This window comes from Thauera sp. DNT-1, assembly GCF_055393985.1.
Map to the genome: position 1 here is coordinate 2703020 of NZ_AP043752.1, position 55264 is coordinate 2758283.

The following is a 55264-nucleotide window of genomic DNA, read 5'->3' on the forward strand; positions in this document are numbered from 1 at the left end:
ACGCTGCAGGCCGGGCGACGCCATCGCCCGCAGGCGGCGATCCACTGCTACGACGAACTCACCCTGCCGGTGCTGCTCGCAGGCCTGGGCGAGGGCTGGCGGGCCGACGAGCTGCGTCGCCCGTTGTGGCGCCTCGCGCAGCAAGACCGCGACGGCCAGTTGCGCCGCACGCTGGCGGCGTGGTTCGCGCACGACATGAAGGCGGTGCCGAGTGCCGGTGCGCTCCACGTGCACCGCAACACCCTCGAGTACCGCCTGCGCCGCATCGGCGAGATTACCGGGCTGGATCTCGCCCGTCTGAACGACTGCCTGCTGCTGTTCATCGGCCTCGAACTGGATGTCGCGGAAAATAGGGAAATTCCACAATAAACTGTCAATTAAAGTTTATTTTTTTGTGATATCCGACGATTGATTGTCGGCTCCCAGGGACTAAGCTCCTCTGCAGCGGGCATTCGACCCGCAGCGACCGGAGACCCTGCCCATGAAGAAGATCGTCATCGCCCCCGATTCCTACAAGGAGAGCCTGTCCGCGCTGGAGGTCGCGCAGGCGATCGCGGCCGGCTTCCGCCAGGTCTTCCCCGTCGCGGAGTACGTGCTGGTGCCGGTGGCCGACGGCGGCGAGGGCACGGTCGACGCCATGGTCGCCGCCACCGGTGGCCGCAAGGAGATCGTCACGGTGAGCGGCCCGCTCGGCCAGCCCGTCGAGGCCTTCTACGGCCTCACCGGCGACGGCGCGACCGCGGTGATCGAGATGGCGGCCGCCAGCGGCCTGGCGCTGGTGCCGCCGGACCGGCGCAACCCGCTCGTCACCAGCTCGCGCGGCACCGGCGAGCTGATCCGTGCCGCGCTCGACGCCGGTGCGCGCCGCTTCATTCTCGGCATCGGTGGCAGCGCCACCAACGACGGCGGCGCCGGCATGGTGCAGGCGCTCGGCGCCCGCCTGCTCGACGCGCAGGGCGGCGAGCTCGGCCCCGGCGGCGGTGCGCTCGCCGCCCTCGAGCGCATCGACGTCTCCGCGCTCGATCCACGCCTGGCGCAATGCCGCATCGAGGTCGCCTGCGATGTGGACAACCCGCTCACCGGGCCACGCGGCGCCTCGGCGGTGTTCGGCCCGCAGAAGGGTGCCAGCGTCGAGATGGTGCAGGCGCTCGATGCCAATCTCGCCCGCTTCGCCCGCATCGTCGAGCGCGACCTCGGCGTCGCGGTCGAGGCGGTAGCGGGCGCCGGTGCGGCCGGCGGCATGGGCGCGGCGATGCTGGCCTTCTTCGGCGCCGCGCTGAAACCGGGCATCGAGATCGTCACCGCCGCCGTGGGGCTGGACGCCCACGTGCGCGACGCCGACCTGGTGATCACCGGCGAGGGCCGCATCGACTTCCAGACCGTGCATGGCAAGACCCCGATCGGCGTTGCCCGCGTCGCCAAGCGCCACGGCATTCCGGTGATCGGCATCGCCGGCTCGCTCGGCGCGGACGTCGGCGTGGTGCACGCGCACGGCATCGACGCGGTGTTCAGCGTGCTGGGCAAGCCCTGCACGCTGGACGAGGCCTTGCACGATGCCGCGGCCAACGTCGAACTGACCGCGCGCAACGTGGCGGCGGTGCTGCGCATCGGGCTGGCGCGACGCTGATCCGGTAGTCTCCACTCGAGGCCGGACGCAGGCCGGGGCGGTGCAGGCGGGCGAACGCCCTCATCCGTGTTGCTACGACTGCACGGTGCCACGGTGTGCGGGCATCATGCGGGTTCGCATCTGGCTCCCGAGAGCCGCCCGATCCTTCCAGCGCGTCCGTCGCGCGCCCCGCACGAAGGCCTGTATGGACATCATCTTCGGCATCATCCTGCCGGTCTTCGGCACGCTTGGCCTCGGCTACGTCGCGGCGCGCTCCGGCGTGTTCGACGAGGCGGCCAACCGCGGGCTGTCCGTGTTCGTGTTCAACTTCGCGCTGCCCTTGATGCTGTTCCGCGCGATCGCGCAGGCCGAGCTGCCCGACGCGATGCCCTGGGGCTATCTGCTGTCCTACTACATCGGCGCCTTCGGGGTGTATGCGCTGGCGATGCTGGGCGGGCGGGTGCTGTTCGGGCGCCGGCTCGGCGAGCAGGCGGTGCTCGGGCTGGGGGCGGGCTTCTCCAACACCGGGATGCTCGGCATTCCGCTGGTGATGACCGCCTACGGCCCGCCGGCGGCGCTGCCGCTGTTCGTGATGATCGCCTGCCACAGCCTGCTGATGCTGCCGCCCACCACCGCGCTGATCGAGGCCGCGCAGGGCGCGCGCGAGGGGCTGGGGCCGATGTTGCTCAAGCTCACGAAGAGCGTGCTCGGCACGCCGATCATCTGGGGCCTGTCCTGCGGGCTGGCGTTCGCGCTGCTCGGCATCGACATCCCCGGTCCGCTCGACGCCGTCGCGAAGGGCCTGGGCAGCGCGGCGACGCCGTGCGCGCTGTTCGCGCTCGGCGCCTCGCTGACGCGCTACAGCCTGGGCGGCAACCTGCGCGAGCCGGCGCTGCTGGTGGCGCTGAAGGCGGTGGTGCATCCGGCGATCGTGTGGCTGCTCGCCACCCAGGTGTTCGCCGTGCCGCCGCTGTGGGTGGCCACCGGCGTGCTGCTGGCGGCGCTGCCGGCGGGCATCACGCCCTATCTGTTCGCGCAGCGCTACGGCGCCTGCCAGTCCACCGTGGCCTCGGCGGTGTTCCTGTCGACCCTGGTGTCGGTGGGCACGCTGTCTGTGCTGCTCTTCGTGTTGCGGCCCTGATGTCCGGATTCCTCGAACTGCTCGACTTCTCCCTCGGGGTCACCGGGCCGATCTTCACGCTGCTCGGCCTCGGCGTGCTGCTGCGTCGGGTCGGGCTGATCACCGAGGGCTTCATCGCGGCGGGCTCGCGGCTGGTGTTCGTGGTCGGCCTGCCGACCATGCTCTTCGTCAACATCGCGCGCACGCGCCTGGAGGACTCGGCGAGCGCCGGCATGCTGGTGTATGGCCTGGCGGCGACGGTGGCGATCTGGCTGCTGATGGAGTGGGTGGCGAGCTTCGTCGTGCAGCCCGAGCGCGACCGCGGCGTGGTGGTGCAGGGCGCCTTCCGCTCCAATTTCGGCGTGGTCGGCCTGGCCTACTGCGGCAACGCCTACGGCGAGGCGGGGCTGGCGATGGCCTCGCTCTACGTCGGCGTGCTCACCATCCTGGTGAACATCCTCGGCGTGATCACGCTCAGCCGTTCGCTGCACCGCAGCCAGGGCCCGGGCAAGGTCCTGCGCGGCATCGCCACCAACCCGCTGATCCTCGGCATCCTGCTCGCGCTGCCGGTGTCGGCCTTCGCCCTCCCGCTGCCCGCGGTGGCGATGAAGTCGGCCGCCTACATCGCCGACATGACGCTGCCGCTCGCGCTGCTGTGCACCGGCGCGACGCTGGATTTCCGCAGCCTGCGCAGCGAAGCCGGCAACACCGCGCTGGCCACCTTCGGCAAGCTGGTGGCGATGCCGCTCGTGTTCACGCTCGGCGCATGGGCGGCGGGATTCCGCGCCATGGAACTCGGCGTGCTGATGCTGATGGCGTCCTCGCCTTCGGCGGCGGCGAGCTATTCGATGGTGCGGGCGATGGGCGGCAACGCCACGCTGGCCGCCAACATCATCGCGCTGACCACGCTCGGCTCGCTCTTCACCACCAGCGTCGGCGTCTCGCTCCTGCGTGGTGTCGGGCTGATGTGATCCTGCTTGCCCGGCACTTCTGCCGAGCGGCTTCACTGAAAGGCATTCGAAAGCCCTCCTCCGTATCGTCCGCCTCACCCTGCGAGGTGGCACGTGTCCGCCGCGCAGCGAACATATTCCGATATGGAGGAGATCGCCATGCTGCTCAAGAAGACCCTGTTCGCCGCCGCCACCGCGGTGCTTGCCACGCTCGCCGCCGGTGTCGTCCATGCCGCCCCCGAGAAGCCCGAATGCATCGCGCCCGCCAAGCCCGGCGGCGGCTTCGACCTCACCTGCAAGCTCGTGCAGAGCGCGCTGCAGAACGGCTACCTCGAGGCGCCGATGCGCGTCACCTACATGCCCGGCGGCATCGGCGCGGTGGCCTACAACACCGTGATCGCCAACCGCCCGGCCGAGGCCGGCACGGTGGTGGCCTTCTCCGGCGGCTCCTTCCTGAACCTGGCGATCGGCAAGTTCGGCAAGTACACCGAGGATGACGTGAAGTGGGTCGCCGCGGTGGGTGCCGACTACGGCGCGATCATCGTGCGCGCGGACTCGCCCTTCCAGAGCCTCAAGGACCTGATCGAGGCCACCCGCGCCAACCCGGGCAAGGTGGTGTACGGCGCGGGCGGTTCGGTCGGCAGCCAGGACTGGATGAAGTCGGCCTTGGTCGCGCGCGAGGCGGGCGTGGATCCCAAGTCGATGCGCTACGTCGCCTTCGAGGGCGGTGGCGAGGCGATGACCGCCCTGATGGGCGGCCATGTGCAGGTTTACTCGGGCGACGCCTCCGAGGTGGCGGCGCACCTGAAGGGCGGCCGCGTGCGCGTGCTCGCGGTGCTCGCTCCCCAGCGCCTGCCGGGCGAGTTGGCGGCGATCCCGACCGCGATCGAGCAGGGCTACAAGGTCGACTGGACCATCGCCCGCGGCTACTACGTCGGTCCCAAGGTCGCCGATGCGGACTACGCCTGGTGGGTGGCGACCTTCGACAAGATGCTGGCCTCGCCGGAGTTCGACAAGCTGCGCGCCGAGCGCGGCCTGTTCCCCTTCGCCCGCACCGGCGCGGCGGCGACCGAGTACGTGAAGCAGGAAGTGCAGCGCTTCAGGAAGCTCGCCGTCGAGCTCGGCCTCACCGCGCAGTAATCCTCCTCCGCAAACCCTGCCGCCTGCTGCGGCGCCCGAGGGGGCACCGCAGCAGGCGGCACACGGGAGTTCGACCATGAGTGAAAGAATCTTCGGCGGCGTGCTGCTGCTGGTGAGCCTGGCCGGCATCTGGATCGGCTGGGACCTGCAGGCGCCGATGTCCTACGAGCCGGTGGGGCCGCGCGCCTTCCCGCTGCTGGTGCTGTTCCTGCTCGGTCTGTGCGCGATCGCGCTGATGCTGGAGAAGACGAGCGAGACGGTGTGGGCACCGCCCCCGGTGCTCAAGCGCATCGGCCTGCTGTTCCTGATCGTGCTCGCCTATGCCCTGCTCTTCGACAAGCTCGGCTTCACGATCGCGACCGCGCTGATGACCGTCCCGGTGGCGCGCTTCTTCGGCGGCAGCTGGAAGCAGGGCGTCGTCGGCGGCATCGGTCTGGGCGTGGGCATGTTCTTCTTCTTCGACCGTCTGCTCGACGTCGCATTGCCCACCGGGCTGTGGCTGAACGGCATCCTGGGGTAAACCATGGAAACCTTGTCGCTTCTGATGGACGGCTTCGCCGTCGCCGGTACGCCGGAAAACCTGATGATCGCGCTGATCGGCTGCTTCATCGGCACCGTGGTCGGCCTGCTGCCCGGCCTTGGCCCGATCAACGGCGTCGCCATCCTGCTGCCGATCGCGTTCGCGATGAAGCTGCCGCCCGAGTCCGCGCTGATCCTGCTGTGCGCGGTGTATGCGGGTTGCGAGTATGGCGGCCGGATCTCCGCCATCCTGATCAACGTGCCCGGCGACGCCGGCGCGGTGATGACCACGCTCGACGGCTACCCGATGGCGAAGAAGGGCCTCGCCGGCCCCGCGCTGTCGATGTCGGCGCTCGCTTCCTTCACCGGCGCGCTGCTCGCCACCATCGGCATCGTAGCCTTCGCGCCGCTGCTCGCCGAGTGGGCGATTGCCTTCGGCCCGGCGGAGTACTTCGCGCTGATGGTGCTGGCGCTGTCCTGCCTCGGCGGCCTGGTCGGCGACTCGCTGCCCAAGGCGATGACCGCCTGCCTGATCGGCCTGCTGCTGTCGACCGTGGGCATCGACGCCAACAGCGGCGTCTATCGCTACACCTTCGACATGCTGCACCTGCAGGACGGCATCCCCTTCATCGTCATCGTGATCGGCCTGTTCGCGGTCAGCGAGCTGATGCTGATGCTGCAGAACGAGCACACCGCGAGCGAGCCGATCACCATCACCGGCCGCATCCTGTTCAACATGAAGGAGCTGATGCTGGCGAAGTGGACGATGCTGCGCTCGGCCTTCTCCGGCTTCTTCATCGGCGTGCTGCCGGGTGCCGGCGCCACCATCGCCTCGGCGATGTGCTACGCGATGGAGCGCCGCATGGCGGGCAAGGACCACCAGTTCGGCAACGGTGACATCCGCGGCGTGGCCGCGCCGGAGGCGGCCAACAACGCCTCGGCCAACGGCTCGCTGGTGCCGATGCTGACCCTGGGCGTGCCGGGCTCGGGCACCACCGCGGTGATGATCGGCGCGCTCACGCTGTACAACATCACGCCGGGGCCCACCCTGTTCCAGGACCAGCCGGTGATCGTGTGGGGCCTCATCGCCTCGCTCTTCATCGCCAACGTGATGCTGCTGGTGCTCAACATCCCGCTGATCCGCGTGTTCGTGAAGTTCCTCTCGATCCCCAACTGGCTGCTGGTGCCGGGCGTGGCGGCGATCTCGCTGGTGGGCGTGTATGCGGTGCATGGCACGACCTTCGACCTCATCCTCGGCACCCTGATCGGTGGCGTCGGCTACCTGCTGCGGGTGATGAATTTCCCGATCGCGCCCTTCATCCTCGGCTTCGTGCTCGGCGACATGATGGAGCAGAACCTGCGCCGCGCCCTGTCGATCAGCGATGGCGACGTCGGCGTGCTGTTCGCCAGCCCGATCTCGATCGGCCTGTGGGTGGCGGCGGCGGCGATGCTGCTCGGCCCGCGCCTGATGCGCATGATGGAGCAGCGCAAGGCGGTGACCGCCTGAGCGCGAAGATCACCTTCCGGGATTCCGGGATTCATCCTCCGATGACCGGAATCCGCGAGCGCGGCGGGCCCCTCCCGGCCCGCCGCCTTTCGAAGAGCGCCCCAAGGGCGCTCTTTTTTTGTGCCGGAGGGTGCGCGCTCAGTGCTCCGCCTGCGGGCCGGACACGGGGTCGATCACCCGCGGCCGGCCGCCCTGGTCGAGGGCGACGAAGACGAAGCTCGCGTCGGTGACCTTGACCTGTTCCTCGCCGTCGCGCGAGCGGCGCCAGGCCTCGACCTGGATGGTCATCGAGCTGCGTCCGACGCGCACGATGTCGGCGTACAGGCTGACCTCGTCGCCGATATACACCGGGCGCAGGAAGGTGATGCGGTCCACCGAGACCGTCGCGCAGCGGCTGCGGGCGCGGCGGGCGGCGACGTTGCCGGCGGCGAGGTCCATCTGGGCCATCAGCCAGCCGCCGAAGATGTCGCCGGCGGGGTTGGCGTCGGCCGGCATGGCGATGGTGCGGATGGCGGGTTCGCCGCGGGGTTGGGAGGGGGTCTCATGCGGGTTCATGGCAGGGCTCGCTGATAGGGAAAGGGAATGGAGACAGGAAACGGAGACAGCCGCAGCGCAAGGCGGCTGCGGTCGAGGTCGCCGTGCACCGTAGCGCAGAAGGCCGCGCGTCGACGCAAAAGGCAGGTGCAGCGGAAGATTTCCGCGTGCACCTGCCCTGCGTGAAAGCGTCGCCCTGGCGGATGGATCAGAAGCGGTGGCGCATGCCCGCCATCATCACCTGGTGCTTGTCGCCGGCGGCCGGCGTCAGGTTGCCGATCGCGTAGTTGGCGCCGACCTCGTTGTCGAGCTGCGAGTAGCCGGCGTACAGCGTGGTGCGCTTGGACAGCGCGTGCAGGTAGTAGGCCGACCAGCCGCTGGCGTCCTCGCTCGCGGCGCCGTCGGATTCGTCGCGGTCGGCGTAGCTGATCGCCACCGTGTTCGCCGGATCGAGGCGGATCTCCGCGCTGAGGTCCCAGCTGCGCGCCTTGCCGTTGCCCACGCTGCCGCGCTCCTTGTCCTGCGACCAGGCGAAATAGGGCTTCACGATGCCGAAGTCGTAGGACAGGGCGAAGCCGTCGGTGCGCACCTTGCCGCCGCTGGCGTCGCGCTGCACGGTCTGCGTGACCAGGGAGCCGGCGAGCGCGCCGTTGGCGTAGAGCATCGCGATGCCATGGCCGTCGCCCTCCTGGCGCGCGGTCGAGTCGGTTCCGCTCTCCTTGCCGAACCAGTAGCCGCCCTCGAGCTCGAAGCCGGCGAGTTTCGCCGAGCGGACCTTGATCATGTTGTCGAAGCGCGTCTCGTAGGCGGGCTTGACCGCGCCCGCCTTGCGGATCAGCAGGCCGGCGCTGCGGTCGGCGTTGCCCGTGGCGTCGAAGGGATCGAGCGCGTCGAAGGCCGGGGAATACTGGCGGCCCAGGGTCACGCGGCCGAGGCCGTTTTCCAGGCCGACGAAGGATTGGCGGCCGAACAGCCGCCCGCCTTGCTCGGCCACGCCGGTCGAGGGGTCGAAGCCGCTCTCGAGCACGAACAGGGCCTTGTTGCCGTTGCCGAGATCCTCCGTGCCGCGGAAGCCGAGCCGCGAGCCGTTGAGCTCGCCGTGGCCGATGCCCTCGTAGCGCTGCGAGCCGGATTTCTCGTAGCCGAGGTTGAGGTCGATCAGGCCGTAGAGGGTGACGTTCGATTGGGCCAGCGCGAGCGATGGCAGGGCGAGGGCGGCGGCCACCAGGGCCGGCGCGGAAAGGCGTTGCATGGGAGTCTCCTCGATCGTTCGGATGTGCGCGCCGGATGGATCGGGCGCGTGGCGCGCATTGCAGCGCCGACGCCTTTCGATCGGCTTTCAGCGCGATCCGGGGACGAGGAGAAGAGCGACGTTCAGGCGCTTGGCGTGCTGCCGAGCGGAAGTTCGACCTCCACGCACAGCCCGCGGCCGCCGGCACCGTCGCGCAGCTTCACCCGTCCGCCGTGGGCGAGCGCGATCTCGCGCACGATCGCCAGCCCGAGCCCGCTGCCTTCGCTGTCGCCCTGGCCGAGGATGCGGTAGAAGCGCTGGAACACGCGCTCGCGCTCGGCGGTGGGGATGCCGGGTCCCTGGTCGCAGACGCTCACCACCGCGTCCTCGCCGAAGGCGGCGACGGCGACGGTCACCGCCGAGCCGGGCGGGCTGTAGCGGATGGCATTGTCGATCAGGTTGGAGACCATCTCGCGCAGCATCGGGGCGTTGCCCTGCATCGTCAGGGCATGTCCGATGCCCTCGTAGGCGAGGTCGATGTCGCGCTTCAGCGCGAGCGGGGCGAGTTCCATCGCCACCTCCTTCACCAGGCCGGCGAGGTCGAGCGCGGCGCGTTCGCCGATCAGGCCGTTGACCGCTTCGGCGCGCGACAGGGTCAGCATCTGGTTGGCCAGCCGGCGCGCCGCGCGGGTGCTGCGCAGCAGGCTGGCGAAGGTCGCCAGCATCTCCTCGGGGTCGGTCTGACGCAGCCCGTATTCGGCCTGCGTGGTGAGCACCGCGAGCGGGGTGCGGATCTGGTGGGCGGCGTCGGCGAGGAAGCGCCGGCGCGCGGCGAGCATTGCCGAAAGGCGTTCCATGTGGTGGTTGATCGCGTCGATCAGCGGCGCGATCTCGCTCGGCACGCGTTCCATGCGCACCGGGGTGAGATCCTCCTCGTCGCGCGCGCGCATGTGGTCGCGCACGCGCAGCAGGGGGCGGAAGGCGGTGCCGAGCGCGGCCAGCACCAGGATCGCCCCCACCGCGACCAGCAGCGACTGGCGCTGCAGGCTGGCGACGAACAGGTCGCGTGCCAGCGCCCGGCGTGCACCGGTGGTCTCGGCGAACACGATCAGCACCGCGTCGCCGCCGCGCAGCGCGGGGTCGTAGAGACGCTTGCGCATCGCCGCCAGGCGCACCGTCTCGCCGGCATAGGGCAGGTCGAAGATGCGCACGCCGCCGTCGTCTGCCGGCAGCTCCGGTGGGCGCAGGTCGGCATAACCGGTGACCAGCCCGCCGGCAGGGTCGAACACGGCATGGAAGATGCGCTCGGCGGCATCGGCCTCGAAGCCTTCGAAGGCGGCGTAGGGGATGTCCACCTGGATCTGGCCGCCGAGCGAGTGGGTGCGTTCGCCGATCGCGCGCACCGAGGCGGTGAGCGTGCGGTCGTAGGCCTGGTTCACCGCGTCGAGCGCGCTGCGATGGGTGAAGAAGGCGTTGATCAGCAGCAGCACGGCCAGGGGCGGCAGCAGCCAGACGAGCACGCGCTGACGCAGGCTGCCGCCGTGTCCGGGCGCAGCTACCGCCCTGGCAGCCGCGCCGTGCTCGCGATCGTCCGTGCCCGGGTTTGCCGGTCTGGACCCGGAGGTGCCGTCCATGTCAGGCTGCCGGCTTCTCGGCGAGCAGGTAGCCGAGCCCGCGCAGCGTGTTGATCGCCACGCCCGCGCCTTCGAGCTTCTTGCGCAGGCGCGAGACGTAGATCTCGATCGCCTCCACGCGTGCGTCGGCATCGAACTCGAACACCTTCTCGAACAGGGCCTCGCGGGCGACCGGGCGACCGACCCGTGCGAGCAGCGCTTCCAGCACGGCCAGCTCGCGCGGAGTCAGTGCCAGCGCCTGTCCGTCCACCGCCGCCATGCGGGTGGTGGTGTCGAACTCGAGCCGGCCCAGGCGCACCAGCGGCACCTGGTTGCCGGCGCGGCGCAGCAGCGCCTTGATGCGTGCCTCGAGTTCGGCGAGCTCGAAGGGTTTGGGCAGATAATCGTCGGCGCCGAGGTTGAGCCCGTGCACCCGCTCCTCGGTGCTGCCGCGCGCGGTGAGCACCAGCACCGGTGTGGGAGCAGGCTTGTCGGGGCCGCTCTCGCGGTTGCGCAGGCGGCGCAGCACTTCGAGGCCGTCCAGCCCCGGCAGGGACAGGTCGAGGATCACCAGGTCGTAGCGTTCCGTGCGCAAGGACTGATCGGCATGGTCGCCACGATTGAGCACATCCAGCACGAAACCGGCATGCCGAAGCGAGCGCGCCACCCATTCGGCGAGTTCGGCGTGGTCCTCGACCAGCAACAGGCGCATCGGTGTTCCCGCTGAAAGTGAATCGAAAGGCGTGTGCGGGATTATCGGCGCAAAGCCGGGGTGCGTCCAAGGCGGCACATGCCGGGCATTCCCCGCATGGCGGTGCGGGCGCGGGGGCACGCGGAGCACGAGGAGGAGGGGTGATGAGGATCAGGGGTGGGAGGGCCGCGCTGAAGACGGTGCTGGCGGTCGTGGCGGCGGTGGCGATCGCCCCGGCGCGGGCCGAGCCGATCGCCGATCGCTTCGATCAGGCACGCCTGGAGGGCGTGGTGGTCGTCTATGCGGCGACCGACCTCGCGGTGGTCAAGCCGGTCATCGACGACTTCGAGGCCCTCCATCCCGGCGTTCGGGTGCAGTACCACGACATGCACTCGGCCGAACTCCATGCGCGCGTGGTCGACGAGGCCCGGCGCGGGCTGGCCGGTGCCGACGTGGTGTGGAGCTCGGCGATGGACCTGCAGGTGAAGCTGGTCAACGACGGCCACGCCCAGCCGCACCGCTCCGCCGAGACCGCGGCGCTGCCGCGCTGGGCGGTGTGGAAGGACGAGGCCTTCGGCACCACCTACGAGCCGGCGGTGATCGTCTACAACAAGCATCTGCTCGGCACGACCGAGGTGCCCGACAGCCATGCGGAGCTGATCCGCCTGCTCGATCGCGACCCGGCGCCGTTGCGCGGGCGCATCGCCACCTACGACCCCGAGCGCTCCGGCCTCGGCCTGCTGCTGCACACGCAGGACGCGCAGGCCAACCCGATCGTGTTCTGGCAGCTCGCGCGCGGCATGGGCCGGCAGGGCCTGGAGCAGCACGCGGCGAGCAGCGAGATGCTCGACCGCGTCGCCGCGGGCAAGCTGGTGCTCGCCTACAACGTGCTGGGCTCGTACGCGCACCGGCGGGCGCGCAGCGATCCGGCGCTCGGGGTGGCGCTGCCGCGGGACTACACGCTGGTGCTGAGCCGGGTCGCCTTCATCGTGCGTGGCGCGCGTCATCCGGCGGCGGCGCGCCTGTGGCTCGATCATCTGCTGTCGACCCGAGGCCAGGCCCTGCTCGCCGCCAACCTCGGCCTGCTGCCGGTGCGCACCGACGCCGGCACCGCGGGCGCGGACAGCGCTGCCGCGCTGCTCCACCACAACCTGCAGCATGCCTTCCGCCCGATCCGCATCGGCTCCGGGCTGCTCGCCTACCAGGACCAGGCCAAGAAGCAGGCCTTCCTGCGCCAGTGGGATGCGGCGACGCGGCCGGCTTCCGAGTGAGGCCCGCCCGGCCGACCGGATCCCCGGCCCTCTCCCCCACCGCCGCGCAGCGTGGTCCCGGATCGCGGTGCGTCCCCAGCGGCCCTTTCTCCGTTTCGTCCCGATCTCTCGCCGATCTCCTGCCGATGTCCGCCCTCTCCACGCTCCGTCTCGCCGCCTGGCGCCAGATCCTTCCCACGCTCGCGCTCGCCACGCTCGCCGGCTGGCTGGCCGAACGCCTGCACCTGCCGCTGCCGTGGATGATCGGCCCGCTGTTCGCCGTGGCCGGCGCACGCATGGCCGACCGGGACCTGCGCCCGCTCCCCGGTGGACGGCAGACGGGACAATGGGCGATCGGCGCCGCGCTCGGGCTGTACTTCAGTCCGGAGGTGGTGGCGCAACTGAGCCTGCATGCGCCGCTGGTGATCGCGGCCGCGCTGGGCTCGCTGGTGCTCGGCATGGCCTACGCCTTCATTCTGCTGCGGCTGGGGGGCGTGGATGCGCCGACCGCGTTCTTCGCCGCCCTGCCGGGCGGGGCCTCGGAGATGGCCAACCTCGCCGATCGCCACGGCGGTGCGGTGGACCGCATCGCCGCGGCGCACGCCATCCGGGTCATGATGGTGGTGTCGGTGCTGCCCTTCGCGCTCACCTTCGCCGGGGTGCAGGGCAGCGACGTCTACGTGCCCCTGGCGCGGGATGTGGACGCGCAGCACTTCCCGCTGCTGGTGGGCGCGAGCCTGCTCGGGGTGGGGGCGTTCAAGCTGCTGCGCATCGCCAATGCGTGGGTGCTCGGGCCGCTGCTCGGCGTGGCGCTGGCGACGCTGGCCGGCGTGCCGCTGTCGGCGCTGCCGCCCTGGGTCGTCAATGGCGGTCAGCTGCTGATCGGCTGTGCCCTCGGCTGTCGCTTCTCGCGTGCCTTCTTCCGCGCCGCGCCACGCTTCATGAGCGTCGCGGCGCTCACCGGGGCGATGTCGATCGTGCTTGCGTTCGCCCTCGCGACCCTGCTCGGCCTGGTCGCGGAGGTGCCGCTGTCGACGCTGGCGCTGGCGACCGCTCCCGGCGGAGTGTCGGAGATGTGCATCACCGCCAAGGTGCTGCAGCTGGGCGTACCCCTGGTCACCGTGTGCCATGTGTTGCGCGTGGTGGTGTTGACCGTGGGTGCGCAGTGGAGCTTCGGCATCTTCCGCCGCCTGGTGGCCGTCTGAGCGGCGCCGGTACGCCCGCGCGGGCGTACCGGCGCGGGATCAGGCGCCGTCCGCCAGCGTCGGGTAATCGGTGTATCCCTTCGGCCCGGGGGTGTAGAAGGTCGCCGGATCGGGCGCGTTGAGCGCGGCCTTGCGGCGGATGCGTTCGGGCAGGTCGGGGTTGGCGAGGAAGGCGGTGCCGAAGGCGACCGCGTCGAGCTTGCCGGCGGCGATCGCGGCGTTCGCTTCGTCCGCCGAGTAGCCCATGTTGCCGATCAGCACGCCACGGTAGGCGGCGCGCACCGGTGTCACCACGTCGCCGTGCTGCTGGCCGAAGAAATCGCCGCGCATCAGGTGCAGGTAAGCGAGCCGCCAGTCGTTCAGGCAGCCGGCGAGCCAGCTTGCCAACCCGATCGGGTCGCTGTCGATCATGTCGTTGTAGCTGTTGAGCGGCGACAGGCGCACGCCGACGCGGCCGCCGCCCCACACCTTGCACACCGCGTCGAGCACCTCGAAGAGCAGGCGGGCGCGGTTCTCGCGCGGTCCGCCGTAGGGACCGCCGCGCTGGTTGCTGCCGTCGCGCAGGAACTCGTCGAGCAGGTAGCCGTTGGCGCCGTGCACTTCCACGCCGTCGAAGCCGGCGGCACGGGCGTTCTCGGCGGCGCGCGCGAAGCCGGCGACGATGTCCGGCAGCTCGTCGTCGCGCAGTTCGCGCGGCACGACGTAGGGCTGCTTGCCCTGGGGCGTGTGCACCTCGTCGCCGGTGATCGCGAGCGCGCTGGGCGCAACCGGCTGGCGGCCGTCGTTGAGCAGCGGGTGGCAGGCGCGGCCGCCGTGCCAGATCTGCAATACGATGCGCCCGCCGGCGGCATGCACCGCGTCGGTGACCTTCTTCCAGCCTGCGACCTGGGCCTCGGAGTGGATGCCGGGCTCGTGCCAGAAGGCGGAGTTGCCCTCCATCGCCATCGTCGCCTCGGCGATCAGCAGGCCGGCGCTGGCGCGCTGGGCGTAGTGGGTGGCCATCAGCGCGCCGGGCACGTGGCCGTCCTCGGCGCGGCAGCGCGTGAGCGGGGCCATCAGGACGCGGTTGGGCAGGGCGAGATCGCCCGCCTGCAGCGGGGTGAAGAGATCGGTCATGGGGTCTTGTCCTCGGGGTCGATCGGATCGAAAAGTCGGGCGAAGGCTGCGCGCGCCGCCGTCTCGGCGAGGTCGGCGAGACGCACGGCCTGCGCCTTGCGCTCGGCGGGCGCTTCGTCCAGCACGGAGCGCGCGAGCGCGCGGAGGTTCCCCGACGCAGCCAGGTGATGGCGTCGTGGCGGGTGCCAGGTGTCGAGCCAGGCGCGCAGCTTCGCGGCCTGCGGTGCCCCGCCTGGAAGGAGGCCGATCGCGGGACGCGCGAAGGCGTCGGCGACGATGCGTGCGTGCAGGCTGCTCGCGCAGCATAGCGCGGCGTTGGCGATCAACGCGCACAGATCCATGACGTGGGGGGAGGCGGCGATGACGGCCGCCTCCGGATCGGGCAGGCGGCGGCGCAGGCGCTGCAGTACGTCGGGGTCGTCGTGCCAGGGCGCACGCCCGGCGCAGAACAGCACGATGCCCAGGTCGCGCTCGCGCTGGATCGCCGCAAGCTCGCCCGCGAGCGTGGCGAGGGTGGCGTCGTCGCCGAACTCTGCCGCGAGCTGCACCGCCACGTAGCCTCGCGCGAAGCGTGCCCGCAGCGCCGCGACCTCGCCCGTCGCGGCGTGGTGCGCCACCTCGGCGCCGAGCAGGCGTTCGACCAGCACCGCGGGGTCGGGGACCAGCGCCGCGTCGAGGCCCGCGGCGGCGAGGGCGTCGCGGGTGCAGCGGTCGCGCACCTGCACCCCTGCGGCCGCGCGCAGCTCGGCAAGCGCCTCGGCACGCAGCGCCGCGGGCAGGGCCGCGAAGCCGACCCCGCCGATGCCGGTGTGCACGCTGCGCGTGCCGGGCGGCAGCGCGGCATGCGCAGCGAGGTAGGGCAGACCACGCGGAACCCCGAGCGCGTGCCGTGCCCAGGCCGCGCGCGCGGCGGGGTCGTGGTCGTATAGCGCGATCGCGCGTGCGGCGCCGGCGTTGTCGAGCAGCATCACTGCCGCCTCCCAGGCGCTGCAGTCGAGGATCTCGCCACCCACCTGCAGCAGCCCCGGCGGGGGCGTGTCGCGACGGGGCGGCTTCCATTCCGCGGCGAGTTCGGCGAGCGCTTCCACGCGGGCACCGCCGTCCGCACGCAGATCGCGCACGGCGAGGCCGGCGAAGCGCAGCTCCCGTCCGGGCAGGAGGCGCGCGGCCAGTTCCGCTGCGATGCGGCCGAGCAGCAGGTCGCCGAGGTTGTGGCGGTCGAAGGCACCGAACAGGATCAGCGGCGAGGGCTGCCCGACCCGGGGCGTGGCGCCGGCCGCCGCCTGCGCGGGCGAGAGGGGGCGGAGGGATGTCGCGGTGCGCGCGCCGGGCCCGTTCATCGCCCCCCCTGCCTCAATCCGCGCCGGTGCGCAGGCGGTCGAGGCGCAGGCGCTGGCGCTCGTCGAAGAGCCGGCGCGCGCCCAGGCTCACCGCCACCACGGTACCGAAGCCGGTGCCACCGGCGATCAGGAACATCACCAGGATCTGGTATTTCACCGCCTCCACCGGCGCGGTGCCGGCGAGGATCTGGCCGGTCATCATGCCGGGCAGGCTGACGATGCCGGCGGCGGCCATGGCGTTGATGATCGGGATCATGCCGACGCGGATCGCCTCGCGCCGGGTGTCGGCGATGGTCTCGTTCCAGTTCTGGCCGAGGGCGAGCCGGGTCTCGAGCACCATGCGCCGCGCGCTCGCCTCCTGGGTCAGGCGGTCCAGCCCGAGGGCGATGCCGTTCATGGTGTTGCCGAGCACCATGCCGAGCAGCGGGATCGCGTACTGGGGCGCATACCACGGCGTGTTGCCGATCACCACCAGCAGCGCCAGCACGCTGACGGTGAAGGAGGACACGAACATCGACAGCGTGCCCAGGCCGAAGCCCCACCACCCGACGAAGCGGCGCTTCTGCCGCGCCATCACCTCGCGCCCGGCGGCGGTGATCATCACCGCGGCCATCGCCGCCACCCACAGGAAGTGCGCGTTGTCGAACAGCAGCTTCAGCACCAGACCGATCAGCAGCAACTGGATCGTGGTGCGCGCGGCCGCCACCACCAGGCGCTGCTCGATGCCCAGGCCCAGGCGCAGCGACAGCCCGGCCAGCGCCAGGATCAGCAGCGCGGCGAGCGCAAGGTCGAGGACCGAGAGCTCCATCACCATGCCGCGCCCTCGGTGTCGGGGGGCCTGTCCGCGCCTGCAGCCTTTCCTTTGTCCGCGGCCGCCTTCCCGCCTTCCTCTTCCTCCACCAGCTTGCCGTCCTCGAGCAGGAAGCGGCGCCGCGCCACCCGTGCGGCCTGGCGCGGGTCGTGGCTGACCCACAGCAGCGCGGCGGCGTGCTCGCGCCGGTAGTCGTCGAGCACGGCCTCGACGCGCGCGGTGCTGTCCTCGTCGAGGTTGCCGGTGGGTTCGTCGAGCAGCAGCACCGCCGGCCCCTGCATCAGCGTGCGCAGCAGCGCCAGGCGCTGGCGCTCGCCCGTGGAGCAGCGCGCCACCTGCCAGTCGAGCGCCCCGGCGGGCAGGCCCACGCGGTCCAGCCAGGTGGGCGTGCAGCCGGCGGGAAAGTGCTCGCCGACCGTATCGGCCCACCACTGGCCCTCGGCCATCACCAGCGCCACCCGGCGCCGCCAGGCCGGGCCCGGCATGGACGAGCACGCGCGCCCATCCAGCAGGGCCTCGCCCGCGTGCGGGTCGAGATCGGCGATCGCGCGCAGCAGCAGGGACTTGCCGCTGCCCGAGGCGCCGCGGATGCAGACACATTCGCCGGCGGCGACGTCGAGATCGACCGGGCCGATGTGGCGGGTGCGGAGCTGGTGCAGGGCGAGGGCGGGCATGGACGGATGTTCGCGTGTCCGGGCGGGGTTTTCAATGCGGGTGGCTCGCCGCGCTCGGCAAGCGCGCTCCGATTGGGCGAGAATGTGTAAGCAATCCATGCACATCTTCGCCTGCATGGAATCTTTTTTCCGCCAGGGGCTCACACCCCCGCATGCGGCGCGGACGGTCCGCGCCGCCCGACAGGACCGACTCATGTACAGGGATCCCCGATTCTCCGGCATCTTCCAGACCCTCGGCGGGCCGGCCGCCAAGCCGCCCACGCTGCTGCAGAAGGTGGTGGGCGCGGTGGTCATGGCGGGCGTCTTCATGCTCGCGCTGACCTTCTCGGTCGCCTTCTTCGCGGTGCTGCTGACCGCCGGCGTGGCGATCTGGGGCTGGGTGTGGTGGAAGACGCGTGCCCTGCGCAAGGCGATGCGGGCGCAGATGGACGCGCAGGCGGCCGCAGGCGGTGCTCGTGCGGGCGGCTACGGTCCCGCCGCTGGCAATCGCGGGCTGATCATCGAGGGCGAGGTGATCCGCGAGGTGGAGATCGAGGAGGATCCGCGCAGGGACGGCCCCGGCGGCCGCACCCCGTCGTGACGCCAGTCGCCCCACGCCCGGCGCAGCCGCGTTCCCATCTATCCTTGTTGACCCGGTGAACCGGCGGGCGGAGTCACCGCCGTTTGCTGCAGCAAGGCCTCGCGGCCGTCGGCGATGCTGCGGATGTGCACATCCATCTGGTTGAAGGCGATCTCGATTCCCGCTTCACGGAAGCGGCGGTCGATCTCGCGGTTGATCTCGTCGATCGCGGCGTTGCGGTCGCCGAGTTCGCGCACGTGCACCCGGAGCTCGTGGTCGAGCGTGCTGGGGCCGAAGTTGAGGAAGAACACCAGCGGTTCCGGATCCTTCAGCACGCGCGCGTTTTCGGCCGCGATCGCGAGCAGCAGGCGCCGCGTCGTCTCCAGGTCGGCGCCGTAGGCCACGCCGAGCTTGATCGTCACCCGCGTCACCGTGTCGGTCAGCGACCAGTTGGTGAGCTGGCCGGTGATGAAGGCCTTGTTGGGCACGATCATCTCCTTGCGGTCGAAGTCGGTGATCGTGGTGGCGCGGATCTGGATGCGGCTCACCGTCCCCGAGACGTTGCCGATCGTCACCACGTCGCCGATGCGCAGCGGGCGCTCGAACAGGATGATCAGACCGGAGACGAAGTTGGCGAAGATCTCCTGCAGGCCGAAGCCCAGGCCCACCGACAGCGCCGCCACCAGCCACTGCAGCTTGTCCCAGCTCACCCCCAGGGTGCCCAGCGTGGAAGCGATGCCGACGCCGACGATGACGTAGGAGAGCAGCGTGGTGATCGCATACGCGCTGCCCTGGGCGAGCTGGAGCCGCGACAGCACCAGCACCTCGAGCAGGCCCGGCAGGTTGGTGGCGAGCATGAAGGCGATCGCCGCGATCGCCAGCGCGCCGAGCAGGTCGGCGAGACTGATCGGCACCACGCCGGCGGTCTCGCCACTGCCGCTGGCGTACTCGTACAGGGTGATGTTGTCGAGGTAGGACACCACCGTCAGCAGGTCGGCCCACACCCAGTAAAGCGCCACCGCGAGGCCGGACAGCAGGGCCAGGTGGAGCAGGCGCAGCGACTGCTGGTTGATGCGGGCGATGTCGAGCATCGGCGCCTCGGCCACCGCAGCCGGCTCGCTGTCGGCGCCGGCGCGGCCCTCGCGCTCGGCGGCCTCGCGGCGCGCGACCGCGCGCTGATGGTCGATGCGGTGCGCGGCGACGCCGAGCGCGCGCACCAGCAGGCCTTCGGCGAGTCGCCACAGGATCAGCACGTACAGGGTGTCCACCAGGCGGCCGGTGAGCTTGAGCGCGGTGTAGTAGTAGCCCATCACCAGCGCGCCGATCAGCGCGAGCGGCATGAGGCCGAGCGCCAGCCCCACGAACACGCGCAACGGGGAGGGGCGGTCTTCCAGGCGCGTGTGCAGCAGGCCGCGCACCAGCAGCCAGGCCATGGTGGCGTAGCCGACGAGCAGGATCAGGATGCCCAGCACGTCGATGCCCAGGCTCTCGGGCTGGCGCTCCGCGATCGCCACCACCGCGACCACCGCCACCACCACCAGACCGAGCTTGTTCAGGTTGCGGTGCAGTGCGCGCACGCGCTCGACGGGCCACTGGAAGTGGCGTTCGGCCACCCCGCCCGGCGTGAGTAGGCGATGGGCGGTGCGGAACACCAGCCAGGCCTGTGCCATGTCCATCAGCGCCGCGCCCAGGGCCGCGTTCTGGCCGCGCGCGTCCATCTGCAGGGCGATGCCGCCGAGCGCCAGCAGCAGGCTTACCGGCAAGGTCAGCAGCATGTTGAGCAGGATCGCGCGCGGGGTGTGGAGCTGGCTGTCGCGGCGCACGTAGCCGATGTCCGCATGCAGGCTGTCGAGCTGCGCGCGCAGCCAGCGCCGGCGCGCGAACAGGCCGACGCTCAACAGCAACACCGGCAGGAACAGGAAGGGCCGCGCCTGCAGGCCCGCCCACAGCTCGCCGACGGCCGAGCCCCACGGGATCGCGGCGAACTGCTTGGCGAGCGCGGCCGGCACCGCCTGCAGCCAGGCGAGGTCGAGCGGGCGGTTGCTCGGGATCCAGAACATCTGCTTGTCGAGCGTGGCGCGCAGGCGGTCGGCGCTCACCAGCAGCTGGCGCTCGGCGAGCTGCAGCGTGATCGACTGGGCGAGCACCGCGTTGAGCTCGCGGTTGAGGCGCTCGAGCAGCTCGCTGCGGGTGGCGAGCAGCGCCAGCAGCGGTTCGCGCACGGCCGGGTCGGCCTCGCCGGCGTCGGCGAGCAGGCGTTCGGCGTGGGCGGCCGGGATGGAGAGCTGTTCGCGCTGCTTGTTGATCTCGAACTGGTACAGGCGGATGTCGGCGATCTGGTCGGCGAGGCCGGCGTCGGTCGTCGGGGCGGGCAGCGCCCGGCGCTGCTCGAGCAGGATGCGCGAGAGCAGGACGCTGCCCTGAAGCACGCCGATCTGCTCGTCGATCAGCGTGGTGCTGCGGTTGAGCATGTCGAGTTGCTGGCTTACCGCCTGGTTGCGCCGGGTGAGGGCGTCGAGCTTCTCGGTGGCGCCCAGCAGGTATTCGGACAGCTGCTGGTTGATCGCCGCCTCGCGGGCGAGGAGGTCGTCGTGGCTCGCGTCGGCACTTACGTCGGCGAGCGCCTGCACGGTCTGCTCGGCCTGGCTGGCGCGCTGGCGGCTGATCGCGTCCTGCAGCGCGCGTGCCGCCTCCTCGAGGCGGGCGAGCTGCAGGCGCGCGAGCTCCTGGCGGGCGAGGCCGAGGTCGATCAGGCCGCTGTTGCCGGCGAGCTCCTGGCGGCGCAGCGCGAGCTGGGCGTCGAGCGCATGCCATTCGGCGGCGAGCGCGTCGCGGCGCTCCGGGCTGAGCGCGCGGCTGTCGCGCCCGGCTTCGCGTCCGCTCGCGAGCATGGCCTCGATCGCCGCCATGCGCACCTGGCCGGTGCTGATCTCGGTCTGTGCGCGCTCGGGGCCGGTGCGCGCGGCGACGAGCAGGCTGTCGGCCTCGTCGAGGCGGCGGCGCCAGTCGGCGAGCGCGGCCTCCTGTTCGGCGAGGCGCTCCTCGAGGCGGGCGAGCGGGGTGTCGGCGGCGGGCGCCGCGACCGGCGCGGCCGCGGGCAGCGCGGCGAGCTGGCGACGCGCCTCGGCGATCTGTGCCGGTGCGTCGGCGAGTGTCTGCTTGAGCGAATCGAGCCGGCGGCGATGGTCGTCGGCGCTGGCGAGGCTGGCCTGGGCCTGTTCCAGCGCCTGCTGCGCGGCGCGTTGCTCGGCCTCGGGCAGCTTGCGGTCCGCGAGCGCCTGCGCGCGCGCGCGCAGCTCGTCCGGCTGCGGCCGTGGCGGCGCTTCGGCGGCGGCCCAGGGGGCCAGCAGCGTAAACAGGAGCAGGAGGAAGACTCGGATCAGCGGGCGCATCGGGAGGATTCTGTGGACGTGGCAGGAGATGGGCCTGCGGGAGGCGTGGGGCGGATCGGCGTGCACGGCAGCACCGGGTCCAGGGGCCGAAGTTTAGCCGGTCGCCAGGAGCCGGGGGCGCGTGGCCGGATGAAAGCTTCGTGTCGAAACATTTGCTTGAACGGATACGACTCCCCGTCTATCGTGTCGCGTCCGGAGGAGATGGAAAACGACAAGATGGACTACCAGATCCAGCGTCTGAAGGTGCTCGGTGCGGGCATCTTCAGCCTGATGCTCGCGCTCGGCGTGGCGCGCTTCGCCTATACCCCGCTGCTGCCGCTGATGCAGGCCCAGGCCGGGCTCGGTTTGGCCGAGGGCGGCTGGCTCGCGGCAATCAATTACACCGGTTACCTGAGCGGCGCGCTGCTCGCCGCCTCGATCAGCGACCTCGTGCTCAAGGACCGCCTCTACCGCATCGGCATGGTGGTCGCGGTGCTGACCACGCTGATGATGGGGCTCACCACCGATTTCACGGTGTGGGCGGTGTCGCGCTACCTGGCCGGACTTTCGAGTGCGGCGGCGATGTTGCTCGGCACGGGCCTGATCCTGAACTGGCTGATCCGTCACAACCATCGCCACGAGCTCGGCATCCACTTCGCCGGCATCGGTCTGGGCATCGCCGGCTGCTCGGTGGCCGTGGCGCTGATGAGCCTGTGGCTGGACTGGCGTGCGCAGTGGTTCGTGTTCACCGCGATTGCCTGCGTGCTGCTGGTGCCGGCGCTGCGCTGGCTGCCGGCACCCGACACCAGCGGGCTGACGCGCAGCGGCGCGCCGATGCACGACGACCCGCCCAGCCCGCTCTTCCTGCGCATCTTCATGGCGTCCTACTTCTGTGCCGGCGTCGGCTTCGTGGTCAGCGCGACCTTCATCGTCGCCATCGTCAATCGCCTGCCCGGGTTGGAGGGCCAGGGGAGCTGGAGCTTTCTCGCCATCGGCCTGGCGGCGATGCCGGCCTGCATCGTGTGGGATTTCATCGCCCGCCGTACCGGCGCGCTGAACGCGCTGATCCTCGCCGCGGTGCTGCAGATCGTCGGCATCCTGCTGCCGGTGGTGGTCGGTGGCAGCCTGGGGGCGATCGCCGGCGCCCTGCTCTTCGGCGGCACCTTCGTCGGCATGGTCAGCCTGGTGCTGACCATGGCCGGGCGTTACTACCCGACGCGGCCGGCCAAGATGATGGGCAAGATGACCATCTCCTATGGCGTCGCGCAGATCCTCGGCCCGGCGGTGACCGGCTGGCTGGGCGAGACCTTCGGCAGCTACGCAGGCGGGCTGTGGTTCGCCGCGGCGATGATGGGCGTGGGCACCGTGTTGCTGGTGCTGCTGAAGATCGTGGACCGGCGCGACGCTCAGGCCGCGGCAGGCGTCGCCTGAGCGGGCGGCCACGGTCGCCCGTGGCGCAGGCAGAAGTCGCGCAGCAGCTGGTTGGCCATCGCGTAGCGGATCGGGAACAGCGGCGGCAGCGCGTCGACATGGAAGAAGCGCGCATCCTCGATCTCGCCCGGAGCGCAGACGATGTCCCCGCCGGCGTACTCGGCCTGGTAGCCGAGCATCAGCGCATGCGGGAAGGGCCACGCCTGGCTGGAGAAATAGCGTGGCGCGCGGATGCGCAGGCCGGTCTCCTCGAAGATCTCGCGATGCACCGCCTGCTCGGCCGATTCGCCCGCGTCCACGAAGCCGGCGAGCGTGCTGTAGAGGCCGGGCGGGAAGTGCGGCGAGCGCCCGAGCAGGATCTCGGCACCGCGCTCGACCGCCACGATCACCACCGGCGAGACGCGCGGAAAGTGCTCGCGACCGCAGTCCGGCGCGCTGCAGCGCCGCGCCGGCGGATCCGTCCGCAGTGTGGTGGGCGCGCCGCAGGCGCCGCAGAAGCGGTGCGCGCGGTCGAACTCGAGCAGCTCGAGGGCGCGCGCGGCGAGGGCGAGCGTCTCCCCGTCAAGCGTGTCGAGCAGCGACTTGAGATGCTGGAACGCATGTCCGTCGGGTGCCTCGATCGTGCGCTCGACCTCGACCACCGTCCATGCCTCGCCCGTGGTCACGGGGAAGTCGAGGGTGCGCAGCGCGACGAGACCGGCCCGCCAGGAATCCGGGCCGGCCGTGGGCGTCGCCGCGAGGTCCACGAGCAACTGGTGGTCGCGGAACACGAGCGTGCGTGCCGGCCGCGGATCGCCGGATGGGGGCAGTGAAGAAGGAAGGCTCATGATCGTGGGACCGGGGTCGGGCGGAGCGTCGGCGCAAGGAGGAAGGCGAGGGCGGCAGCATCGGGCAGATCGCCCGTGCTGTCGAGTCTGTGGCGCGGGTCGTGACCGCGGGGCTCGTTTCCAGGCCCGGCAAGGCTTGCCGCGGTTTATTTCGCGATGTGAAAGAAGGTTTCGATGCCCGACAGGTCGATAAGTGGTATTTTTCCGGGCGACTGCGATCGTGCGGCGGCCTTGCCGCGCCGGCGACAGTGGGTCGCCATCGGGTAGTCGGGACAAGATCTAAAACATATAGGGGAAATCAATGTCTGCAGGCAAATCCAAGATCATCTACACGCTCACGGACGAAGCGCCGCTGCTGGCGACGTGCGCCTTCCTCCCGATCATCCGCACCTTCACCGGTCCTGCAGGCGTCGAGGTCGAGAAGGCCGACATCTCCGTGTCGGCGCGCGTGCTCGCCGAGTTCCCCGAATACCTGAGCGAAGACCAGCGCGTCCCCGACACGCTCGCCGAACTGGGCCGCCTGACCCTCGAGCCCGACACCAACATCATCAAGCTGCCCAACATCAGCGCCTCGGTCGCCCAGCTCAAGGCTTGCGTCAAGGAACTGCAGGAGAAGGGCTACAAGATCCCCGACTACCCCGAGGACCCCAAGACCGACGAGGAAAAGGCGCTCCGCGTCCGCTTCGGCAAGTGCCTCGGCTCGGCCGTCAACCCGGTGCTGCGCGAGGGCAACTCCGACCGTCGCGCGCCCGCCGCAGTCAAGAACTACGCCAAGAAGCACCCGCACTCCATGGGCGAGTGGAAGCAGTGGTCGCAGACCCACGTCTCCCACATGCACCACGGCGACTTCTACCACGGCGAGAAGTCGATGACGCTCGACCGCGCGCGCGACGTCAAGATGGAGCTGATCACCAAGTCGGGCAAGACCATCGTGCTCAAGCCCAAGGTCTCGCTGCTCGAAGGCGAGATCATCGACTCGATGTTCATGAGCAAGAAGGCGCTGTGCGAGTTCTACGAGAAGGAACTCGAGGACTGCCGCGAGGCCGGCATCCTGTTCTCGCTGCACGTCAAGGCGACGATGATGAAGGTCTCGCACCCGATCGTCTTCGGCCACTGCGTGAAGATCTACTACAAGGACGCCTTCGAGAAGCACGGCAAGCTGTTCGAAGAGCTCGGCATCAACGTCAATAACGGCATGGTCGACCTGTACGAGAAGATCAAGACCCTGCCCGAGTCCAAGCGCGACGAGATCATCCGCGACCTGCACGCCTGCCAGGAGCACCGCCCGGCGCTCGCCATGGTCGATTCGGCCAAGGGCATCACCAACTTCCATTCGCCCAACGACATCATCGTCGACGCCTCGATGCCGGCGATGATCCGCCAGGGCGGCAAGATGTGGGGGGCCGACGGCAAGCAGTACGACAGCAAGTGCGTGATGCCGGAGTCGACCTTCGCCCGCATCTACCAGGAGATGATCAACTTCTGCAAATGGCACGGCAACTTCGACCCGCGCACGATGGGCACGGTGCCGAACGTCGGCCTGATGGCGCAGAAGGCCGAGGAATACGGCTCGCACGACAAGACCTTCGAGATCGCCGAGGACGGCGTGGCCAACATCACCGACCTCGCCACCGGCGAGGTGCTGCTGTCGCAGAACGTCGAGGCCGGCGACATCTGGCGCATGTGCCAGGTCAAGGACGCGCCGATCCGCGACTGGGTCAAGCTCGCCGTCACCCGCGCGCGCAACTCCGGCATGCCGGCGATCTTCTGGCTCGACCCCTATCGTCCGCACGAGAACGAGCTGATCAAGAAGGTCAAGACCTACCTCAAGGATCACGACACCAGCGGCCTCGACATCCAGATCATGTCGCAGGTGCGCGCGATGCGCGTGACCCTCGAGCGTGTCGCGCGCGGCCTGGACACCATCTCGGTGACCGGCAACATCCTGCGCGACTACCTCACCGACCTGTTCCCGATCATGGAGCTGGGCACCAGCGCCAAGATGCTGTCGATCGTGCCGCTGATGAACGGCGGCGGCATGTACGAGACCGGTGCCGGCGGCTCGGCGCCCAAGCACGTGCAGCAGCTCGTGCAGGAGAACCACCTGCGCTGGGATTCGCTCGGCGAGTTTCTCGCCCTGGCGGTGTCGCTGGAGGACCTCGGCATCAAGACCGGCAACGCCCGCGCCAAGCTGCTCGCCAAGACCCTGGACGAGGCCACCGGCCGCCTGCTCGACGAGAACAAGTCGCCCTCGCCCAAGACCGGCCAGCTCGACAACCGCGGCAGCCAGTACTACCTCGCCCGCTTCTGGGCCGAGCGCCTCGCCGGACAGGCGGAAGACGCCGAGCTGGCGGGCAAGTTCGCCCCGCTCGCCAAGGCCTTGGCCGAGAACGAGCAGAAGATCGTCGCCGAGCTCGCCGAGGTGCAGGGCAAGGCGGTGGACATCGGCGGCTACTACAAGGCCGACGCCGAGAAGTGCAAGGCGGTGATGCGTCCGAGCGCCACGCTCAACGCCATCCTGAAGGGCGCGCGCGCCGCCTGAGGCGGTTGATGTGCCGCCGGCCAGCGCCCGGCGGCCGGCGAACCCGAAAAGGGGCAGATCGACGAATGCGTCGACCTGCCCCTTTTTCGCGTCCCCACGCAAGGCAAGGGTATGCACGATCGCCGCCGGGTGCCTAACATGACAGCCTCGCCTTACGAGGACAGGCCGATGGCCGATTTCCGCAAGCTCCGCGTGATGATCTCCAGCCGCTGCGCGTCCACGGTGCGCCGTGGGGATTCACGGGTTTCGATGACCGTCGTCCGCACGCGGCTGAAGCGCGAACTCGAAGCGGAAAGCCTCTGCGGCGAGCGGCTTTTCGAGGTGTGGATCTCCGACAATGCGCCGGATCAATCGCAGGGCGATCTGGAGACCGCGTGGGAGAAATCGCTCGAGGAGGTGCGCAAGGCCGACATTGTCCTGGTGCTTTACACCGGCGAGGCGGGCTGGGCGCCCGCTCGCGGCCTCGGCGTGTGCCATGCGGAGTTTCAGCAGGCTTGGAACGATGGGCCGGCGCGGCTCAAGGTGGTGCGCATCGGCGACGTGGGCACGGCGCCCAAGGACGCCGCCGAGTTGAAGCGCGATCAGGCCTTCCAGGCCTATTTCGACGACCTCAATCCCACCTCGCCGGCCGCTTCCGACGTCGACGCCATCGTCGCACGCAGCCGCGAGGCCTTGCGCGAGGCGGTGGCCGGGCTGGTCAAGCTGGGTGGACGCGAGGCACGCAAGGGGCGTTTCGCCTACGGTGCCCCGCTCGACTGGAGCCGGCTCGATTTCGGCCACCGCAAGAAGGCGATGGAAGACGCGCTCGGTGGGGGGCTCGCCGAGTTCGGCGCGGTCGAATCCAGCGGGGGCTGGTTGTGGCCTCTGGGCGAAACCTCGCTGCTCACCATCTGTCATGGTCTGCCAGGGGGCTTCGGCGTGGCGGCCGCCCGGGAAATGGTGGGCCAGCCCTTTCTCCACGACCATCTGTTCCTCGCCAGGGCACTCGGCGAACGGGAAGCACCGGCCGGTCCGCTGCATCTGGTCGCCTGCCTGAAAGGCATTACCGAGAGCCAGGCGATGCGCCAGCTGGGCTTCCCGGATGCGACCATCGTCGCGGCACCCTTCGGTGTCTATGTGTCCGACCCAGTGCAGAAGATCCAGATGATCTTCCTCGCCAACTGCCGCGATCTGACCACGACCCGCAATGCCCTCTGTCGCCTGGCCGAGTGGCTGAACGCCACCGGCGAGGCGGCGAACCTGGCGCGCCGTGCGCTTGGTCGGCGCAGGGTCGTGCAGGCCATCCTCGATGTGCAGGGCGACTGAGATCGCCCGAACGATAGGAAAGCATGATGTCGTCCGCGCTTGCCGGCCTGTATGAACGCAGCGGTCGCAGCCCGCCGGCCGCGCTGGCGGACTGGGAGGCCCGCGTCGATGGCTGGTGCGATGCCTATCTCCGGGTCTTCCCCGATGCCGAGCTGTCGGAGATCAACCTCGATCTCGCCGTGTTCCAGTTCGATCATGTGAGCGAACGGGTCACGCTCGCCTATGCGCTGTCGGTCGAGCCGCTCATGCGTCGCGACAGCGGGCGCATGCGCGGCTTTCCCGACGTCAATGCCTCGGTGCGCCGCGTCCTCGGGGATCGAGCCTTCGTCGCGGACAAGGGGCATTTCCTCGGTCACGCCAGCGGAGGCATCCTGGACATCAACCTGTTCCCGCAGCGGCGCGAGCTGAACCGCGGCTGGTCCGAGGAAGGCAAGCGCTTCCGCAGCATGGAGCGGTACGTCGCCGAGCACCCCGGGACCTTCTTTTACCATCGCCCTTCGTATCGCGATCAGACCTGGATACCCGCCACGCTGGAATACGGCGTCCTGGTCGATGGGGAGCGTTGGTGGGTGGATCGGTTCAGGAACGTCTGAGCGCTGCGCCTGGCATGCAGGCTCCGCGCTAGCGTGCCGACAGCACGATCGCCCCGGGGGCGAACCAGAGCTCGTAATGGCGTGCGCGGACCGAACCGCTGCTGCCGTAGAGCGCGCTGAAATCCTCCAGGCTCGGCGTGGGCGACTGCAGCAGCGCGGCGAGCGCACGCGCGAGGGCCTCGCCGTCCTGGCGGCATTCCTCGGTACGGAAGCAGCGCAGCATGCTGCGCGCGGGGGCGGCCTTGACCAGCACGATGCCGGGGAGCTCGAGCGCGGCGTCGCCGATGCGCACACTGCGCAGGCGCGCCTCCAGCGCCTCGGCGGTCGGGCGCTGGCCCTCCTCGGCGATGTAGATCCACAGCCGCGGTGCCACGCCGCCGGACGCCGGAGCGGGCGCCGCGGAGACCGGCGGCGCGGCCTGCTGCGCCGAGAGATTGGAGAGATTGCTCACCTGGGCGCGCAGCTCCGACTTGGCCTCGGTGAGGCTGCGCTGCACAGCCTGTCCGTCGCCGCTCGCAGGGGCGTTCGCGGCGGTGGTGGCGCGTTCGAGTTCGTCGACCACGCTGGCGAGCGCGGTGGCGGATTGCCGCGCCTCCTGCGCCACCGCCTCGGCCGCAGCGCGTGCGGCGGCCTCGGCCTCGCGCGCCTCGACCAGGGCCTCGAGCTGGCGCACCACCTCGTCGCGTGCGGTGAGGGCGAGCTCGCGCTCGCCTTCGGCGAACCGGCGCGCCGCCTCGGCGATCCGCGACTGCTGCCAGGCGAGTCCGCCAAGCGCGCTGGTGAAGGCGAGCACGCTGAGGCCCACGGCGAGCGCGCGGCTGCGCCGGCGCAGGCGGCGTGCCTCCTGGCGCTGCTTTTCGGCGACCTCGCGCTCGGCCGCGCGCAGGGCGCGCGCCTCGACGCTGGCGGCGATCAGGCGCTGCACGCGCTCCCAGCCGCCACCGTAGCGTTCCGCCCAGGCGGCGTTGCGCCGGCGCAGCCAGCGTTCGCGCTCGTCGGTGGTGGTGGCGCCGAGCACGTTGCCCGGGTCGCGCTCGAAGCTGTCGGCCTGCACCAGCAGCGCGCGCCACACCAGGCCGTTGCGGAACTCGCGCGCCAGCCAGCCCTCGCGCGGCTCGGCGATGCGCCGCCAGCAGCGGATCAGGGCCTCATGGCTGATGTCGATGAGCTCGTCGGCGGGGAGCGCCTCGTGCCCGTAGGGCTCGAGGAAGGACACGCCGTCGGCACGGAAAGTGTCCACCACGCAGCGCAGTACGGACTCCTCGGCGCCGGTCACCGCCACCAGGCGTGCGAGCGGGCAGGGCCGGCGGATGGCCTGGCCCTCGGCGTTGATGTCGGTGAGCGCGCGGAAGAGGTCTTCCACCACCCGCGTCGCCTCGCCGCCGAGGCATTGCTGCTCGGCGCGCGCCTGCACGGCGTCGGCGTGTGCCGAGAGCAGGCCGGCGAGGCCGTGCTCGGCGTGGTAATGCTCCACCCCGAGCCGCCACGCCGGCGCGCCCGGGGTCGGTCCGGCAAGGGCCAGGCCCGCGGCACGCGCACGCTCGTCGTGGAGCAGCATCAGCCCGTGCTGGATCAGCGGCAGCTGGTCCTGTCCGCCGCCGCCGTCCACGATCAGGCGCTCGGCGAGCTCGCGCGTCACCTCTCCGTCGTAGAGCACCGCCGGCTCGCGGATCGCCCGCATGAGGTCGTCGTGCTCCATGCGCGGCAGCAGGTATTGCGTGCGATTGACCGCCTCGGCGAAGCCCTCGTAGCGCGAGCATGCGCCGAGAAACTCCGAGCGCATGGTCAGCACCGCGTACAGCCCGGCCGGCGGCGCATCGAGCAGGCCGACCAGGCAGGCGGCCAGCAGGGTCGCTTCTTCCGCACCATGGCGGCGGGCGTGCTCGAAGAGCTCCTCGAACTGGTCGATGAGGATGCAGACCTGGCTGCGCGGGCCGCAGCCGAGCAGCTCGGCGAGCGCCGCCGGGGCTTCGCGGCCGAAGTTGAGCGCGCGGCGGAAGGCGATCGTGCGCAGCTCCAGCCCGTGCCCGTCGCCGCCGGGCGTGTCGAGCGCGGCGAGCGCACGCGCGAGGTTCCACAGCGGCGCAGCGCGCGGCAGTGTGGTGCAGGTACGCCAGCGCACGCCGCCGCGCGCGCTCTCCTGCTCCAGCCGCGGCAGCACGCCGGCGCGCACCAGCGAGCTCTTGCCGCAGCCCGAGTCGCCATGGACCACGAGCAGGCGATGGCCGAGCAGGCGGTCGACGATCTCGTCGGTCATGCGCTCGCGGCCGAAGAAGATCGGCCACTCATGTTGCTCGAAGGGGCGCAGGCCGGGATAGGGGCGGGGCGGCAGGCGGATCGCGAAGACCGCGTCGAAGGCGTCGTCGGCGGGGGCGGGCGCGCCGGGGTTCATGGTGCGCCCCCGGCCTGCAAGCCCTTGCCGCCCAGCCAGTCGCGCACCGCGACCGGCCAGCCTGCGTCGGTGCCGTCGATCCAGTCCGCCTGCACGATGCGCGCGGTGGCGCGGCGCACGTTGGTGGCGATGGTGGCGCCGGCGGTGTCGAGCAGGCCGCAGGGCAGCAGTCGGTGAGAGCGTGCGCGCGCCGACTGGCGATCGTGCTTGCCCACCACCACGAGGTCGGCATCGAGGGCGCGCCCGTCCTCGGTGCCGAGCAGCAGCAGGGCGTCGCAGCCGCTCAGGGTCTCCACCCTGCGCTCGCGCACGGCCTGCAGGCGCAGCGGATCGCTGTCGACGCGGTCGGGCTCGCCCGGCACCACCGCGAAGCCCTTGTCGACCAGCTTGAGCGCCGCCTCTTCCCAAGCCGCGGCGTGGTCGCTGCGGCCGTGCAGGTAGAGCAGCTGGCCGCCGTCGCGGACCAGGCGCTCGGCCTCCTCGCGCTGGCGGCGCAGCTCCTCGGTGCGCGCGCGCATCGCCTCGAGCTTGGGGTAGAGCCGGCCGACCATGTCGAGCAGGGCCTTGCGGAACTCGCTGCCGAAGGCGCCCGGCAGGTCGGTCCAGCCGAGCGGGCGCGGCGGCACGCCGTCGGCCGGGTAGAAGGCGAAGCCGACCAGCGGCTCGCCGCGCGCATCGCACAACGCCGCCGGCCACGGTGTGTCGGTGGGCCAGATGCGCACCACCGCGATACGCTCCTCGTGCGGCAGGCCGAGCGCGGCCTGGCGCTGCAACCACCAGTCGCGCTCGTCGGCGCACCACTTCGACGCGAGGTAGTCGGGCGACATCAGCACCACCAGCAGCGCCGCGCCGGCGATCTGCTCCTGCAGCTGGGCGGTGAGCGGTGCCATCGGGTCGAGGCTCTGCGCCGGGCGGTGGTCCTGGTCGCGGAACACGCTCAGGCTGGTGCGGAAGCGGCGGTCGGCACGCAGCTCGCGCTCGAGCTCGTGCGCGAACGCGGCCGACCACGGCGCGAGGCAGGCGCCGCCGCTACCGTCGTCGCCGTGGCTGTAGCTCACGAAGAGGTCGTGGCGGAAGGGCTCTCCGACATAGGACATGGGGACTCCCTCGCGCGGGCCCGTGCATCGCCGCAGCCCGTCCCGCGTGGGTGGGCCGCCGGGCGGCGGCCCCTGCTTTCCTTATAGTCCACGCGCCGGGGCTGGGCCACACGGGCTGCGCCCGCGCCACCGCGGCGCTCAGTCGTGGCGACCCGAGGCCAGCCGCTCGATCATCGCGCGCACGCTGCGGATCTGGATGCCGTCGCGGGTGGCGTAGTGCGCGTCGGTGTAGCCCCACCAGTCCCAGCAACCGTTGGGGTTCTTCCACGGGATCGACACCGCCTGCGGGAACAGCACCACCAGGCGGTTGGTGTCGGCCCAGCGGTCGTAGCCCGTGTTGCGCACGAAGGTGGTGCCGTTGTACAGCCCGCCATCGGGCGGCCGCCGCAAGGGCAGGAAGCTCTGCCCCTGCTTGCAGCCGTGGAACACCACGTGCAGCCGACAGCGCTCGCCCGCCGCGCAGGCGGGCGGGATGTAGACCCAGCCGGTCTTGTCCAGGCCGGTGCCCCACAGATGGCTGAAGAAGCCGGTCGCGGGGATGTAGGCGCGCTGGTCGAACTCGACGAAGCGGCCCGCCGGCGTGGGCGTGGTGCGCGGCGGAGCGACGTCGGGGCCGTAGATCCAGTCGAGGATCGCGTGCGCAGCCTCGAAGCCGCAGCTGCCGATGTAGGGCTCGTCGGTCGTGCCGCAGGCGCCGCCGTAGGCGGTGGTGGGCATGGTGTGGCCGGCGGCGTCGAGCGTCACCGGCTTGAGTGCGGCCGCGGGCAGGCCGAAGGCGTCGTAGTAGCCGTGCAGCTGGCGGGTGATCGCGGCCGGCACCAGGGCATCCTTTCCGCCCACCACGGTCACCACGCGCTGGCGGGCGATCTGCGCCGGGTCGTCGATGCGGCCCTCGGCCCGGAAGGCGCGCGTGGCCGCGACCAGCTCGGGCACCGCCGTGCTGGCCTCGCCGACCTTGCACGACAGCGTCGGCGCGCCGGTGCAGGAGCATTCGGTCGTGGCCTTGAGCACGCTGTCCTGCGCACAGTAGTAGGGCCCGCCGGCGACCACCCCCGCGCCGCGGACGATCCCGGAGTGGGCGACCTGCATCTGCACCGACATGAAGCCGCCCGAAGAGATGCCCGACACCGAGGTGTCCTCGATGGCGATGTTGAGCGCCGGCAGCGCTCCGGGGGGCGCGGCGAGGGCGATGGCGGCGAGGGCGGCCGCGGCGAGGCTGACCGCGGCGCGGAGGAGGGAGGAAAGAGGGTGCAGGCGCTTGCTCATGGCGGACCTCCGGCAGGCGGCGTGGGGGTGGATTCGTGTCCAGCATAGTCGAGCGCGGCGCATCCGCGGGAGCTGCGCGGCGGCTATGCGATAATCCGCGGTCTTCCCGCTTGTCCCGCCATGTCCGTTTCCCTGCCCTTCGCCCCGCACGCCTTTCCGTCCTCACGGCTCGCCCCCATCGGCGCCGCTCCCGCCCGTCGAGGCGGGGCGTGACGCCGCCGCATCCCGCGCCATCCCGCCCGGGCACGCTCGCGGTTTGGTGGGCGGCGATCAGGCCGCGCACCCTGGGCATGGCGCTCGCCCCGGTCATGCTCGGCACCGCGCTCGCCGTCGCCGACGGCGCCGAGCTGGCGTGGGCGGTGCTGTTCGCCACCGTGTCCTGCGCGCTGCTGATCCAGATCGGCACCAACCTCTACAACGATGCGATCGACTTCGAGCGCGGCACCGATCGTCCCGAGCGCCTCGGGCCGCTGCGGGTCACCCTCGCCGGCTGGGCGAGCGCCGCCGAGGTCAAGCGCGGCGCCCTGCTCTGCCTGCTGCTCGCGCTCCTGCTCGGCGCCTGGCTCTGTGTCGTCGGCGGCGCCCTGATCCTCGCGATCGGGCTGGCCTCGCTGATCGCCGGCTGGGCCTATTCCGGCGGGCCACGGCCGATCTCGCACTCGCCGCTCGGCGAGTTCTTCGTGCTGCTCTTCTTCGGCGTGTTCGCGGTGCTCGGCAGCCACTGGCTGCAGTCGCGCGCGCTCGGCCACCTCGACCTGCTCGCCGGGCTGGCGGTGGGTGCGCCCGCCGCCGCGGTGCTGCTGGTCAACAACTATCGCGACCTCGCCGGCGACCTGCGCGCCGGGCGTCGCACCCTCGCCGCGCTGCTCGGCGCGGAGGGCGCGCGCCGCGCCTTCGCGCTGCTGGTGCTGCTGCCCATCCCGACGCTGATCCTGATCGCCGCGAGCGGCGCGCCGGGCGCGATCCTCGGCCTCGTCGGCGCGCCCGCGCTGGCGCCGCTGGTGTGGCGCTTCGGTCGTGCCGAGGGCGGGCCGGCGCTCAACGCCCTGCTGGTCGACACCGCGCGTGCCGGTACGCGCACCGGCTTGCTCGCCGCGGCCGGCATCGTCTTCGTCTCCAGCCTGTAGATCGCACCGATGAGCATCGACGTCCTGCTCCCCGCCGCCCTCGCCTTCATCATGTTCTCGGTCGGGCTGGCGCTGCAGGGGGCGGATTTCCACCGCGTGTTCGCACGCCCGCGCGCGCTGCTGATCGGCCTCCTCGGCCAGCTCGTGCTGGTGCCGCTGGCCGCGCTCGCGGTGGTGCTGGCCTTCGACCTGCCGGTGCTCCTCGGCATGGGCCTGATGGTGCTGGCGGCCTGCCCGGGCGGGGCGAGCTCGGGCTTCCTGACCCACCTCGCGCGCGCCAACGCGGCGCTGTCCTTGAGCCTTACCGTGATCAGCAGCCTGGCCGCGCTGCTGACCTTCCCGCTGCTGGTCAAGGCGGTGCTCGCCGCATTCGGCGAGGGCGTCTTCGGTGCGGACGGCAGCGTGCTGGCCGCGCTGCCGGTCGGCCGCCTGATCGGCAGCGTGCTGGTGGTGACGACAGTGCCGATCGTCGCCGGGATGCTGCTGCGGCGCCGGGCGCCCGCGCTCACGGCGCGCGCCGAGCCGCTCGTCGCCCGCGTCGCCACGCTGTTCTTCGCCGCCATCGTGGTCGCCACCTTCGTGTCGCATCGGCACACCATCCTCGCCAACCTGCTGTCGGTGGGACCGGCGACCCTGGTGCTCAACTTCGTCGTCATGGGCCTGGGCTACGGCCTGGTGATGCTGGCGGGCGCCGAGCGTCGGGACGCGGTCGCGGTGGCGATGGAGTGCGGGCTGCAGAACGCGGGGCTGGCGATCTTCGTCGCCATCGTGCTGCTGCGTCAGCCCGAGCTCGCCGTCGGCGCGGTGGTGTATGCGCTGACGATGAACTTCGGCGCGCTCGGCCTGGTGTTCGTGGCGCGCCGGCGCGAGGGCGCGCTCGCGCACGACGCCAAACGAGTCCTGCGGCTGCCCCCGGGGCCTCCGACGGGCTCTCGCGCCACGCCGCCGCGGCGTTGAACACCCACGTTCCGCGCCGGCGCCGGCTCTGCGGCGTGCGATACGGCCTCGATCGGGGCGCGTGCATCTGCACGCCGTATTCCGCTAACATCGGGCAGTTGATGACCGGCGGCTGAGATCCGCCGCCCCGACCGGCCCTCGATGTCGACGAGCGATCTGCCCCGCAAGCCGACCGGCGTGCTTGCCGCAACCCTGTTGATCCTGTTCGGCCTGGCGCTTTTTGTCGCGCTGGCCTGGTCCAGCCACGCCAGCCTGCGCGAACTCGAAGCGGTCACCGATGCGCGCTCGCGCTCGCGCAACGGGCTGCTGCTGGCCGCCGAGGCGCTGCGCCGGACGCTCGACGACCTGCCGCAGGCCCGCCTCGAGACCCTGTGGACCCTCGTCGAGCATCGCGTCGCGCTCGCCGAACGCAACATCGCCGACCGCCGCGCCTACGCGGAAGAAAATTCGCCGTGGAAGCAGCGCCTCGACGAGGGCCGCGACACCATGGATCGCATCCGCGCGCGCTTTGCCGGCATCGAGGCCATGCTGCGCGCCGAGATCGAGGCGCGCGATCGCAGCTTGTCGGCACTGCGGGCGCACGCGCTGCTTCTCAACGTGCTGCTGCCGGCAATCGGTGGCGCGCTGATTCTCGCCGCCTGGGGGCTGCTGCAGCGCGAGCGGCGCCGGCGCGTCGATGCGGAGGCGGCGCTGCTCGCCGCGAACGCCCGCCTGGAGGACACGGTCGCGTAGCGCACCGTCGAGTTGCAGAGGGCGCTCGGCGAGATCGAGGCGTTCGCGCACGGCCTCGACCGCAGCATCGAGGACGAGCGCAGGCGGCTCGCGCGCGAGGTGCATGACCAGCTCGGGCAGCTGCTTACCGCGCTCAAGATGATGGTGCACCGCGCCCTCCAGGGCGCGCCCGGACGGGAGCAGGACTGGCCGCAGATCGAGGCCGTGCTCGGCGAGGGCATCGCCACCGTGCGGCGGATCTCGGCGGCGCTGCGCCCGCCGCTGCTCGACGACCTTGGCCTGGAGGCGGCGCTCGGCCTCGCCGGCCGCCAGTTCGCCGAGCGCACCGGCCTGGCCTGCGAGGTCGCGCTCGTCGATGCCGGGCAGCTGAGCGCCGACCAGGCCAATCAGCTCTACCGCATCGCCCAGGAGGCGCTCACCAACGTCGCCCGCCACGCGCAGGCCCGCCGGGTGCGGGTCGAGGGCGTGGCGGTCGACGGCGAGTATCGCCTGGCGGTCGAGGACGACGGCGTCGGCATGGCGCCGCAGGCGCGCTCCTCGCTCGGGCTGCTGAGCATGCGCGAGCGCGCGGCGCTCGCCGGCGGCGAGCTGCACGTCGGCTCCGGCGCCGGGGGCGGGGTGAGGATCGAGGCGAGGGTGCCGCTGATCGCGACCGGGGGGGGAGGAGGATGAAGCTGTTGATCGTCGACGATCATCCGGTGATGCGCTTCGGCGTGCGCCAGCTCGTGACCCAACGCTGGCCCGACGCCGTGATCGGCGAGGCCTCCTGCCTGGCGCAGGCGCTCGAACAGGTGCGGGCGGCGGAATGGGAGCTCGCCGTGCTCGACCTGTCGATGCCCGACACCAGCGGGCTGGAGGGGCTCGTGCGGCTGCACCGTGCCGCACCGCACACCCGGCTGCTGGTGCTGAGCATGCACGACGAGGCGGCTTATGCGGCGCGTGCGCTGCAGCTCGGTGCCGCCGGCTACCTGACCAAGGAGCACGCGACTACCGAGCTGGTCGCCGCGATCGAGCGCGTGCGCGGCGGCCAGCGCTACATCAGCTCCGACCTCGCCGCCCGCCTCGCCGATCTGCTCTCGGGCGAGGCGCCGGCGCGTGCGCCGCACGAAACGCTGTCGGCGCAGGAATACCGCGTGCTGCTGCTGATCGCCGCCGGGCACGGCGCGAGCGAGATCGCCGAGATCATGCATCTGTCGGTGAAGACGGTGGGCACCTACCGCAGCCGCATCATCGACAAGACCGGACTCGCCAATACGGCGGAGATGGCGCGCTACTGTTCCGAGCACGGGCTGGTGGATCGGGGGGGCTGAGGGCGCGCGGGGGGAGGTTTTTCGGGCGAGGTGTCGCGAGCGAACCGGCGGTGGGGCGGGACTTGCGGTCGCCGCCTGCACTCGCGGCCCGTCGCTTTCGCGCCGGGCTGCCCTCGGCGGAGCACGTCGCGGGGGCGGCGACGCAAACTCGTCGCTGCGCTCCTCGGACATGCGTCGCCTTGTCTCCCCCGCGACGCCCTCCGCCTCGGCGCTCCTGAAGTTGGCGACCGCAAGTCCCGCCCCGCCGCCTGCGGCGTGCAGGCTGCGGTGTCGTCGGGTGAGGCTGCGGTGCCCCGCTGCCGATGTTGTAGGTGTTCGCCCTACAGCATGATCGGCGGGCCGCCGACCCCTGCATCGGCGAGGCGCCGCTGGGGGCGAGCGGCGCGGACGCGGAACATGGATGACGTCCGATCCCTCCGTGGAACCGCCATCATGCGCATCGTCATCGTCGAAGATTCCCCGCTCCTGCGGGACAACCTGATCCGCCTCTTTGCCGACCATCCCGAGCTGAGCGTGCTCGGCAGCGCGGCCGGCGAGGACGCGGCCGTCGCGCTGATCGCGGCGCAGCGCCCCGACACCGTGCTGCTCGACCTCTCGCTCTCCCAGGGCAGCGGCCTTGGCGTGCTGCGCCGGCTGCGCGCCACCCCGGGCCTGGCGCCGCGTGTGCTGGTGCTGAGCAGCCGGCCTGCCGACCCCTGGGAGGCGCTGTGTCTCGACGCCGGCGCGGATGCCTTCCTGGACAAGGCCGGCGACCCCAGCGTGCTGCTCGCCCAGCTCGCGAGCTGGATGCCGCCGCTGCCGCTCGACGAGCTGCGCCGCCGTCGCCGGCTGCAGCAGCTGCAGGTGCTCGATACCCGGGCCGAGCCCGCGCTGGACGCGATCGCCCGCCTCGCCGCACGCATCGCGGAGGCGCCGGTCGGGGTGATCAGCCTGGTGGACACCCACCGCCAGTGGTTCAAGGCGCGCGTGGGCGTCGAAGTGCAGACGACCTCGCGTTCGGTGAGTTTCTGCGCCCATGCGCTGCTGGGTGACGGCCTCTTCGAGGTCGAGGACGCCACCCTGGACCCGCGCTTCGCCGACAACCCGCTGGTGCGCGGCGACCCGGGGATCCGCTTTTATGCCGGCATGCCGCTGGTGATGCCGGGCGGCGAGGTGGTGGGGACGCTGTGCGTGATCGACTCCCGGCCGCGCCGCCTGGGTGCGACGGCGCGCGAGGCGCTGGCGGTGCTGGCGCGCAGCGTCACCGACGAGCTCGAGCTGCGCCAGCGTGTGGGCGAGCTCGAGGAGGAGGTCGCCCGCCGCCACGAGGCCGAGGCGCGCATCATGCAACTCGCCACCCGCGATGCGCTTACCGGGCTGCCCAACCGCGCCGCGTTGATGGACCGGCTGCACCAGGGGGTACGGGCCGCGCAGCGCAGCGGTAACCTGCTCGCTGTGCTCTTCCTCGATCTCGATCGCTTCAAGTGGATCAACGACACGCTCGGCCACGACCTCGGCGACGCCCTGTTGCAGGAGATGGCGCTGCGCCTGAGCCGGGCGGTGCGCGAGTGCGACACCGTCGCCCGCCTCGGCGGCGACGAGTTCGCGATCGTGCTCGGCGATCTCTGGCAGGTCGCGGATGCGGAGGCGGTGGCGGCCAAGATCGTGGACGTCATCACCCGGCCGCTGGAGGTGCGCGGGCATGCCCTGCGCGTGGGCGGCAGCGTGGGCGTGGCGGTGTACCCGTTCCAGGCCCACGACGAGGAGTCGCTGCTGCGCCACGCCGACCTGGCGATGTACCACGCCAAGGAGTCGGGCGGGAACCGCCACCAGCTCTTCTCCGAGCAGATGAACGCGCGCGCGGTCGAGCGCATGACCGTCGAGTCGGAGCTGCGCGCCGCCATCGCCGCCGGCCAGCTCGAGCTGCACTACCAGCCGCAGCTGTGCCTCGAAGACGGCCGGCTTGCCGGCATGGAGGCGCTGGTGCGCTGGCGCCATCCGCGCCTCGGCCTGCTCGCACCCGGCCGCTTCGTGCCGCTCGCCGAGGACTGCGGGCTGATCTGGGAGCTCGGTCTCGCGGTCCTGGAACTCGCGCTGGCGCAACTCGCGGCCTGGGACCGGGCCGGGCTGGAGGTGCCGCGCATCGCGGTGAATGTGTCCCCGGCGCAGCTGCGTCCGGAGCTGGTCGAGCGCATCGTGGAGATCCTCGACCGACACGGCGTCGCCGCGCGCCGGCTGGAGATCGAGCTCACCGAGAGCGCGCTCACCGCCGACGGACCGGCCGCCAACGGCCTGTTGCAGGCGCTGCGCCGCATGGGCGCCTCGATCGCGATCGACGATTTCGGCGTGGGCTACTCCTCGCTGACCCTGCTGCGCCGGCTGCCGATCTCGGCGCTCAAGATCGACCGCAGCTTCGTCGCCGAGCTCGCCACCAACCGCCAGGACGCGGCCATCGTCGAGGCGATCCTGCGCATGGCGCACAGCGTGGGCCTGCGCACCGTGGCCGAGGGCGTGGAGCATGCCGAACAGCAGGCGGCGCTCGGGGAGCTCGGCTGCCAGGAGGTCCAGGGCTATCTGTGCGCGCGCCCGCTCGAGGCGAAGGCGGCAAGCGCCTGGCTCGCCGGGCAGCATGCGGGTGGGTTGGTGCCGAGCGCCGCGGCGGCGTGAGGGGGCGCCGGCTTGCGTCGGAACGCGGCTGCGGCCGCCGGTTCAGTGCGCTGCAGGCAGGCTGCGGGGGGCGACGACGACCGGGGTGGGCGCCGCGTGCGTGCGGTGCGGCGTACCGTGGAGCAGGGCGGCCTGTTCGGCGAGGGTGAAGTTGCCGTACTGCGAGTCGTGGGTGATCTCGTCGCCGATCCAGTGCGGCAGGCAGAGCGGGGTTTCCTCGTGCGGCAGTTCGACCTCGGCGACCACGAGGCCGGCGTGATGGCCCTGGAAGACATCGACCTCGAACACGTGGTGGGCGTGGTCGACCAGGTAGCGGGTCTTGCGCACCACCCGCCCGGCGCAGTGCCGCACGATCATCTGGTGGGCGTCGTCCACCGGGATCGGGTACTCGAATTCGTCGCGGCTGAAGCCCTGCTTGGGCGACTTCAGCGTCAGGAAGGCGCGCTCGCCGCGGATGCGGACTCGCGTCGACATGGAGCCGACCTCCTTGGCGAGGTAGCCCTGGATGATGGGCTCGCCTCTGCGTCCGTCGAGGATCCGGACGTCGCGGACGAGGAACCTGCGCTCGATCTCTTGCGCCATGGCTGGAAACCCTGTTGCAGAAGGTTCGAATTGTAGCAAAGGATTGCGGCGTGATTGTTGCGGTGCAATATTTCTCGGGGCCTCGATTGCGGACCTTCCCGTGCAGGACGTTGTTGCGGCCCAGGGCGGTCGCATGACCGGACGCCGGCTCCCACCACGCGTTCACGGGACGCCTCTGGCGGGCCACGGCGGGCGGCCGATTGGCTAGACTGTCGGCCATCACCTCCACGGGATGGACCATGAGCGCACCCACCCTGATCGCATTGATTTCCCAGAAGGGCGGCTCGGGCAAGACCACGGTCGCCATGCAGCTCGCCGCCGGCCTCGCCCTCGAGGGCTACCGCGTCGCGCTGGCCGACCTCGATCCGCAGGAGAGCGCCTCGCGCTGGGCCGAGTCCGCGCCCGCCGATGCACCCTTCCCCGCCCGCGTGGTGCGCCTGTCCGGCAGTGCCGACGAGATGGGCAAGACCTTGAGACCGGTTGCCAACAAGGTCGATGTGGTGGTCATGGACTGCCCGCCGTCGATCGAGCATGCGCACACGATGAGCGCGCTCGCGCTGTGCGACATCGCCCTGGTGCCGGTGGTGCCGGGCCCGACCGACCTGTGGGCGACGCGCGGCATCGAGCGCCTGATCCTCGAGCGCAAGCGCAGCCGCCCCGGCCTGCGCGGCGCGCTGCTGCCCAACCGCGTGACGCGTACCGCGCTGTCGGCGGACGTGCTCGAGGTGCTGCGCGACTTCACCCTGCCGGTGCTCGACGCCGCGCTGTCGCAGCGCAGCGCCTATGCGCTGGGCGCGGTGCGCGGGACCTCGGTGTTCGGCCTGGGGCGGTCCGCCGCGCCCGCGCAGGAAGAGGTGGCGCGCCTGGTCGCGGCGGTCGTCAAGTTGATCGAGGAGCGAGGATGAGCGCCACCAGCAGCGGACTGAAGTCGAAGCTGCGCGAGACCCTGAAGCAGGAGGACGCCGCGCTCGCCGAGCGCAGCCGGGCGGTCGCGAAGCCGGCTGCGGCGCAGCCTCGTGTGGGCAAGCCGGACGCCGCGGAGCCTGCCGCCACCGCGACGCCGACGACCGCCGCGCAGGCGCTGCAGCCGACGGTGGGTGGATCCGCTGCGGCGGAGAAGCGTGCCACGGCAACGCTGCTCGAGCTTGCCGCGCCCGCCGCGGCCGGGCGCCGCGACAAGGGCGAGAAGGTCGAGCGCGATTCGTTCTCGATGCCGGCGCGCGAGCACAAGCGCATCAAGGCGTTGCGCGAGGCGCTCGGCGAGCACGGTGTGCTCGTGAGCAAGTCCGCGCTGCTGCGCGCCGGCCTCGCGCTGCTGGCCGAGCGCGACACCGGCGAGATCGCCCGCCTGGTCGCGGCCCTGCCCAAGGTGGCGAAGGGCAAGCGCAAGAGGCGCTGACGCGGGAACCGCGATGGTGCCCAGGGAGCAGCGCCGCAAGGCGCGAACCGGGCTCCCGGGAGACTTCGGGCCTGGGCTCGGGCGGGAGCGCGGTGGTCGCAGCGCAGCGGATTTGCGCACACGCCTGCGCAAGCGCGGTATCGCGACTCGCGTCGCTCCTACAGGCCCTGCGGAAGCCGCGTCGGTTTTCCGTCGGCGCGACGCGCGTCGCGATTTTCGGCGCCTGCGAATCCGAGCAGCCGCAACCAGTAGCGCAGTCCGGCCGGCCAGGTGTCCGCGGCCGCGCGCAGCAGGTCGGCGGTCGACACGTGGGTGGAGAAGGCGCGCGAGTCGGGCTCGGCGAGCAGGCGTGCCGGCCACTCGGCGGCGAAGCGCTGCAGGCCGAGGCCGAGCAGCGGCAGGTCGGTGTCGTGACCGGCGCCGAGGTCGCCGAGCACGCCGGCGAGCGACAGCCAGCTCTTGCGGAACACCGCGAGTTGCTCGCCGAAGCCGCCCGCGCCCTGCAGCGCCAGCGCATCGAGCAGCCCGACCAGCCAGTCGAAGCCGAGCGGCCGGCCGCTGCGCACCAGGGTATCGAGCGCGTGCTCGACGGTGGCGCCGATCGGGGCGGCGCGGGTGTCGCGCAGGCCCAGCCCGGCGAGGCCGGCCATGATGCGTGATGCGTCGAGTGCGAGAGCGGCGAGAGCGACTTCCACCAGGGCCTCGCGCTCGGCCTTGCTCAGGCGCGCGGTGAGGCTCCAGTCGAGCACCGCCACGCGGCCGTCGGGGGCGAGCAGCAGGTTGCCGCCGTGCAGGTCGCCATGGAAGGGCGCGTCCTCGCCGCACGACCAGAAGGGGCGGGCGAGCAGGCCGCCGACGAGGGCGCGGCCGAGGCGGCGGGATTCGTGCGCGGACAGCGCGGCGTCGGCGAGCTTGGGGCCGTCGATGCGCTCCATCGCGGTCAGCGTGGGCGTGCACCAGGGCAGCAGCGCCGGCACGAAGACGTCGGCGTCGGCGGCGAACAGCGCCGCGGCGGCGCGCAGGTTGGCCTGCTCGCGGTCGAGACGGATCTCCTGCACGAGCAGGCGGCTGGCGGCGGCGAGGTGGCTGCGGTAGTCGATGGCGGGCAGGCCGAACTCCGCCCCCCGGCGTTCGAGGAAGTCGCCGAGCGCGGGCAGGATGGCGAGCTCCTCGGCCAGCCGTTCGCCGATGCCGGGCTTGAGCGCCTTGAACACGCCCTCATGGCTGCGCCCGTCCTGCCGCCACGAGAAGGGCAGCACCACGGCCACGCTGCCTTCGGCGAGCGCGCGGTCGGCGAGGTGGAGGCCGTGGCCAGCGCCGAGCTCGGCGCGGATGCGGGCGTGCAGGGCGCCGCCGTCCGTGCTCGCGGGGAGGGACTCGAGCGCCTGCAGGTGGCGGCGCAGTTCCGCGTCGAGGCCGGGCTGGCGCGCGACGACCTGGCCGAGCTTGTGCAGTGTGGGACAGCGCGCGAGCAGGGCGGTGGCGCGCGCGGCGGCGGAGACGCTCGCGGCGAGCGCGAGCTGCTCGGCGACGATCGCCCCGAGGCGGGCTTCCGGCAGCCGATCGAGGAAGAAGGCCATTCCCTCGAGCAGCAGCGGACGCCAGGCGGAGAGGGACTCGGGCAGCAGGGCGTCGAGGCCGAGCGACTCGAACAGTTCGGTGCCGAGGTCGGGATCCATGGCCGAGAATCTGCGGAAGCGCGCCGGGCTCAGCGCTTGCGGGCCGCAGCCTTGCGCTGCGAGGATTTCTTCTTGCCGGCCCGGGCCTTCTCATCATCCTTCGCGGCGGTGCGCTTCAACGGCGGCAGCGCATCGAGCAGAGCGATCGTTTCCGCATGGTCGAGGGTCGCGAGCACTGCAAGGCCGGCGCGCACCAGCGCGGACTTGCGCGCCGGCCGGCCGGCGGCCTTCATCGTGCTGCGCAGGGCATCGAGGCGGCGCAGGTCGCTGGCGACCAGAGCGAAGGATTCGCGCTTGCGCTTCTCGGGTTTCGCCTTGGCGGGCTCTGCCGGCAGGGGTGGGGCCTTGGTTTCCGGGCGGGTTGGGGGCCGTGTTCCGGCGATTTCAGGCAGGCGCTCGTCGAGCGCGACATCTTCCTGCTTCAGGCTGGCGCGCAGGGCGCTGCGGGTGTGGGTGCTCACGGTGCGCTCCTCGGGGGCTTCAGCGCCGCATTCTAGGCTGCGCTCGCGCGCTCGCGCACGTGCGCACGGGCGCGCGCATGGAGATCAGCCGTGCTCGCCGCGGCGCAGGCGCTCCAGGTTGCGATGCCAGTCGGCGAGCGCGTCGGCGTCGTCGAGCAGGTCGGCGACGTGCTTCCTCGTTCGCGATTGCCAGCGCGCGGTGAGCTGCGCACCGAGGCTCTCGCGGCCTGCATGGAGGCCGAGGCGGTCGCCCGTCGGCGTGCCGGGGGCGGTGAGATGAGCGTGCGTCTGCATGATGCTTCCTCCTGTCGAATCGAAACCAAGCAAAAAATCCGCGCTGCGCCCGCAATTCACACTCTACCCCTCGCGGCTCACGCTTCCAGCACATACGTCCCCGGTGCATCCCCCAGCGCGGGATGGCCTTCGTCGGCGGCGGGGCGTGCGGCGACGAGCTCGCCGGCGCGCGGCTTCAGCCAGGCCATCCAGTCCTCCCACCAGCTGCCTTCGCGCAGCGCGGCGCGCTCGCGCCAGAGTGGCGCGCGGTCGGCGCGATGGGCGGTGGCGACACGGTAGTGGCGCCTGGGCGGCGTCACCGGCGGGTTGACGATGCCGAGGATGTGGCCGGAGCTCGACAGCACGAAGCGCTTGTCGGCGGCGACGTGGTGCATGGTGTGGAAGGTCTGCGCCCACGGCGCGATGTGGTCGTCTTCCGCGGCCACCGCGTAGAGCGGCTGGCGGATGCGGCGCAGGTCGATCGGCTCGCCCGCGACGACGAGGGCGTCGGGCTGGACGAGGCGGTTGTTCAGGTAGAGCTCGCGCAGGTACCAGGCGTGCATCGCGGCGGGCATGCGCGTGGTGTCCATGTTCCAGTACAGCACGTCGAAGGGCGCGGGCGACTCGCCATAGAGCCAGCCGTGCACCACGTAGTGCCAGATCAGGCTGTTCGAGCGCAGCAGGCGGAAGGAGGCGGCCATGTCCTTGCCATCGAGGTAGCCCTTCTCCTTCATCTGTTCGCTCAGGTGGGCGACGCTCTCCTCGTCGATGAAGACCTCGATGTCGCCCGGCTTGTGGAAGTCCACCAGGGTGGTGAACAGCGTCCAGTCGCGCACCGGCACGGCGTCCTCGCCGTAATGGCGCGCCGCCCAGGCCATCCAGGTGGCGAGCGCGGTGCCGCCGATGCAGTAACCGACCGCGTGCACCCGCTCGGCCCCGCTGCATTCGCGCGCCACCCGCACGATCGCGGAGATGCCCTCGACGAGGTAGTCGTCGAAGCGGACCTCGCGCATCGATGCGTCGGGGTTCTTCCAGCTCGTGATGTAGACGTCCAGACCCTGGTCGAGCAGGTAGCGCACCATGCTCTTCCTGGGGTTGAGATCGAGGATGTAGAACTTGTTGATCCAGGGGGTGACGATGACCACCGGCTCGGCATGCACCTGCGGCTGCGTGGGCGCGTAGTGGATGACCTCGAGCAGGCGGTTGCGGAAGATCACCGCGCCCGGCGTGGTGCCGAGGTTGTCGCCGACGTGGAAGCCGTCGGGATCCGTCATGCGCACGTTGCCCGCCTGCAGGTCGGCGAGCATGTTCTGCCAGCCCTGCCACAGGCTGTGGCCGCGGGTGTCGATGAAGCGTCGCAGCGCGATCGGGTTGGACCAGAGATAGTTGGTCGGCGCCACCGCATTGAGCCACTTGCGCCACCAGAACGCCGCGCGCCGGCGCTCCTTGCCGGACAGCCCGGGGGTCTCGTAGAGCATGTCCTGGACGTGGTGGGTGAAGGCGAGATACCACTCCTTCACCAGGTCCCAGGTGGCCGAGTCGGTCCATACGGGGTCGGCGAAGCGTGGATCGTCGGCGTGCGGCTTGACCGGGTCGGCGCTGGGCAGGCCGAGCGCGCGCCGCCAGGTGTGCCACTGCAGCTGCCAGAGGTCGGTGCCGAGGCCGGCGAGGCGCTCGCCGAGCTCCTGCGGATGCATCAGCCAGGCCATCTGCGCATGCAGGATGGGCGCGGCGATGCCGAAGGGGTCGGCGCGTGCGGTCAGGCCCTCGCCGATCGCGGCGATGTGGCGATAAACCGCCCGTCCGTCGGGGAGGCCGTTGCGGCCATTGGAGACCATGCGGCCATTGTGGCCGTTCGAGTCGGGCGGGGCCGGGTGCGCGCCCCGGTCCGGTTGCTGCTTGGCAGAAGGGGCCGTCGCCGGCCGTTTGCCGCCCCGTCGTGAAGCTGGCATGAGAAATCGCCTCCGTGCGCATCCCGTGCGGAGGGGGCCGCTACCCCGCCCGACGATCGCGCGCTGGTCGTTGAACATAGTCTGCGCCCGGCGCTTGACAGCCGTATTGCGCTTTCGTGAAGCGTGTCTTGCGCAGCGCAGCAAGGTGCGGATTCATCGTGACATGACTGTCACATTTCACCCACAGAATCCTTCACGAATACCGGGAGGATGTCATGGAGAAGATCGAGGCCGTCGCCAGCCTGGGACAGGCGGAACTGCTCAGGCCGGCGCGCGTGCGTGCGGCGCTGGCCGCCAACGATCGACTGAAGCTCTATCTCAGCGTGCTGCAGGCGGCGCACGACTGCGCGCAGCGCGGCGACGCCCGCGCGCTCGACCTCGCGCGCGAGTTCGCCGTCGCCGGAGTCGATGCGCCCTGGCTGGCGCAGCTGCCGGCCACCGCCTACCGCGAGGGCAAGGAGCTGCATGTGGCCGGGCTCGACCGGCTGGCCAGCCTGCTCGCCGAGGACCTGTGCACCATGGCGCGCCCGCTCGAAGGCGACGCGGACTTCGCCGCGCGCTGTGCGCACTGGTGCGCCTGGCTCGAAGCGCTCGCGCCGGACACGCTGTCGTCGGCCCAGCTCCACGCGCTCACCAGCGGCAAGCGCGGCAAGGACGACAGCCTGCACCTGCTGGTGATGGACCTGCACAAGGCGCTCAACCGGCTCGCTTCGGAGCTCTCCAGCGAGACCATCGACGGCGCCCACGTGTGGCAGGTGGATGCGGCCGATCGCTCGCGCATCGCCGCCTTCATGCGCGGGCTCAACGCCACCCGTGCGCTCAAGCTCGATCATCCCGGGCTGGACACCGCCGCCACCCGCGACGGTGCGCGCCTGCTGCTGCAGAACGACATCGGCACCAACGACGCCCACGTGCTGGTGATCCAGGTCGAGGGTCTGCGCGTCGTGCTCACCTACTCCGATCTCCACCGTCGCCGCTTCGCGTTTTTTCAGTCGCTGCTGTGCGAGGTCGGCGCCAACTGGAGCGAGCCGCAGGCGCGCACCAGCGCCGGGCTCAACTTCGGCGCCACCTATTACGTCGGCACCGCGACCTTCGACTGTGCGGACGAGGAGGCGCTGTGCGGGGTGCTGGAGGGCATCGGCGCGCGCATCGTGTTCCTCATCGACTGGAACCGCGCGCGCAAGCGGCTCGAACAGTTCGTCGGCAAGACCGACGCGGTGGCGATCCTCGCCGAGGCCGCACGCCGGCGCGTCGGTCACATGGCCTGGCTGGCCGCCGGCGGCGAGCAGCTGGTGTTCGGCGCGATGCAGGCGCTCGGGCCGGAGTACTTCCGCATCGGCGACCGCCTCGACGGCGTGCTCGGCACCGAGAAGGCCCGCGCCTTCGTACTCGAGAGCATGGCGCTGGCGAGCGCGGCGATGCAGCAGCGCCAGCCGCTCGCGCTGGTCGCGGACGACACCCGCCTGCTGCTCGCGCGCTACCTGCACCGGCACGACGAGTTCGACCTGCTCGCCGAACACGCGGCCTACTGCCATGCGCTCGCCGAGGGTCTGCGCGACGGCCTCGCCCACGGCCACGAGCGCGACCGCAAGGCGGCGCGCGAATTCTCCGAGCGCGCCAAGGACTGGGAGCGCCGCGCCGACCAGCTGGTGATGGACGCACGTGCGCGCGCCGAGGCGCGACCGCGCTGGGAGGCCTTCGCCGAGCTGGTGGAGACCGCCGACGACGTCGCCGACGCGCTCGAGGAGGCCGCCTTCCTGCTCTCGCTGATCGCCGCTGATCACCACCAGGGCTGGCGCGGCGAGGTGCACCAGACCATGCAGCTGCTCGCCGACGCGGTGCTCGGTGCGGCGCAGGACCACGTGCGAGCGCTCGAGATTGCGCGCGGATTCGGCGAGGACAGCAGCGCCGAGGACCACGAGGCGTTCGTCGCCGCGCTGTGGCGGGTGCTCAACGCCGAGCGCCAGTGCGACGTGCTGCTGCGCGACGTGCGCCGCGCGCTCGCCGAGCACGTCAGCGACGCGGCGACGCTGAACCTGAGCACGGACTTCGCCCAAGCGCTCGAGTCGGCCACCGACTGGCTGCTGGCGACCGGCTACGGCCTGCGCCGGCTGGTCTTCAGCCGCGCGGGGGTGGGGCGATGAGCGCGCAACACAACGAGGAGAGTCCGATGATGGCGCATCCCGATGCGGCGTCCGCCGCCGCGCCGGCCGACGCCCGTCGTGTCGTCCGCCTGATCCACGCCGACGCGCCCCTGCCCGCCGATTGCAGCGCCGAGGCGCTCGGCTCCAAGGCGTGGAACCTCGCGCGCATGGCCGCGCTCGGCCTGCCGGTGCCCCCGGCCTTCGTGATCGGTACCGGATGGTGTGCCGAACCCGGCGCGCTCGCCGAGGCCGCGTGGCGGCCGGCGCTCGCCGAGCTGGAGCGCCTGAGCGGGCTGCGCCTCGGCGACACGCGCCATCCGCTGCTGCTTTCGGTGCGCTCCGGTGCGCCGGTGTCGATGCCGGGGATGATGGAGACCCTGCTCGACATCGGCCTCACCGAGACCACGCTGTCCGGCCTGCTGCGCGTCAGCGGCCATCCACGCCTGACCTGGGATGCCTACCGGCGCCTGATCGCCGGCTATGGCGAGGTGGTCGCCGGGATCGACGCGCAGCATTTCGACGCCGACCTCGAGGCCGTGCGCGGCGAGTGTGGCGAGTGCGGCCAGGGCGACGAGCGCGTGCTCGACTTCGCGGCGCTGCGTGAGCTCGCCGCCCGCCACCTCGACACCTACCGGCGCGAAGCCGGCGAGGCCTTCCCGCAGGATGCGCACGAGCAGCTGCGCCAGGCCATCGCCGCGGTGTTCGCGTCCTGGCATGCGGACAAGGCGCGCGCCTACCGCGCGATGCACGGTCTGGCCGACGACATGGGCACCGCGGTCACGGTGCAGCGCATGGTGTTCGGCAACGCCGGCGGGCTGTCGGGCGCGGGCGTGGGCTTCACGCGCGACCCGAGCAGCGGCGAGCCGCGGCCATGGGTGGATTTCCTCTTCAACGCGCAGGGCGAGGACGTGGTCAGCGGCCGGCGCAGCGCGCACGGCCACGACGAGCTCGCCGCGGTCGCCCCCGCGGTGTGGCAGGCCGTGCTCGACGTGACCGCCCGCCTGGAGCGCGCCTTCGGCGACATGCAGGACTTCGAGTTCACCGTGCAGCAGGGCGTGCTCCACCTGCTGCAGACGCGTGCCGGCAAGCGCACGCCGCAAGCGGCGGCGCGGATCGCGCTCGACCTGCTCGACGAGGGCGTGATCGATGCGGAAACCGCGCGTGTCCGCACCGCCGCGCTGGATGTGCGCGCGCTCGCCGAGCACCGCATCGTGCGCGCCGACGGTGCCGCGCTCGTGCCGCTCGGCCGCGCCGCGAGCGCGGCGAGCGGGGTGGCCTGTGGCGAGATCGTCTTCGACGAGGCGCGCGCCCGTGCCCGCCACGCCGCGGGGGCGAAGCTGATCCTGGTGCGCCAGGACGCCGAGACGCGCGATCTCGCCGCGCTCGAACTCGCCGAGGGCCTGCTCACCTGCCGTGGCGCGCGCACTGCGCACGCCGCGGTGGTCGCGCGCCAGCTCGGCAAGGTCTGCCTGGTCGGCTGCGAGGCCTTGCGTCTCGACGAGGCGGGGCGCACGCTCGAACTCGGCGGTCACATCCTGCGCGAGGGCGAGCTGCTGACTCTGGACGGCAACGAGGGCGCGATCCATGCAGGCGCCGCGGCGGTTGTCGAAGTCGTGCCGCAGGCGCTGCTCGCGCGCCTCGACGCGCTGCACGGACGCGAGGTCGCGGCGCTGCAGTCCTGAAGATTTTCCGGCGGGAGGGTTGTTCGATGAGCTTCAGATCCAGCTACGGCCACAAGTGCGCGATCGAACTGTATCGCGACGCCACCGAGCGCCAGGCCAAGCTGGCCGGCGTGACCATTCCCACCTTCATGTGCCGGCGCTGCGGCAAGCGCCAGTCGGTGAGCGGACGCCGCCAGGTGGTGCGCGGCAGCTCGCGCTACGGCTATCACTGCGCGAGCTGCAGCACTGCGCGGCCGGCTGGCGCGGGTTGCGAAAGCCGGCCGTCCCAGGTGTAGCGGCAGCGGGTGCCGTCGCTGCTCAGGCTGCGCGCGCCGCGGGTGCGCGGGCGCAGTCCGGCTGCAGGCGATTGACCCCGCTGAGGATTGCGCGGATCGAGGCGGTGACGATGTTGGCATCGATACCCACGCCGTAGCGATCGCCGCCCTGTCCGCCTGCCTCGGTGAGCTCGAGGAAGGCGCAGGCCTGGGCGTTGCCGCCGTTCTCGCTGGGCGCCACCGAGCGCTCCTCGAAGCTGCGCACCTGGACGTCGATGCCGGCGCCGCGCAAGGCGTGGATGGCGGCGTCGATCGGGCCGTTGCCCTCGCCGACCAACAGGTGGCGGGTGCCGCCGAACTCGACCACGAGGCGGATGCCCTGCGCCGCGCCATGCTCGAAGAGGTGGTGCTCGACGTAGCGCACCGGCTCGACGTTGTCGAGGTAGGTGCTGCGGAACAGATCCCAGATCGCTGCCGCCGACATCTCACCGCCGCTGGCGTCGGTGACCTGCTGCACCTCGCGCGAGAACTCCACCTGCAGGCGGCGCGGCATCACGATGCCGTATTCGGTCTCGAGCAGGTAGGCGATCCCCCCCTTGCCGGACTGGCTATTCACCCGGATCACCGAGTCGTAGCTGCGGCCGACGTCGGCGGGGTCGATCGGGAGGTAGGGCACGTTCCACGGCTGGCCAGCCTTTTGAGCGGCGAATCCCTTCTTGATGGCGTCCTGGTGGGAGCCGGAGAAGGCCGTGAACACGAGATCCCCCACATAGGGGTGGCGTGGGTGGATGGGCAGCTGGTTGCAGTACTCGACGGTGCGCGCGACCGCGTTGATGTCCGAGAAGTCGAGCCCGGGCGACACGCCCTGGGTGTACATGTTCAGGGCGAGGGTGACGATGTCGACGTTGCCGGTGCGCTCGCCGTTACCGAAGAGGCAGCCCTCGACGCGGTCGGCGCCCGCCATCAGGCCGAGCTCGGCGGCGGCGACGCCGCTGCCGCGGTCGTTGTGCGGGTGCAACGAAAGCACCACGCTGTCGCGGCGGGCGAGGTTGCGGTGCATCCACTCGACCTGGTCGGCATAGACGTTGGGCGTGGCGACCTCGACCGTGGCCGGGAGGTTGAGGATGACCTTGTTCTCGGGCGTGGCGCCCCACTCGGCGGTGACGGCGTCGCAGACCTCCCGGGCGAAGTCGAGTTCGGTGGCGGAGAAGGTCTCCGGGCTGTATTCGAGGCGGATCTCGGTGCCGCACTCCTTCTCCATTTCCGCGCCGATCTGCTTGATCAGCCGTACGGCGGAGACCGCGAGCGCGAGTACCTGCGGCTTCTCCATGCCGAACACGAGCTCCCGGAAGGTGGGCGAGGTGGCGTTGTAGACGTGGATGATCGCGCGCGGCGCGCCGCGTACCGACTCCATGGTGCGGCGGATGAGGTCCTCGCGCGCCTGGGTGAGCACCTGGATGGTTACGTCGGCCGGGATGTGGCCGCCCTCGATGAGCGCGCGCACGAAGTCGAAGTCGGTCTGCGAGGCCGACGGGAAGCCGACCTCGATCTCCTTGAAGCCGATCTCGCACACGGTGCGGAACATGCGCATCTTGCGCTCGACGTTCATCGGCTCGAACAGCGCCTGGTTGCCGTCGCGCAGGTCGGTGCTCATCCAGATCGGGGCGCGCTCGATGAGCTTGTTCGGCCACTGGCGGTCGGCGAGCGCGATCGGGGCGAAGGGACGGTACTTGGCGGCGGGGTTCTGCAACATCATGGCGCGGTCCTCGTGGGCATGGCGTGATTCGATGGACGAAAGTCTACGCGCCGTGCGGCGGCAGACGATTGCGTTGTTGCGGTGCGAGCGCGCTTATTTGTGCAGGAACATGCGTACTTACGAACTTGAATGAAATAATCTGCCTTTCGGAAAGAATGGAGCGCCCGATCGTGCAACTCGACCGCTACGACCGCCAGATCCTGGAGCTGCTCCAGCAGGATGGCCGCATCAGCAACCAGGAGCTCGCCGACCGCATCGCGCTGTCGCCCTCGGCCTGCCTGCGCCGGCTGCGTGCGCTGGAAGAGTCCGGTCTGATCCGCGGCTACCGCGCCCTGCTCGACGCCAGGAAGCTCGGCCTGTCGCTGATGGCGCTGATCCACATCTCGATGGACCGCCACACGCCCGAGCGCTTCTCGCACTTCGAGGCCGAGGTGGAGAAGATCCCGCAGGTGCTCGAATGCCTGCTGATCACCGGCCAGGACGCCGATTACCAGCTCAAGGTGGTGGTCACGGACATGGACGGCTACCAGGCGCTGCTGCTCGAGCGCATCACCCGTATCCCCGGTGTCACCGGCGTGCATTCGAGCTTCGTGCTGCGGCGGGTGATCGACAAGACGGCGCTGCCATTGCCGGGGGCCTGAGCCCCGGGTGTGCACAAACTGGATATATGTCACGTTGTGAGCGGATAGCGGGGGCGGGTGTCTGCGTCCAAGATCTTCGGGCTGCGTGGCCCTTGCGCCGCGCTCGAGTTCATCCAAATGAAGTCCGCCGTGTGCGGACCCCCAAGGAGACGACATGGACGCCCGCGTTCGCGAACTGGTCAAGGCCACGATCCCTGTGCTCAAGGAGCACGGCGTTGCCCTGACGACGTATTTCTATCAGCGCATGTTCCGCCACAACCCGGAACTGAAGAACATCTTCAACCAGTCGCACAACGAGACCGGCAAGCAGCCGGTGGCGCTGGCGATGGCGGTGCTGGCCTACGCCGAGAACATCGACGACCCTTCGGTGCTGGCGCCGGTGATCACCCTGATCGCCAACAAGCACGCCAGCGTGGGCATCCGCGCCGAGCACTACCCGATCGTCGGCAAGCACCTGCTGGCCTCGATCCGCGAGGTCCTGGGCGACGCCGCCAGCGACGAGCTGATCGCAGCCTGGGGGGTGGCCTATGGCGCGCTTGCCGACGTCTTCATCGACGCCGAGAGCAAGCTCTACAACCAGGCCTGCAACGCCGATGGCGGCTGGAGCGGCTGGCGCAGCTTCCGCATCATCGACAAGGTGCGCGAGAGCGAGGAGATCACGTCCCTCCACCTCGTGCCCTGCGACGGCGGCCCGCTGCCGGCCTACCGCGCCGGCCAGTACACCACCGCGCGGGTGTTCGTGCCCGAGCTCGGCGTGATGCAGTTGCGCCAATACACGCTTTCGATCGCGCCGGGGGCCATGCACTTCCGCATCTCGGTGAAGCGCGAGCCGGCGGGCGCGACCACGCCGGCCGGTCGGGTGTCGAACCGCCTGCACGACTTCTACAAGGTGGGCGACATGCTCGAGCTGGCGCCGCCCTTCGGCGAGTTCTTCCTCGACGAGACCCACGACGGCCCGGTGGTGCTGATCAGCGGCGGGGTCGGCATCACGCCGATGATCTCCATGCTCGACCGCCTGGTAGCGGCGGCGCCGTCGCGTCCGGTGCAGTTCGTGCATGCCTGCCGCAATGCCGCGGTGTTCGCCTTCGGTGCGCATCTGGCGAAGGTGGCGGAGCGCAACCCGCAGGTGAGGCTGCATCTGTTCCACGACGAAGGCGCGGTTTCGGCACCGGTGCAGGCGGGCCGTGTCGATCTGCGCGCGCTGGCGGGCGAGGTGCTGGCAGAGGGGGCCGACTACTACCTGTGCGGCCCGGTCGGCTTCCTGGAGGCGCAGATCGCGACCCTGCACGAGCTGGGGGTCGAATCGGCGCGCATCCATGCCGAGGTGTTCGACACCGGCGGCATCGCGACCTGAGGCCGGGGCCGGCTCGTCCGGCTTCGATCCGGCCGCGGGGCCGCGGCCTCGCGTGTGCGCAGCGCGGCCGCCTGGGGTCGGCGCCGGTCCGGTGTTTTTCGGTAGGAGCGACGCAAGTCGCGATTGCAGTGCCTGGAGTCCGCGCCTTCGCTTCGGCACCAGCCGATCGCGTCGCCCGTCGCTCCTGCCCCGTTCGCCTTACTGCCCGGCGTTCGGGAAGAAGAGCTGCTCGCCCTCGATCTTGTACGCGGCGATGGCCTCCTGGCCGGCGGGCGAAACCACCCATTCGACGAACTTGCGCGCCTCGGCCTGTTTCACGTGCGGGTGGCGCTCGGGGTTCACCACCATCACGCCGTACTGATTGAAGAGGCGGGTGTCGCCTTCGACCAGCACCGCGAGGTCGGCGCGGTTCTTGAAGCTGAGCCAGGTGCCGCGGTCGGCGAGCACGTAGGCGCCGCTCGATGCCGCCATGTTGAGTGCCGGGCCCATGCCGCAGCCGCATTCCTTGTATCCGCTCCCCTTGTTGTCGACCCCGGCGGCCTTCCAGTAGCGCAGCTCGGCGGCGTGGGTGCCGCTCTTGTCGCCGCGCGACACGAAGTTGCCGTTGGCGGCGGCGAGCTTCTGCAGCGCACCGGTGATGTCCTTGCCCCGGGTGGCGGCGGGGTCGTCCTTCGGCCCGATCAGCACGAAGTCGTTGTACATCACCTTGCGGTGCTCGATGCCGTGGCCTTCGTCGACGAACTTCCGCTCTGCGTCGGCGTCGTGCACGAACACCACGTCCGCGTCGCCGCGCCGGCCGACGTCGAGGGCCTGGCCGGTGCCGAGCGCGACCACCTTCACGTCGATGCCGGTCGCCTGTTTGAACTGCGGCAGAATGTGGCCGAAGAGACCGGACTGCTCGGTGGAGGTCGTCGAGGCGACGACGATCGAGGTGGCCTGCTGGGCGATTGCGGGGGCGGCGAAGAGGCCGATCGCCACGGTGGCGATTCCGGCGAGGCTGCGGCGGATGCGCGCGATGCGGGTGTTGCGGGTCATGCGGAGTCTCCTCGATTGGGGGTGGGCTCGCGGGGTGGGCGGTGTCGTGGCCGTCGCGGCGGCTGCGGCGACGGATGAGCCTCGGGCAATCTAGGCAGGCGGGTGGGATGGATCAATATGAAGGGATCTGCATAGGATGGAGGGCCGCAGCGGCGTGGATGCCGCCGCGCACCACGGACATGGACCAGAGCGCATGAAGAGCCGCGTGATCGAACGCTGGGTCGAGGCCCACCTCGCCGGACGGCGCATCAGCGCCAACTCGCTGATCATCTCGGTGTATGGCGACCTGATCGCGGTGCACGGCGGCGTGGTGTGGCTGGCCGACCTGATCCGGCTGATGGCGCCCTTCGGGCTCAACGAGCGCGTGGTGCGCACCAGCGTCTATCGGCTGGTGCAGGACGACTGGCTGGAGTCGGGACAGGTCGGCCGGCGCAGCTACTACCGCCTCGCCGCATCCGGCATGCGCCGTTTCGCGCCGGCGTGGCGGCGGATCTTCGAGCCCGAGGGGGAGGGCTGGAGCGGGACCTGGCAGGTGGTGATGCTGCCCTCCGCGCTCGAGGCGCGGGTGGCGGACAACCTGCGCCGGGAGC

The 55264-nt window shown here is 71.1% G+C and carries 48 protein-coding genes (2 of these 48 cut by a window edge); 28 read left to right on the plus strand and 20 right to left on the minus strand.

Annotation, left to right across the window (positions count from 1 at the left end; genetic code table 11):
- The 7 genes from ACZ5PP_RS12445 to ACZ5PP_RS12475 form a co-directional block, all read left to right on the plus strand.
- A protein-coding gene (locus tag ACZ5PP_RS12445; protein WP_273421384.1) for a sugar diacid recognition domain-containing protein crosses the window boundary here: on the plus strand, positions 1 to 369 show its end. The gene continues 786 nt to the left of window position 1, outside the view; the window shows 369 of its 1155 coding nt (coding positions 787–1155); its start codon lies beyond the left edge, outside the window; it ends in the stop codon at positions 367 to 369.
- A 112-nt stretch (positions 370 to 481) separates the two neighbouring features.
- On the plus strand, positions 482 to 1627 hold the full coding sequence (locus ACZ5PP_RS12450; RefSeq protein WP_273421382.1) for a glycerate kinase: 1146 nt from the start codon (positions 482 to 484) through the stop codon (positions 1625 to 1627).
- 184 nt (positions 1628 to 1811) lie between these two features.
- Complete coding sequence (locus ACZ5PP_RS12455; RefSeq protein ID WP_004316073.1) at positions 1812 to 2747, plus strand: AEC family transporter; 936 nt, start codon at positions 1812 to 1814, stop codon at positions 2745 to 2747.
- The gene (locus ACZ5PP_RS12460; protein ID WP_004316075.1) at positions 2747 to 3697 is read left to right on the plus strand and encodes an AEC family transporter; all 951 of its coding nucleotides are present in this window, start codon (positions 2747 to 2749) and stop codon (positions 3695 to 3697) included. Before ACZ5PP_RS12455 ends, ACZ5PP_RS12460 begins: the two co-directional genes overlap by 1 nt.
- A 138-nt stretch (positions 3698 to 3835) precedes the next feature.
- Positions 3836 to 4816 carry a Bug family tripartite tricarboxylate transporter substrate binding protein gene (locus ACZ5PP_RS12465; protein ID WP_245537177.1) on the plus strand — a complete coding sequence of 327 codons (981 nt, stop codon included), beginning with the start codon at positions 3836 to 3838 and terminating at the stop codon, positions 4814 to 4816.
- Positions 4817 to 4892: 76 nt separating this feature from the next.
- On the plus strand, positions 4893 to 5336 hold the full coding sequence (locus ACZ5PP_RS12470) for a tripartite tricarboxylate transporter TctB family protein (RefSeq protein WP_004316079.1): 444 nt from the start codon (positions 4893 to 4895) through the stop codon (positions 5334 to 5336).
- Positions 5337 to 5339: 3 nt separating this feature from the next.
- Positions 5340 to 6842, plus strand: coding sequence for a tripartite tricarboxylate transporter permease (locus ACZ5PP_RS12475; RefSeq protein WP_012584276.1), 1503 nt, complete (start codon positions 5340 to 5342; stop codon positions 6840 to 6842).
- A gap of 138 nt (positions 6843 to 6980) precedes the next feature.
- On the opposite strand, the gene ACZ5PP_RS12480 is transcribed toward ACZ5PP_RS12475, so the two are convergent.
- From ACZ5PP_RS12480 to ACZ5PP_RS12495, 4 genes are all read right to left on the minus strand, one after another.
- Positions 6981 to 7397, minus strand: coding sequence for an acyl-CoA thioesterase (locus ACZ5PP_RS12480; protein WP_004316083.1), 417 nt, complete (start codon positions 7395 to 7397; stop codon positions 6981 to 6983).
- Between the two features lie 187 nt (positions 7398 to 7584).
- Positions 7585 to 8628, minus strand: coding sequence for a porin (locus ACZ5PP_RS12485; protein WP_012584277.1), 1044 nt, complete (start codon positions 8626 to 8628; stop codon positions 7585 to 7587).
- Between the two features lie 122 nt (positions 8629 to 8750).
- Positions 8751 to 10241, minus strand: a complete 1491-nt coding sequence (locus ACZ5PP_RS12490; protein ID WP_464826100.1) for a sensor histidine kinase — start codon at positions 10239 to 10241, stop codon at positions 8751 to 8753.
- 1 nt (position 10242) lies between these two features.
- Positions 10243 to 10932 (minus strand): response regulator, encoded by a 690-nt coding sequence (locus tag ACZ5PP_RS12495; protein WP_012584279.1) that lies wholly within the window; start codon positions 10930 to 10932, stop codon positions 10243 to 10245.
- 143 nt (positions 10933 to 11075) lie between these two features.
- Here ACZ5PP_RS12495 and ACZ5PP_RS12500 point away from each other — a divergent pair, with 143 nt between their 5' ends.
- Both ACZ5PP_RS12500 and ACZ5PP_RS12505 read left to right on the plus strand, forming a co-directional pair.
- Complete coding sequence (locus ACZ5PP_RS12500; RefSeq protein WP_012584280.1) at positions 11076 to 12182, plus strand: ABC transporter substrate-binding protein; 1107 nt, start codon at positions 11076 to 11078, stop codon at positions 12180 to 12182.
- A 125-nt stretch (positions 12183 to 12307) separates the two neighbouring features.
- Positions 12308 to 13366 (plus strand): AbrB family transcriptional regulator, encoded by a 1059-nt coding sequence (locus ACZ5PP_RS12505; protein WP_004316095.1) that lies wholly within the window; start codon positions 12308 to 12310, stop codon positions 13364 to 13366.
- A 39-nt stretch (positions 13367 to 13405) separates the two neighbouring features.
- Here the strand turns inward: ACZ5PP_RS12505 and ACZ5PP_RS12510 are convergent, their stop codons facing one another.
- Genes ACZ5PP_RS12510 through ACZ5PP_RS12525 form a run of 4 tightly spaced genes read right to left on the minus strand, consistent with a single transcriptional unit; the run spans position 13406 to position 17307 of the window.
- Positions 13406 to 14482 (minus strand): alkene reductase, encoded by a 1077-nt coding sequence (locus ACZ5PP_RS12510; protein WP_004316096.1) that lies wholly within the window; start codon positions 14480 to 14482, stop codon positions 13406 to 13408.
- On the minus strand, positions 14479 to 15822 hold the full coding sequence (locus ACZ5PP_RS12515) for a polysaccharide pyruvyl transferase family protein (RefSeq protein WP_012584281.1): 1344 nt from the start codon (positions 15820 to 15822) through the stop codon (positions 14479 to 14481). Before ACZ5PP_RS12515 ends, ACZ5PP_RS12510 begins: the two co-directional genes overlap by 4 nt.
- 13 nt (positions 15823 to 15835) lie before the next feature.
- Positions 15836 to 16636 carry an ABC transporter permease gene (locus ACZ5PP_RS12520; protein ID WP_004325594.1) on the minus strand — a complete coding sequence of 267 codons (801 nt, stop codon included), beginning with the start codon at positions 16634 to 16636 and terminating at the stop codon, positions 15836 to 15838.
- Positions 16630 to 17307, minus strand: a complete 678-nt coding sequence (locus ACZ5PP_RS12525; RefSeq protein ID WP_012584282.1) for an ABC transporter ATP-binding protein — start codon at positions 17305 to 17307, stop codon at positions 16630 to 16632. The genes ACZ5PP_RS12520 and ACZ5PP_RS12525 overlap by 7 nt, the downstream gene beginning before the upstream one ends.
- A 193-nt stretch (positions 17308 to 17500) precedes the next feature.
- On the opposite strand from ACZ5PP_RS12525, the gene ACZ5PP_RS12530 reads away from it, so the two are divergent.
- Positions 17501 to 17887 carry a hypothetical protein gene (locus ACZ5PP_RS12530; protein WP_004325598.1) on the plus strand — a complete coding sequence of 129 codons (387 nt, stop codon included), beginning with the start codon at positions 17501 to 17503 and terminating at the stop codon, positions 17885 to 17887.
- A gap of 38 nt (positions 17888 to 17925) precedes the next feature.
- Here the strand turns inward: ACZ5PP_RS12530 and mscK are convergent, their stop codons facing one another.
- Complete coding sequence (mscK, locus tag ACZ5PP_RS12535; RefSeq protein WP_012584283.1) at positions 17926 to 21258, minus strand: mechanosensitive channel MscK; 3333 nt, start codon at positions 21256 to 21258, stop codon at positions 17926 to 17928.
- A gap of 216 nt (positions 21259 to 21474) precedes the next feature.
- Here mscK and ACZ5PP_RS12540 point away from each other — a divergent pair, with 216 nt between their 5' ends.
- Positions 21475 to 22668: a YbfB/YjiJ family MFS transporter gene (locus ACZ5PP_RS12540; RefSeq protein WP_012584284.1), complete on the plus strand. Its 1194-nt coding sequence runs from the start codon at positions 21475 to 21477 to the stop codon at positions 22666 to 22668.
- Here the strand turns inward: ACZ5PP_RS12540 and nudC are convergent.
- Complete coding sequence (gene nudC, locus ACZ5PP_RS12545; protein ID WP_012584285.1) at positions 22644 to 23495, minus strand: NAD(+) diphosphatase; 852 nt, start codon at positions 23493 to 23495, stop codon at positions 22644 to 22646. The genes ACZ5PP_RS12540 and nudC overlap by 25 nt on opposite strands.
- A gap of 301 nt (positions 23496 to 23796) precedes the next feature.
- Between nudC and ACZ5PP_RS12550 the strand changes: the two genes are divergently transcribed.
- The 3 genes from ACZ5PP_RS12550 to ACZ5PP_RS12560 all read left to right on the plus strand — a co-directional run bounded on the left by ACZ5PP_RS12550 (position 23797) and on the right by ACZ5PP_RS12560 (position 27935).
- The gene (locus tag ACZ5PP_RS12550; protein ID WP_004323643.1) at positions 23797 to 26037 is read left to right on the plus strand and encodes an NADP-dependent isocitrate dehydrogenase; all 2241 of its coding nucleotides are present in this window, start codon (positions 23797 to 23799) and stop codon (positions 26035 to 26037) included.
- Positions 26038 to 26205: 168 nt separating this feature from the next.
- Entirely contained in the window at positions 26206 to 27342 is a 1137-nt protein-coding gene (locus ACZ5PP_RS12555; RefSeq protein ID WP_004323642.1) for a hypothetical protein, read from the plus strand.
- 23 nt (positions 27343 to 27365) lie between these two features.
- Positions 27366 to 27935, plus strand: a complete 570-nt coding sequence (locus tag ACZ5PP_RS12560) for a hypothetical protein (RefSeq protein WP_261789144.1) — start codon at positions 27366 to 27368, stop codon at positions 27933 to 27935.
- 28 nt (positions 27936 to 27963) lie between these two features.
- On the opposite strand, the gene ACZ5PP_RS12565 is transcribed toward ACZ5PP_RS12560, so the two are convergent.
- The 3 genes from ACZ5PP_RS12565 to ACZ5PP_RS12575 all read right to left on the minus strand — a co-directional run bounded on the left by ACZ5PP_RS12565 (position 27964) and on the right by ACZ5PP_RS12575 (position 32690).
- A complete protein-coding gene (locus ACZ5PP_RS12565; RefSeq protein ID WP_012584287.1) occupies positions 27964 to 30327 on the minus strand; it encodes an nSTAND1 domain-containing NTPase in 2364 nt (787 codons plus the stop codon).
- The gene (locus tag ACZ5PP_RS12570; protein WP_012584288.1) at positions 30324 to 31424 is read right to left on the minus strand and encodes a toll/interleukin-1 receptor domain-containing protein; all 1101 of its coding nucleotides are present in this window, start codon (positions 31422 to 31424) and stop codon (positions 30324 to 30326) included. The genes ACZ5PP_RS12565 and ACZ5PP_RS12570 overlap by 4 nt, the downstream gene beginning before the upstream one ends.
- Positions 31425 to 31562: 138 nt before the next feature.
- Entirely contained in the window at positions 31563 to 32690 is a 1128-nt protein-coding gene (locus ACZ5PP_RS12575) for an extracellular catalytic domain type 2 short-chain-length polyhydroxyalkanoate depolymerase (protein ID WP_464826101.1), read from the minus strand.
- Positions 32691 to 32899: 209 nt separating this feature from the next.
- Here ACZ5PP_RS12575 and menA point away from each other — a divergent pair, with 209 nt between their 5' ends.
- The 6 genes from menA (at position 32900) to ACZ5PP_RS12605 (ending at position 39462) form a co-directional block, all read left to right on the plus strand.
- The gene (gene menA / locus ACZ5PP_RS12580) at positions 32900 to 33817 is read left to right on the plus strand and encodes a 1,4-dihydroxy-2-naphthoate octaprenyltransferase (RefSeq protein WP_012584290.1); all 918 of its coding nucleotides are present in this window, start codon (positions 32900 to 32902) and stop codon (positions 33815 to 33817) included.
- 9 nt (positions 33818 to 33826) lie between these two features.
- Positions 33827 to 34774 carry a bile acid:sodium symporter family protein gene (locus ACZ5PP_RS12585; RefSeq protein ID WP_004314873.1) on the plus strand — a complete coding sequence of 316 codons (948 nt, stop codon included), beginning with the start codon at positions 33827 to 33829 and terminating at the stop codon, positions 34772 to 34774.
- Between the two features lie 141 nt (positions 34775 to 34915).
- Complete coding sequence (locus ACZ5PP_RS12590; RefSeq protein WP_004314872.1) at positions 34916 to 35506, plus strand: MCP four helix bundle domain-containing protein; 591 nt, start codon at positions 34916 to 34918, stop codon at positions 35504 to 35506.
- 12 nt (positions 35507 to 35518) lie between these two features.
- Entirely contained in the window at positions 35519 to 36178 is a 660-nt protein-coding gene (locus ACZ5PP_RS12595) for a sensor histidine kinase (RefSeq protein ID WP_464826102.1), read from the plus strand.
- A complete protein-coding gene (locus tag ACZ5PP_RS12600; RefSeq protein ID WP_004314870.1) occupies positions 36175 to 36816 on the plus strand; it encodes a response regulator in 642 nt (213 codons plus the stop codon). The genes ACZ5PP_RS12595 and ACZ5PP_RS12600 overlap by 4 nt, the downstream gene beginning before the upstream one ends.
- Positions 36817 to 37248: 432 nt before the next feature.
- Positions 37249 to 39462, plus strand: a complete 2214-nt coding sequence (locus tag ACZ5PP_RS12605) for an EAL domain-containing protein (RefSeq protein WP_012584293.1) — start codon at positions 37249 to 37251, stop codon at positions 39460 to 39462.
- Between the two features lie 42 nt (positions 39463 to 39504).
- Here ACZ5PP_RS12605 and ACZ5PP_RS12610 read toward each other — a convergent pair whose 3' ends face one another.
- Entirely contained in the window at positions 39505 to 40044 is a 540-nt protein-coding gene (locus tag ACZ5PP_RS12610; RefSeq protein ID WP_004314868.1) for a CYTH domain-containing protein, read from the minus strand.
- Positions 40045 to 40283: 239 nt separating this feature from the next.
- Between ACZ5PP_RS12610 and parA the strand changes: the two genes are divergently transcribed.
- Both parA and ACZ5PP_RS12620 read left to right on the plus strand, forming a co-directional pair.
- A complete protein-coding gene (parA, locus tag ACZ5PP_RS12615; protein ID WP_004314867.1) occupies positions 40284 to 40949 on the plus strand; it encodes a ParA family partition ATPase in 666 nt (221 codons plus the stop codon).
- Positions 40946 to 41443, plus strand: a complete 498-nt coding sequence (locus ACZ5PP_RS12620) for a hypothetical protein (protein WP_004314866.1) — start codon at positions 40946 to 40948, stop codon at positions 41441 to 41443. Before parA ends, ACZ5PP_RS12620 begins: the two co-directional genes overlap by 4 nt.
- Positions 41444 to 41601: 158 nt before the next feature.
- Here the strand turns inward: ACZ5PP_RS12620 and ACZ5PP_RS12625 are convergent, their stop codons facing one another.
- The 4 genes from ACZ5PP_RS12625 to ACZ5PP_RS12640 all read right to left on the minus strand — a co-directional run bounded on the left by ACZ5PP_RS12625 (position 41602) and on the right by ACZ5PP_RS12640 (position 45694).
- Positions 41602 to 43122, minus strand: a complete 1521-nt coding sequence (locus ACZ5PP_RS12625; RefSeq protein WP_464826103.1) for an AarF/UbiB family protein — start codon at positions 43120 to 43122, stop codon at positions 41602 to 41604.
- A gap of 29 nt (positions 43123 to 43151) precedes the next feature.
- A complete protein-coding gene (locus ACZ5PP_RS12630) occupies positions 43152 to 43583 on the minus strand; it encodes a hypothetical protein (RefSeq protein ID WP_464826104.1) in 432 nt (143 codons plus the stop codon).
- An 84-nt stretch (positions 43584 to 43667) separates the two neighbouring features.
- Positions 43668 to 43877: a hypothetical protein gene (locus tag ACZ5PP_RS12635; protein WP_043741927.1), complete on the minus strand. Its 210-nt coding sequence runs from the start codon at positions 43875 to 43877 to the stop codon at positions 43668 to 43670.
- A 77-nt stretch (positions 43878 to 43954) separates the two neighbouring features.
- A complete protein-coding gene (locus tag ACZ5PP_RS12640) occupies positions 43955 to 45694 on the minus strand; it encodes a PHA/PHB synthase family protein (protein ID WP_273423545.1) in 1740 nt (579 codons plus the stop codon).
- A 329-nt stretch (positions 45695 to 46023) separates the two neighbouring features.
- Between ACZ5PP_RS12640 and ACZ5PP_RS12645 the strand changes: the two genes are divergently transcribed.
- Genes ACZ5PP_RS12645 through ACZ5PP_RS12655 form a run of 3 tightly spaced genes read left to right on the plus strand, consistent with a single transcriptional unit; the run spans position 46024 to position 49909 of the window.
- Positions 46024 to 47952, plus strand: a complete 1929-nt coding sequence (locus ACZ5PP_RS12645; RefSeq protein ID WP_464826105.1) for a DUF47 family protein — start codon at positions 46024 to 46026, stop codon at positions 47950 to 47952.
- A 26-nt stretch (positions 47953 to 47978) separates the two neighbouring features.
- Complete coding sequence (locus ACZ5PP_RS12650) at positions 47979 to 49634, plus strand: PEP/pyruvate-binding domain-containing protein (RefSeq protein WP_012584296.1); 1656 nt, start codon at positions 47979 to 47981, stop codon at positions 49632 to 49634.
- 26 nt (positions 49635 to 49660) lie between these two features.
- Complete coding sequence (locus ACZ5PP_RS12655) at positions 49661 to 49909, plus strand: hypothetical protein (RefSeq protein ID WP_004324820.1); 249 nt, start codon at positions 49661 to 49663, stop codon at positions 49907 to 49909.
- A 22-nt stretch (positions 49910 to 49931) separates the two neighbouring features.
- Here ACZ5PP_RS12655 and leuA read toward each other — a convergent pair whose 3' ends face one another.
- Positions 49932 to 51644, minus strand: coding sequence for a 2-isopropylmalate synthase (gene leuA / locus ACZ5PP_RS12660; protein ID WP_273423543.1), 1713 nt, complete (start codon positions 51642 to 51644; stop codon positions 49932 to 49934).
- Between the two features lie 170 nt (positions 51645 to 51814).
- Here leuA and ACZ5PP_RS12665 point away from each other — a divergent pair, with 170 nt between their 5' ends.
- Positions 51815 to 52285: an Lrp/AsnC family transcriptional regulator gene (locus tag ACZ5PP_RS12665; RefSeq protein ID WP_231570607.1), complete on the plus strand. Its 471-nt coding sequence runs from the start codon at positions 51815 to 51817 to the stop codon at positions 52283 to 52285.
- A 154-nt stretch (positions 52286 to 52439) separates the two neighbouring features.
- The gene (hmpA, locus tag ACZ5PP_RS12670) at positions 52440 to 53639 is read left to right on the plus strand and encodes an NO-inducible flavohemoprotein (RefSeq protein WP_004324814.1); all 1200 of its coding nucleotides are present in this window, start codon (positions 52440 to 52442) and stop codon (positions 53637 to 53639) included.
- Positions 53640 to 53837: 198 nt separating this feature from the next.
- On the opposite strand, the gene ACZ5PP_RS12675 is transcribed toward hmpA, so the two are convergent.
- The gene (locus ACZ5PP_RS12675; RefSeq protein ID WP_043741930.1) at positions 53838 to 54674 is read right to left on the minus strand and encodes an ABC transporter substrate-binding protein; all 837 of its coding nucleotides are present in this window, start codon (positions 54672 to 54674) and stop codon (positions 53838 to 53840) included.
- Between the two features lie 193 nt (positions 54675 to 54867).
- Between ACZ5PP_RS12675 and paaX the strand changes: the two genes are divergently transcribed.
- Positions 54868 to 55264, plus strand: partial view of a phenylacetic acid degradation operon negative regulatory protein PaaX gene (paaX, locus tag ACZ5PP_RS12680; RefSeq protein WP_004324810.1) — the 5' portion only. It continues 563 nt past the right edge of the window; only the first 397 of its 960 coding nucleotides appear in the window; it begins with the start codon at positions 54868 to 54870; its stop codon lies off the right edge, out of view.

Excerpts from the sequence above, each read along its gene's own strand:
- ACZ5PP_RS12565 (WP_012584287.1), bottom strand. The coding sequence starts at position 30,327 with ATGAACCCCGGCGCGCCCGCCCCCGCCGACGACGCCTTCGACGCGGTC.
- ACZ5PP_RS12490 (WP_464826100.1), bottom strand. The coding sequence starts at position 10,241 with ATGGACGGCACCTCCGGGTCCAGACCGGCAAACCCGGGCACGGACGAT.
- ACZ5PP_RS12645 (WP_464826105.1), top strand. The coding sequence starts at position 46,024 with ATGGAGAAGATCGAGGCCGTCGCCAGCCTGGGACAGGCGGAACTGCTC.
- ACZ5PP_RS12635 (WP_043741927.1), bottom strand. The coding sequence starts at position 43,877 with ATGCAGACGCACGCTCATCTCACCGCCCCCGGCACGCCGACGGGCGAC.
- ACZ5PP_RS12620 (WP_004314866.1), top strand. The coding sequence starts at position 40,946 with ATGAGCGCCACCAGCAGCGGACTGAAGTCGAAGCTGCGCGAGACCCTG.
- ACZ5PP_RS12610 (WP_004314868.1), bottom strand. The coding sequence starts at position 40,044 with ATGGCGCAAGAGATCGAGCGCAGGTTCCTCGTCCGCGACGTCCGGATC.
- ACZ5PP_RS12575 (WP_464826101.1), bottom strand. The coding sequence starts at position 32,690 with ATGAGCAAGCGCCTGCACCCTCTTTCCTCCCTCCTCCGCGCCGCGGTC.
- ACZ5PP_RS12555 (WP_004323642.1), top strand. The coding sequence starts at position 26,206 with ATGGCCGATTTCCGCAAGCTCCGCGTGATGATCTCCAGCCGCTGCGCG.
- mscK (WP_012584283.1), bottom strand. The coding sequence starts at position 21,258 with ATGCGCCCGCTGATCCGAGTCTTCCTCCTGCTCCTGTTTACGCTGCTG.
- ACZ5PP_RS12475 (WP_012584276.1), top strand. The coding sequence starts at position 5,340 with ATGGAAACCTTGTCGCTTCTGATGGACGGCTTCGCCGTCGCCGGTACG.
- ACZ5PP_RS12590 (WP_004314872.1), top strand. The coding sequence starts at position 34,916 with ATGTCGACGAGCGATCTGCCCCGCAAGCCGACCGGCGTGCTTGCCGCA.
- ACZ5PP_RS12515 (WP_012584281.1), bottom strand. The coding sequence starts at position 15,822 with ATGAACGGGCCCGGCGCGCGCACCGCGACATCCCTCCGCCCCCTCTCG.
- ACZ5PP_RS12485 (WP_012584277.1), bottom strand. The coding sequence starts at position 8,628 with ATGCAACGCCTTTCCGCGCCGGCCCTGGTGGCCGCCGCCCTCGCCCTG.
- ACZ5PP_RS12675 (WP_043741930.1), bottom strand. The coding sequence starts at position 54,674 with ATGACCCGCAACACCCGCATCGCGCGCATCCGCCGCAGCCTCGCCGGA.
- ACZ5PP_RS12650 (WP_012584296.1), top strand. The coding sequence starts at position 47,979 with ATGATGGCGCATCCCGATGCGGCGTCCGCCGCCGCGCCGGCCGACGCC.
- ACZ5PP_RS12465 (WP_245537177.1), top strand. The coding sequence starts at position 3,836 with ATGCTGCTCAAGAAGACCCTGTTCGCCGCCGCCACCGCGGTGCTTGCC.
- ACZ5PP_RS12560 (WP_261789144.1), top strand. The coding sequence starts at position 27,366 with ATGATGTCGTCCGCGCTTGCCGGCCTGTATGAACGCAGCGGTCGCAGC.
- nudC (WP_012584285.1), bottom strand. The coding sequence starts at position 23,495 with ATGAGCCTTCCTTCTTCACTGCCCCCATCCGGCGATCCGCGGCCGGCA.
- ACZ5PP_RS12600 (WP_004314870.1), top strand. The coding sequence starts at position 36,175 with ATGAAGCTGTTGATCGTCGACGATCATCCGGTGATGCGCTTCGGCGTG.
- ACZ5PP_RS12550 (WP_004323643.1), top strand. The coding sequence starts at position 23,797 with ATGTCTGCAGGCAAATCCAAGATCATCTACACGCTCACGGACGAAGCG.
- ACZ5PP_RS12640 (WP_273423545.1), bottom strand. The coding sequence starts at position 45,694 with ATGGTCTCCAATGGCCGCAACGGCCTCCCCGACGGACGGGCGGTTTAT.
- ACZ5PP_RS12495 (WP_012584279.1), bottom strand. The coding sequence starts at position 10,932 with ATGCGCCTGTTGCTGGTCGAGGACCACGCCGAACTCGCCGAATGGGTG.
- ACZ5PP_RS12450 (WP_273421382.1), top strand. The coding sequence starts at position 482 with ATGAAGAAGATCGTCATCGCCCCCGATTCCTACAAGGAGAGCCTGTCC.
- ACZ5PP_RS12605 (WP_012584293.1), top strand. The coding sequence starts at position 37,249 with ATGCGCATCGTCATCGTCGAAGATTCCCCGCTCCTGCGGGACAACCTG.
- leuA (WP_273423543.1), bottom strand. The coding sequence starts at position 51,644 with ATGATGTTGCAGAACCCCGCCGCCAAGTACCGTCCCTTCGCCCCGATC.
- ACZ5PP_RS12585 (WP_004314873.1), top strand. The coding sequence starts at position 33,827 with ATGAGCATCGACGTCCTGCTCCCCGCCGCCCTCGCCTTCATCATGTTC.
- ACZ5PP_RS12480 (WP_004316083.1), bottom strand. The coding sequence starts at position 7,397 with ATGAACCCGCATGAGACCCCCTCCCAACCCCGCGGCGAACCCGCCATC.
- ACZ5PP_RS12540 (WP_012584284.1), top strand. The coding sequence starts at position 21,475 with ATGGACTACCAGATCCAGCGTCTGAAGGTGCTCGGTGCGGGCATCTTC.
- hmpA (WP_004324814.1), top strand. The coding sequence starts at position 52,440 with ATGGACGCCCGCGTTCGCGAACTGGTCAAGGCCACGATCCCTGTGCTC.
- ACZ5PP_RS12520 (WP_004325594.1), bottom strand. The coding sequence starts at position 16,636 with ATGGTGATGGAGCTCTCGGTCCTCGACCTTGCGCTCGCCGCGCTGCTG.
- ACZ5PP_RS12530 (WP_004325598.1), top strand. The coding sequence starts at position 17,501 with ATGTACAGGGATCCCCGATTCTCCGGCATCTTCCAGACCCTCGGCGGG.
- ACZ5PP_RS12455 (WP_004316073.1), top strand. The coding sequence starts at position 1,812 with ATGGACATCATCTTCGGCATCATCCTGCCGGTCTTCGGCACGCTTGGC.
- ACZ5PP_RS12510 (WP_004316096.1), bottom strand. The coding sequence starts at position 14,482 with ATGACCGATCTCTTCACCCCGCTGCAGGCGGGCGATCTCGCCCTGCCC.
- ACZ5PP_RS12525 (WP_012584282.1), bottom strand. The coding sequence starts at position 17,307 with ATGCCCGCCCTCGCCCTGCACCAGCTCCGCACCCGCCACATCGGCCCG.
- ACZ5PP_RS12655 (WP_004324820.1), top strand. The coding sequence starts at position 49,661 with ATGAGCTTCAGATCCAGCTACGGCCACAAGTGCGCGATCGAACTGTAT.
- parA (WP_004314867.1), top strand. The coding sequence starts at position 40,284 with ATGAGCGCACCCACCCTGATCGCATTGATTTCCCAGAAGGGCGGCTCG.
- ACZ5PP_RS12460 (WP_004316075.1), top strand. The coding sequence starts at position 2,747 with ATGTCCGGATTCCTCGAACTGCTCGACTTCTCCCTCGGGGTCACCGGG.
- ACZ5PP_RS12470 (WP_004316079.1), top strand. The coding sequence starts at position 4,893 with ATGAGTGAAAGAATCTTCGGCGGCGTGCTGCTGCTGGTGAGCCTGGCC.
- ACZ5PP_RS12500 (WP_012584280.1), top strand. The coding sequence starts at position 11,076 with ATGAGGATCAGGGGTGGGAGGGCCGCGCTGAAGACGGTGCTGGCGGTC.
- ACZ5PP_RS12570 (WP_012584288.1), bottom strand. The coding sequence starts at position 31,424 with ATGTCCTATGTCGGAGAGCCCTTCCGCCACGACCTCTTCGTGAGCTAC.
- ACZ5PP_RS12505 (WP_004316095.1), top strand. The coding sequence starts at position 12,308 with ATGTCCGCCCTCTCCACGCTCCGTCTCGCCGCCTGGCGCCAGATCCTT.
- ACZ5PP_RS12625 (WP_464826103.1), bottom strand. The coding sequence starts at position 43,122 with ATGGATCCCGACCTCGGCACCGAACTGTTCGAGTCGCTCGGCCTCGAC.